The organism is Aureispira sp. CCB-QB1, assembly GCF_000724545.1.
Taxonomy (GTDB): Bacteria; Bacteroidota; Bacteroidia; order Chitinophagales; family Saprospiraceae; genus Aureispira.
In genome coordinates, this window is sequence record NZ_JHBV01000043.1 from 230,687 (window position 1) to 288,357 (window position 57,671).

At 35.7% G+C, this 57,671-nt stretch carries 48 protein-coding genes (2 of these 48 running past the window's edge); 38 read left to right on the forward strand and 10 right to left on the reverse strand.

Annotated elements, in window-relative coordinates:
* From allB to CG11_RS24030, 6 genes are all read left to right on the forward strand, one after another.
* A protein-coding gene (allB, locus tag CG11_RS24005) for an allantoinase AllB (RefSeq protein WP_052599400.1) crosses the window boundary here: on the forward strand, positions 1-1,090 show its 3' portion. It extends 254 nt beyond the left edge of the window; 1,090 of the gene's 1,344 nt are visible here — the last part of the coding sequence; its start codon lies off the left edge, out of view; its stop codon occupies positions 1,088-1,090.
* An 85-nt stretch (positions 1,091-1,175) separates the two neighbouring features.
* Complete coding sequence (gene blaOXA / locus CG11_RS24010; protein ID WP_052599401.1) at positions 1,176-1,988, forward strand: class D beta-lactamase; 813 nt, start codon at positions 1,176-1,178, stop codon at positions 1,986-1,988.
* Positions 1,989-2,037: 49 nt separating this feature from the next.
* Positions 2,038-2,655: a thiamine phosphate synthase gene (locus CG11_RS24015; RefSeq protein WP_052599402.1), complete on the forward strand. Its 618-nt coding sequence runs from the start codon at positions 2,038-2,040 to the stop codon at positions 2,653-2,655.
* Positions 2,625-3,383: a hydroxymethylpyrimidine/phosphomethylpyrimidine kinase gene (locus tag CG11_RS24020; RefSeq protein ID WP_052599403.1), complete on the forward strand. Its 759-nt coding sequence runs from the start codon at positions 2,625-2,627 to the stop codon at positions 3,381-3,383. The genes CG11_RS24015 and CG11_RS24020 overlap by 31 nt, the downstream gene beginning before the upstream one ends.
* Before the next feature lie 5 nt (positions 3,384-3,388).
* The gene (locus tag CG11_RS29845) at positions 3,389-4,435 is read left to right on the forward strand and encodes a thiamine phosphate synthase (RefSeq protein ID WP_197043924.1); all 1,047 of its coding nucleotides are present in this window, start codon (positions 3,389-3,391) and stop codon (positions 4,433-4,435) included.
* A 215-nt stretch (positions 4,436-4,650) separates the two neighbouring features.
* Positions 4,651-4,920 (forward strand): hypothetical protein, encoded by a 270-nt coding sequence (locus CG11_RS24030; RefSeq protein WP_052599404.1) that lies wholly within the window; start codon positions 4,651-4,653, stop codon positions 4,918-4,920.
* A gap of 144 nt (positions 4,921-5,064) precedes the next feature.
* On the opposite strand, the gene CG11_RS24035 is transcribed toward CG11_RS24030, so the two are convergent.
* The gene (locus CG11_RS24035; protein ID WP_156039881.1) at positions 5,065-5,745 is read right to left on the reverse strand and encodes a hypothetical protein; all 681 of its coding nucleotides are present in this window, start codon (positions 5,743-5,745) and stop codon (positions 5,065-5,067) included.
* A 342-nt stretch (positions 5,746-6,087) separates the two neighbouring features.
* Between CG11_RS24035 and CG11_RS24045 the strand changes: the two genes are divergently transcribed.
* The 4 genes from CG11_RS24045 to CG11_RS24060 all read left to right on the forward strand — a co-directional run bounded on the left by CG11_RS24045 (position 6,088) and on the right by CG11_RS24060 (position 10,717).
* Positions 6,088-7,254 (forward strand): DUF3419 family protein, encoded by a 1,167-nt coding sequence (locus CG11_RS24045; RefSeq protein ID WP_052599407.1) that lies wholly within the window; start codon positions 6,088-6,090, stop codon positions 7,252-7,254.
* Positions 7,255-7,377: 123 nt separating this feature from the next.
* Complete coding sequence (locus CG11_RS24050) at positions 7,378-8,025, forward strand: class I SAM-dependent methyltransferase (RefSeq protein WP_052599408.1); 648 nt, start codon at positions 7,378-7,380, stop codon at positions 8,023-8,025.
* Positions 8,026-8,027: 2 nt separating this feature from the next.
* On the forward strand, positions 8,028-8,888 hold the full coding sequence (locus CG11_RS24055) for a UDP-2,3-diacylglucosamine diphosphatase (protein ID WP_052599409.1): 861 nt from the start codon (positions 8,028-8,030) through the stop codon (positions 8,886-8,888).
* A gap of 248 nt (positions 8,889-9,136) precedes the next feature.
* Entirely contained in the window at positions 9,137-10,717 is a 1,581-nt protein-coding gene (locus tag CG11_RS24060) for a hypothetical protein (protein WP_052599410.1), read from the forward strand.
* A gap of 160 nt (positions 10,718-10,877) precedes the next feature.
* On the opposite strand, the gene hemL is transcribed toward CG11_RS24060, so the two are convergent.
* The 3 genes from hemL to CG11_RS24075 all read right to left on the reverse strand — a co-directional run bounded on the left by hemL (position 10,878) and on the right by CG11_RS24075 (position 16,195).
* Positions 10,878-12,167, reverse strand: a complete 1,290-nt coding sequence (hemL, locus tag CG11_RS24065) for a glutamate-1-semialdehyde 2,1-aminomutase (protein WP_052599411.1) — start codon at positions 12,165-12,167, stop codon at positions 10,878-10,880.
* Positions 12,168-12,414: 247 nt separating this feature from the next.
* Positions 12,415-14,247 (reverse strand): cytochrome c peroxidase, encoded by a 1,833-nt coding sequence (locus tag CG11_RS24070; RefSeq protein WP_052599412.1) that lies wholly within the window; start codon positions 14,245-14,247, stop codon positions 12,415-12,417.
* Positions 14,248-14,365: 118 nt separating this feature from the next.
* Positions 14,366-16,195, reverse strand: a complete 1,830-nt coding sequence (locus CG11_RS24075) for an alkaline phosphatase PhoX (RefSeq protein ID WP_052599413.1) — start codon at positions 16,193-16,195, stop codon at positions 14,366-14,368.
* A 455-nt stretch (positions 16,196-16,650) separates the two neighbouring features.
* Here CG11_RS24075 and CG11_RS24080 point away from each other — a divergent pair, with 455 nt between their 5' ends.
* Positions 16,651-18,447: a choice-of-anchor I family protein gene (locus CG11_RS24080; RefSeq protein ID WP_052599414.1), complete on the forward strand. Its 1,797-nt coding sequence runs from the start codon at positions 16,651-16,653 to the stop codon at positions 18,445-18,447.
* A 72-nt stretch (positions 18,448-18,519) separates the two neighbouring features.
* On the opposite strand, the gene CG11_RS24085 is transcribed toward CG11_RS24080, so the two are convergent.
* On the reverse strand, positions 18,520-20,037 hold the full coding sequence (locus CG11_RS24085) for a toxin-antitoxin system YwqK family antitoxin (protein ID WP_052599415.1): 1,518 nt from the start codon (positions 20,035-20,037) through the stop codon (positions 18,520-18,522).
* Positions 20,038-20,508: 471 nt separating this feature from the next.
* Between CG11_RS24085 and CG11_RS24090 the strand changes: the two genes are divergently transcribed.
* The 16 genes from CG11_RS24090 (at position 20,509) to CG11_RS24170 (ending at position 42,990) form a co-directional block, all read left to right on the forward strand.
* Positions 20,509-21,507, forward strand: coding sequence for a hypothetical protein (locus CG11_RS24090; protein ID WP_052599416.1), 999 nt, complete (start codon positions 20,509-20,511; stop codon positions 21,505-21,507).
* Between the two features lie 9 nt (positions 21,508-21,516).
* The gene (locus tag CG11_RS24095) at positions 21,517-22,170 is read left to right on the forward strand and encodes a hypothetical protein (protein WP_052599417.1); all 654 of its coding nucleotides are present in this window, start codon (positions 21,517-21,519) and stop codon (positions 22,168-22,170) included.
* 221 nt (positions 22,171-22,391) lie between these two features.
* Positions 22,392-22,850 carry a hypothetical protein gene (locus CG11_RS24100; protein WP_052599418.1) on the forward strand — a complete coding sequence of 153 codons (459 nt, stop codon included), beginning with the start codon at positions 22,392-22,394 and terminating at the stop codon, positions 22,848-22,850.
* A gap of 215 nt (positions 22,851-23,065) precedes the next feature.
* A complete protein-coding gene (locus CG11_RS24105; RefSeq protein WP_052599419.1) occupies positions 23,066-24,028 on the forward strand; it encodes an acetyl-CoA carboxylase carboxyltransferase subunit alpha in 963 nt (320 codons plus the stop codon).
* Positions 24,029-24,197: 169 nt separating this feature from the next.
* On the forward strand, positions 24,198-24,722 hold the full coding sequence (locus CG11_RS24110) for a hypothetical protein (RefSeq protein ID WP_052599420.1): 525 nt from the start codon (positions 24,198-24,200) through the stop codon (positions 24,720-24,722).
* An 8-nt stretch (positions 24,723-24,730) separates the two neighbouring features.
* Positions 24,731-25,627, forward strand: a complete 897-nt coding sequence (dapA, locus tag CG11_RS24115; RefSeq protein WP_052599421.1) for a 4-hydroxy-tetrahydrodipicolinate synthase — start codon at positions 24,731-24,733, stop codon at positions 25,625-25,627.
* Positions 25,628-27,313 carry a hypothetical protein gene (locus CG11_RS24120; protein WP_052599422.1) on the forward strand — a complete coding sequence of 562 codons (1,686 nt, stop codon included), beginning with the start codon at positions 25,628-25,630 and terminating at the stop codon, positions 27,311-27,313. It begins immediately after the preceding gene.
* A gap of 200 nt (positions 27,314-27,513) precedes the next feature.
* Positions 27,514-29,022, forward strand: coding sequence for a serine hydrolase (locus CG11_RS24130; protein ID WP_081909638.1), 1,509 nt, complete (start codon positions 27,514-27,516; stop codon positions 29,020-29,022).
* A 524-nt stretch (positions 29,023-29,546) separates the two neighbouring features.
* Positions 29,547-31,139 (forward strand): AarF/ABC1/UbiB kinase family protein, encoded by a 1,593-nt coding sequence (locus CG11_RS24135; protein WP_052599425.1) that lies wholly within the window; start codon positions 29,547-29,549, stop codon positions 31,137-31,139.
* Positions 31,140-31,489: 350 nt separating this feature from the next.
* On the forward strand, positions 31,490-33,994 hold the full coding sequence (locus tag CG11_RS24140) for a penicillin acylase family protein (RefSeq protein WP_052599426.1): 2,505 nt from the start codon (positions 31,490-31,492) through the stop codon (positions 33,992-33,994).
* Positions 33,995-34,054: 60 nt separating this feature from the next.
* Positions 34,055-35,491: an OmpA family protein gene (locus tag CG11_RS24145; protein ID WP_052599427.1), complete on the forward strand. Its 1,437-nt coding sequence runs from the start codon at positions 34,055-34,057 to the stop codon at positions 35,489-35,491.
* Between the two features lie 100 nt (positions 35,492-35,591).
* Complete coding sequence (locus CG11_RS24150) at positions 35,592-37,544, forward strand: hypothetical protein (protein WP_156039882.1); 1,953 nt, start codon at positions 35,592-35,594, stop codon at positions 37,542-37,544.
* Positions 37,545-37,777: 233 nt separating this feature from the next.
* A complete protein-coding gene (gene corA, locus CG11_RS24155; protein WP_052599429.1) occupies positions 37,778-38,845 on the forward strand; it encodes a magnesium/cobalt transporter CorA in 1,068 nt (355 codons plus the stop codon).
* Between the two features lie 377 nt (positions 38,846-39,222).
* Entirely contained in the window at positions 39,223-41,433 is a 2,211-nt protein-coding gene (locus CG11_RS24160; protein WP_052599430.1) for a S41 family peptidase, read from the forward strand.
* Between the two features lie 95 nt (positions 41,434-41,528).
* Positions 41,529-42,371, forward strand: coding sequence for an alpha/beta hydrolase (locus CG11_RS24165; protein WP_052599431.1), 843 nt, complete (start codon positions 41,529-41,531; stop codon positions 42,369-42,371).
* A gap of 70 nt (positions 42,372-42,441) precedes the next feature.
* The gene (locus CG11_RS24170; protein ID WP_052599432.1) at positions 42,442-42,990 is read left to right on the forward strand and encodes a GNAT family N-acetyltransferase; all 549 of its coding nucleotides are present in this window, start codon (positions 42,442-42,444) and stop codon (positions 42,988-42,990) included.
* Between the two features lie 34 nt (positions 42,991-43,024).
* Here the strand turns inward: CG11_RS24170 and CG11_RS24175 are convergent, their stop codons facing one another.
* The 3 genes from CG11_RS24175 to CG11_RS24185 all read right to left on the reverse strand — a co-directional run bounded on the left by CG11_RS24175 (position 43,025) and on the right by CG11_RS24185 (position 44,935).
* Positions 43,025-43,705: an endonuclease V gene (locus tag CG11_RS24175; RefSeq protein ID WP_052599433.1), complete on the reverse strand. Its 681-nt coding sequence runs from the start codon at positions 43,703-43,705 to the stop codon at positions 43,025-43,027.
* 8 nt (positions 43,706-43,713) lie between these two features.
* Positions 43,714-44,382, reverse strand: a complete 669-nt coding sequence (locus CG11_RS24180; protein ID WP_052599434.1) for an ABC transporter ATP-binding protein — start codon at positions 44,380-44,382, stop codon at positions 43,714-43,716.
* Positions 44,383-44,491: 109 nt separating this feature from the next.
* Positions 44,492-44,935, reverse strand: coding sequence for a hypothetical protein (locus CG11_RS24185; protein WP_156039883.1), 444 nt, complete (start codon positions 44,933-44,935; stop codon positions 44,492-44,494).
* 161 nt (positions 44,936-45,096) lie between these two features.
* Here CG11_RS24185 and CG11_RS24190 point away from each other — a divergent pair, with 161 nt between their 5' ends.
* The 8 genes from CG11_RS24190 to CG11_RS24225 all read left to right on the forward strand — a co-directional run bounded on the left by CG11_RS24190 (position 45,097) and on the right by CG11_RS24225 (position 53,266).
* On the forward strand, positions 45,097-46,167 hold the full coding sequence (locus tag CG11_RS24190) for a CaiB/BaiF CoA-transferase family protein (RefSeq protein ID WP_052599436.1): 1,071 nt from the start codon (positions 45,097-45,099) through the stop codon (positions 46,165-46,167).
* Between the two features lie 244 nt (positions 46,168-46,411).
* A complete protein-coding gene (locus CG11_RS24195) occupies positions 46,412-47,050 on the forward strand; it encodes an SCO family protein (protein WP_052599437.1) in 639 nt (212 codons plus the stop codon).
* Positions 47,051-47,130: 80 nt separating this feature from the next.
* Positions 47,131-47,541, forward strand: coding sequence for a cytochrome c (locus tag CG11_RS24200; RefSeq protein WP_052599438.1), 411 nt, complete (start codon positions 47,131-47,133; stop codon positions 47,539-47,541).
* A gap of 625 nt (positions 47,542-48,166) precedes the next feature.
* The gene (locus CG11_RS24205; protein WP_052599439.1) at positions 48,167-49,222 is read left to right on the forward strand and encodes a DUF3137 domain-containing protein; all 1,056 of its coding nucleotides are present in this window, start codon (positions 48,167-48,169) and stop codon (positions 49,220-49,222) included.
* Between the two features lie 43 nt (positions 49,223-49,265).
* Complete coding sequence (locus CG11_RS24210) at positions 49,266-50,354, forward strand: DUF3137 domain-containing protein (protein WP_052599440.1); 1,089 nt, start codon at positions 49,266-49,268, stop codon at positions 50,352-50,354.
* A gap of 10 nt (positions 50,355-50,364) precedes the next feature.
* Positions 50,365-51,405, forward strand: a complete 1,041-nt coding sequence (locus CG11_RS24215) for a DUF3137 domain-containing protein (protein ID WP_052599441.1) — start codon at positions 50,365-50,367, stop codon at positions 51,403-51,405.
* A gap of 12 nt (positions 51,406-51,417) precedes the next feature.
* Positions 51,418-52,410, forward strand: coding sequence for a DUF3137 domain-containing protein (locus tag CG11_RS24220; protein ID WP_052599442.1), 993 nt, complete (start codon positions 51,418-51,420; stop codon positions 52,408-52,410).
* Positions 52,400-53,266 (forward strand): geranylgeranylglycerol-phosphate geranylgeranyltransferase, encoded by an 867-nt coding sequence (locus CG11_RS24225; protein ID WP_052599443.1) that lies wholly within the window; start codon positions 52,400-52,402, stop codon positions 53,264-53,266. Before CG11_RS24220 ends, CG11_RS24225 begins: the two co-directional genes overlap by 11 nt.
* A 52-nt stretch (positions 53,267-53,318) precedes the next feature.
* Here CG11_RS24225 and CG11_RS24230 read toward each other — a convergent pair whose 3' ends face one another.
* Positions 53,319-53,921, reverse strand: a complete 603-nt coding sequence (locus tag CG11_RS24230; RefSeq protein ID WP_052599444.1) for a hypothetical protein — start codon at positions 53,919-53,921, stop codon at positions 53,319-53,321.
* 367 nt (positions 53,922-54,288) lie between these two features.
* Positions 54,289-55,149, reverse strand: a complete 861-nt coding sequence (locus tag CG11_RS24235) for a sigma-70 family RNA polymerase sigma factor (protein WP_052599446.1) — start codon at positions 55,147-55,149, stop codon at positions 54,289-54,291.
* A gap of 668 nt (positions 55,150-55,817) precedes the next feature.
* Between CG11_RS24235 and CG11_RS24240 the strand changes: the two genes are divergently transcribed.
* The 3 genes in view from CG11_RS24240 to CG11_RS24250 are tightly spaced (at most 45 nt apart) and all read left to right on the forward strand, a layout consistent with a single transcriptional unit that may run on beyond the window.
* Positions 55,818-56,690 (forward strand): hypothetical protein, encoded by an 873-nt coding sequence (locus CG11_RS24240; protein ID WP_052599448.1) that lies wholly within the window; start codon positions 55,818-55,820, stop codon positions 56,688-56,690.
* A gap of 3 nt (positions 56,691-56,693) precedes the next feature.
* Positions 56,694-57,245, forward strand: coding sequence for a hypothetical protein (locus CG11_RS24245; RefSeq protein WP_052599450.1), 552 nt, complete (start codon positions 56,694-56,696; stop codon positions 57,243-57,245).
* A gap of 45 nt (positions 57,246-57,290) precedes the next feature.
* Positions 57,291-57,671, forward strand: partial view of a hypothetical protein gene (locus tag CG11_RS24250; protein WP_052599452.1) — the 5' portion only. It continues 165 nt past the right edge of the window; only the first 381 of its 546 coding nucleotides appear in the window; its start codon is at positions 57,291-57,293; its stop codon lies off the right edge, out of view.

Below are 57,671 nucleotides of genomic sequence, written 5' to 3' on the forward strand. Positions count from 1 at the left end.
AGGAGTAACGACACTAGTAGATATGCCTTTGAATGCTTCACCCGTAACAATTAATACACAAGAACTGCATAATAAATTGGCTGCTACGGAAGGAAAATTACATATTAATAGTGGATTTTGGGGCGGTATAGTTCCTAGTAATACGGCTGATTTGGTGCCCTTAGCCAAAGCTGGTGTATTGGGGTTCAAAGCATTTTTGACGCACAGTGGAATTGATGAATTCCCCAATGTTGATGAACAAACATTGTGTGCTGCCTATGAAGTTTTGAAAGGAACTAATCTGCCGATTCTTGCACATTGTGAATTGACAACAGGAAGTTATGATCAGGATTTGCAACAGGATCCTATGAGCTATGCTGCTTATTTAAAATCTAGACCCAAACATTGGGAAAATAATGCGGTTGCTTTGATGTTAAAATTAGCAGAAAAATACCAACATCCGACGCACATCGTGCATTTGGCGTCGGCGGATTCGCTAGATACTATTCGAGCTGCCAAAAAACGAGGAGTACCGATTACCGTAGAAACTTGTCCGCATTATCTTTACTTTTGTGCAGAGGATATACCCAATGCAGATACCCGTTTTAAATGTGCGCCACCCATTCGAGAACGTGCCAATAATGAATTGCTTTGGGATGCTTTGTTAGATGGAACATTGGATTTTATTGGTTCAGATCATTCTCCTGCACCTCCTGCAATCAAGGCATTGGATACAGGCAACCTTCAAAAAGCTTGGGGGGGGATATCTGGCATTCAATTGACATTATCTGCCTTGTGGACAAAAGGACAAGCTTACGGTTTGAGTTTGGAACGTCTTAGTATGCTGTTATGTCAAGCACCCGCTCAATTTATAGGTTTTGAAGATAAAAAAGGTAAAATAGCGGTAGGGTATGATGCTGATTTTGTAATTTGGAGCCCAGAAGCTTCTTTTTTGGTCAGTCTAGATACGCTTCAAACAAAACATAAAGTTTCCCCTTATGAGGGACAAAAATTGACAGGAGTGGTAGAGGCTACCATTGTAAATGGGAATTTTGTTTGGACTAAAGAGGGCTTAACAAGTAAAAACAAAGGAGCTTTATTATTAAAATAAGCAAGCCATAGAGCATTAGAGTAACTTTGTGCTTAGTTTGCTGAACGACTATTGATTTTATACCAATCAAAAACAAAAAAAGGTTATGAAACTATTGTACATGGGGGTACTGCTTGTGTTTGGAATAGCGGCTTGCACTTCTCCCAAAGAAGAACATGCAACCATGAACTTGGATGAATTGTACAAAAACAATCAAGTAGAAGGATGTTTTTTGTTAAAATCTTTGAATAGTGATCAGTTGTATGTGTATAACTCGAACCGCTGTGAACGAGGCTTTATTCCCGCTTCTACCTTTAAAATTCCTAACTCTATTATCGCATTGGAGACAGGGGTAGCAATGGATGAAAATTTATACATTGAATGGGATTCTGTTGTTCGAAAAATATCTGCATGGAATCAAGGGCATACTTTAAAATCAGCTTATCAGGTTTCTTGTGTGCCCTATTATCAAGAAATAGCACGTCGGATAGGACCTATGAAAATGCAAGAATGGGTTGGTAAATTGCAGTTTGGACGAATGGATATTCAGAAGGAAAATTTGGATGAATTTTGGTTGAAAGGCAAATCTGAAATTACACCATATCAGCAGTTGGATTTTATGGAGCGATTGGTCGAAAATAAGTTGCCAATAAAACCATCTACCGCACATAAGATGCGGGATATTATGCTGATTGCTTCGGATTCTTCTGGAATGGAAATGAGAGGGAAAACCGGTTGGGGAATTGTAGATGAACAAAATATTGGTTGGTTTGTAGGTTATGTAGAACGACCAGATGGAGAGCGTTTTGTATTTGTTAATAATGTACAAGCTGGCATTAACGAGATTGATGACAAAACCTTTATGATGTGCCGAAAAAGTATTGTTGGAGCGGTGTTAAAAGACTTGGGGGTTATTTGAAATACTATTTTTATTAAAACTCCGATAAGAGTTTGCTGAATACAATGCCATGAAACATCGCTTATATTCTTTACCTAGTTTTTTTGAGGGGGAAGCAAGTTTATTAAATAGCTTATTTGAAGTTGGCTTGCCTTGCTTGCATCTTCGCAAACCACAACAGACACTAGACGCTTATACTTGTTTGTTAGAGCAAATAGATGTTTCATATTATTCAAGAATTATTGTACACCAATATCCTGAATTAGTATCAAAATTTGGTTTGTTGGGCTTGCATTTGACAGAAGCTGCTCGACAGCATTTGAACAACGAAGAATTACAGGCATTGATCTCAGAACAACACCAAAATGGATGCTTGGTAGGAACTTCTGTGCATCAAAAAAAAGCATTGTTTAGTCTACCCTCAAATTTAGATTATAGCACGGTTAGCCCTATTTTTCCTAGTATTTCCAAAAAAAATTACCAACCTACAGAGCATTGGCAAATAACCGAATTGGAATTTTCTTTTGCCTTAGTAGGGCTAGGAGGGATGGGAATGGAAACCTTAGAGGTTGCTTATGAATGGGGCTTTCGAGAAGTTGCTTTTTTAGGGGCGGTATGGAATGACTTGTCTAGTGTCCTTCAAAATTATCAGTTATTATGCAAAAAAATAAACGACCTTACGCTTTAAGTATTGCGGGGTTTGATCCTAGTGGGGGGGCTGGTTTGGTCTCAGATGCTAAAACGATGGAAGCTCATAAAGTTCAAGGTTTGACAGTCGCCACTGCAATAACCGTTCAACATGAGTCTGTTTTTCAGAGGGTAGAATGGGGAAAAATAGATTTAATCAAACAGCAAATAAATTTACTTTTCCAACAATATCAGATTGATTGCTGTAAAATTGGATTGATAGAAAATTGGGAGGTGTTATTAGAAATAACAACCTTGCTATTAGACTTAAATCCACAAATAAAAATTATTGTTGATCCTATTTTTAGAGCTAGTGCGGGGTTTGATTTTCACCAACAAGTCAGTGTGCAATACTTAGAAAAGTGGCTGCCCAACATTTATTTATTAACTCCTAATGCGCAGGAATTAGCAAAAATTGATGCGCAGGCAACAAACTTAATGACAGTAGCAGAACGCTTGTCGGAGTACTGCAATATATTGTATAAAGGCGGTCATAATCCCATGCAAAAAGGAACCGATTTTTTATTGACAAAGGGCGAGTTGTACGAGTACCGACCTAAAACAATTACTACTTATGAAAAACATGGTTCAGGCTGTGTTCTTTCTGCGGCGATTGTTGCTAATTTAGCTTTGGGAAAGACTTTGCCAGTAGCTTGCAAACAGGCAAAAGATTATATTACTCGTTTTTTGAATTCAAATGAAACGTTGTTGGGGTACCACCATTTTTGATGATTATGAAAGAAGCATATGAAGTACGAGCTTTAAATAAAAAGGAATTGGAATGGAAGAAAGATGCGCTGGATTTAGCTGCTGCTTTTTTTGAAAAATACGCTCCTCAAATGGATTTTATAACCGATAAGGCAGCCGCTTTGGATGTTGTGTTGAAAGGTGTTATGCAAGAATCTTGGTGGCAGCGTCCTCGTAAATTTGCTATTGTGACGGGATTAGGATATGGCTTGGGGCAAACATTGGTTGATGAATTGAATTTTGAATGGATTGTTTATCAAGATACATATGGGAAAGATGTTGCTGTACAACATGCTGCTTCTGGCATTATTGCGTTTCCAATTTCTGCAATTCGAAAACGATTAAAAAGCAAAGAATATACTTTTGTAGTAGATTATTTTAAAACACTAAAAGAAGAGATAAACATGGCAAAAAAGGACTTGCCTCAATTACATTATGTTTCACAAGAGCAAAAAGATTTGACACATTTGGAGGCGATAGAAAAGGCTTGTAAGGCGGGCTGCAAATGGGTACAGTTGAGGATGAAAAACGTGTCTTATGAAACGTATTTGGAGACAGCTTTAGCGGCTAAAGATCTTTGTCGAAAGTATGATGCTTTGTTAACTATTAATGATAATCCGCAGGTAGCAGCCGCGTCAGGGGCAGATGGTTTGCATTTGGGAAAGGAAGATATGTCTCCAACAGAAGCCCGAAAAATAGTAGGAAATATACTGATAGGAGGAACGGCAAATACGTGGGAAGATGTGGTGCGATTGTCTAAAGAGCCTATTGATTATATTGGTCTGGGACCACTACGATACACGACTACAAAAGAGAAGTTGAGTCCAATTCTAGGTGTTCAGGGGTATCAAGATGTTTTAAGTAAAATGAAAGCGGCTTTGATTGATTTGCCTGTCTATGCGATTGGTGGGATTCGACAAGAGGATATTGTTGGAGTGTTAAAAACGGGGGTGTATGGCATTGCGGTGTCTGGTCTGATTACGAATGCTGAGGATCCTCGTTCGGTTTGTGAGGCGGTGTTGGAGTTGTTTTAGGGAGCATAGAGGCTGGTAAGTAATCGTTCAGAAAAAACTATATAAAAAACAACCTTCTTTTTGCGCTACTCTTTATCGAAACATCTTGCTTTAGCCCGCTACCACGCAGTAGCACCGCAGGTAAAGCTGCACTGTTCCTCTTCGATTAGCACTAAAAATAAGCCTATTTTTTAGCTATATTTTTTTCTGCCCACTTACTTAAAAATAGGAAAACAATGATTTTAGATGCTACAGAAAAAGGTAGGAACAAAACGTCTTTGTTTCAACGGATGCAGTATATTGGAATAGTAATTTTGATAGGAACAAACTGTATACTGTTGTTGCGCTATCAATTGGATGCTTCAGGGGCGTTTATAACAACTTGTCCTAATGAACCATGTACTCCGCCAATAACAGCATTTATGAATAATTTTTGGAAGTATTTATTGGGAGCTAATCTAGTAGGAGGCGTGGTTTTTGCTTTTTTGCATAAAAAAGCAAGTTAGGCGAAAGTCAATTAAATGCTAATTTGACTTATGTTGATAGATACAAACTTTATAATAGGTAAAAGGCTAATAATCAAAGCCTTCAATAGAAAGTATCTATTGTGGGTTTTAGGAGGCATATGTTATAATTTACTGCTTGCTATTTTAATTTTTTCTAATAATATGAAGGTAAATAGTATTTAAAATGCTAATATTAATTTGGGGGCACTTATTGCACTTTTTGATTATTTCGCTATTTTCTATTTTTATATCTTCTTCTTTTACTCCACGTTTTAATAAATATGCTTTTATTTTGGATATTGCTTGGAGCATCTTCCGTTTTTTTCCCTTTGTCCTACTGGAGTAGATAAATATTTCATATTCCTTTGTATTATTAGTATAACATTGAATGAGAGTTTTTATTAAAGGTTTTTCTCTCTTTTTGAGCCTAGTAGAACCTTTCAAAAAATAGACCCCTGCATAATTAGGAAATTTATAAGTTTTGTAATATTCATTGCCAAAAATTACAGCTTCTTTATTATATTCTCTATTCATACAATATTCAAACTCTTTTTCATAATATATTTTCCAAATGGGACTATATAAACTATCTAGGTGTTTTTTAATTTCATTAATGTAGTCAATAACTCCTATAGGAGGAGGAACATATCCCCCGCACATAAAGAATCTTTGGTCTTCAATTTTTAAACCATATTTCGCCCCAACTTTATTTTCACAAAAAGCAATATGTTCATAAAGATCATCCCATAGTATTTTATAAAGCGTTCCTTTTTTGATATGTTCCTTAGCTAACTTTAAATTTATTGTATCACCACTAGATTTCATCGTAGCTTTGTTTTGACTAAAAACAGGATAGTGAAGTATAAATGTTAGGCCTATGTAGATGTAGATCTTTAGTTTCATTTTTACTTTTCTTTTTAGATGAAAATAAACTTTAAAGGTAACCTGTGGAAAAAAAAACAATTTTACAAAAGCTTAATTTTGAGTGCTTTTTGTAAATTAATAATTAAACACATTTCTTATAAGCTTAAACTAAATATTAGTACAGTTATTGTCGAAATGCTGTTCTTTTGTAAGGACAAAATGAAGTACATAGTGCAATTCAAAATATTGAAGGAGTTAAGAATTGCATGGTGTATGAACTAACCACCTACAAATAGAACAACAATGCTTCAATTAGCAACCAATAAAGCAAAAGACTGGATGTTTGGTAAGATACATGGCAATAACTTAATCTACAATACTTGTTGGGAAGATCCAGAGTGTGATAGAAGGCTGTTGGAACTTAATCCAGAGAGTGAAGTTGTAATGATTACTAGTGCAGGATGCAACGCTTTAGATTATTCCTTAGATGACCCTACTGCCATTCATTGTGTCGATGTGAATTATCGCCAAAATGCCTTGTTAGAACTTAAAAAAGCATTTTATCAAGCAGGTACTTACAAAACACTGTTTCGTTTTTTTGGAGAAGGTAGCCACGAAACGCCAGAGTATTGTTATCAAAACTATTTGAGAGATTATCTGCCTACTTATGCGCAACGTTTTTGGGATAAAAAGATTGAACCTTATTTTGGAGCTTATCGCTTTCGCCCAAGTTTCTATTTTTATGGTACCGCAGGTACCTTTGCTTGGTTGTTTGGTTGTTATATGCGTCTGCGTCGCTCTTTGTATGATAATGTCCAACAGTTGCTACATGCCCCCACTTTAGAGATACAAGCCTATTGGTACAATATAGTAGAGCAGAAAATCATTGGGAATTTTATTCAGTGGGCAATGAAACAGCCTGTTACTTTGAGTTTGTTAGGGATTCCACGTACCCAATCTAAACTGGTAGAAACAGAATATATGGGGGGCGTCATTCAATTTATACAAGACTCTTTGCGCTATATTTTTACACAGTTACCAATACAAGACAACTATTTTTGGCAACTTTATATTAATGGGCGTTACACCGAAGATTGTTGCCCGAACTACCTCAAGAAAGCAAATTTTGAACGCTTGCAAGAAACACATACCAAGATTCAAACCCACACGACGACCATCTCTAATTTTTTAAAACAAAACCCCAAAGCATATAGCCATTACGTGTTGTTGGACCACCAAGACTGGTTGGCTGCCAATGATACCAAAGCATTAAAAGAAGAATGGCGGTTAATTCTTAAAAATAGTCGTCCAGGAACCAAAATTTTGTTGCGTTCTGGGGCAAGTGAAATCAACTTCTTCCCTGATTTTGTACAAGAAAAAGTAAATTTTGAGCATACTCAAACAGCTACAGAACATTTAAAAGATCGCGTAGGCACTTATGGCAGTGTTTATTGTGGGATTGTTCGATAAAAAAAAAATACCTCCTTTTGTCCTAATAAAAAATAATTTTCACACCAGTAAGTGGGGCGAAAAGTATAACATAAAGCAATGTTCCTTTTTGACAGCTACTTATTGATTAAGCTACATTAAACTATGATTCCAGCATTTCAAGATACTAGTTCGCAAAAACATGCGATGAAGAAGTATTACAAATTTCAATCTAAAATCTATGATAGCACTCGATGGATGTTCCTATTTGGGCGAACGAATTTGGTGCATCAGTTGCCTATAGCTAGAGATGCTGCCATTCGAATACTAGAAGTGGGGTGTGGAACAGGTTATAATTTAGAAAAATTTGCAGCGTATTATGTTAATGCTCAATTGGTAGGAATGGATGTTTCGGAAGACATGATAGAGTTGTCAAAGAAAAAACTAGCTCCCTACTCCAATCGAATTGATTTGTTGTCTAGGGCTTATGGAGACACTGCTTTCTCTACCCAGAATAGCTTTGACGTGGTGGTATTTTCCTATGCGTTGACAATGATTAACCCACAATGGAAGGAATTAATCGATCAAGCTTACAAAGATATAAAACCAGGTGGAATCATAGCAGTGGTTGATTTTCATCAAACGAGTAACCCTATTTTTAAGTTACACATGAAAAACAATCACGTTCGGATGGACGCTCACTTGTTACCTGTTTTAGAAAATAAATTTTCTACTTTATCATCCGATGTACAACGAGCTTATTTAGGAATGTGGGAATATTTTTCATTTGTAGGTATTAAATCGTATCAATAAAAATGGCAAAAAGAAGAAAATTAGACCTTCTAGTTTTATCGGATATACATTTGGGAACCTATGGTTGTCACGCAAAGGAGTTGCTGACTTATTTGAAGTCTGTAAAACCTAAAATATTGGTTCTAAATGGAGATATTATAGATATTTGGCAATTTAAAAAAAGCTACTTTCCAAAATCTCATTTGGCAGTCGTTAGTCAGATTATCAAAATGGCTTCTAAAGGGACTAAGGTGTATTACCTCACAGGTAATCACGATGAGATGTTGCGAAAATTTGCTCCTTTGCAAATGGGAAATTTTTATATGGACAATAAATTACTGTTAGAACTAGATGGGAAAGTCGCTTGGTTCTTTCACGGAGATGTATTTGATACTTCTGTTACTTGCGCCAAGTGGTTGGCAAAATTAGGAGGGGTGGGCTACGATGCTTTGGTAGCCATTAATTTATGGGTCAATCATATCTTAAAATCAATGGGTAAGCCAAGAATGTCGTTGTCCAAAAAGGTTAAAGATAGTGTCAAGCGGGCTGTAAAATATGTTCAAGACTTTGAAACAGTTGCATCAGAGTTGGCAATCGAAAAAAACTATGATTACGTAGTATTAGGACATATTCATCAGCCACAAATGCGTACCATTACAACGTCGAAAGGTAGCACTATGTACCTTAATTCAGGTGACTGGATTGAAAACTTAACAGCACTAGAATATACAGAAGGAAACTGGTCTATTTATCAATATGATGAAGCTGATTTTGATACGACAATTCCAATGGAGGAATTACAAGAAATTAATTATGAAATGGTCTATGCTTCTGTAACGGAGGGAAAAGTTCAACAAATATTTAAAGAGCTTATTTTACAATAAGAAGTTTATCAGGTTAGTATTTACGGGTTAGAGAACCTCTGGGGTATGTTGCCTTAGGGGTTTTTTGTATTAATAATAGTTAAGAAATGGGGATAGAGGTTTTGTTTGTATTGGTTTGTTTATTATGTGGTTATGTTTGTGTGGGTAGCCTTTTTTGAAACTTTTGTGTTCTTTTGTATTTTTTATTTTTATATTTTTTTAGTTAGTTTGTAAAATTAGTTGCACCATTTTATATCTAACCTAAGTTTATGAACGACGATAATCAAATTTCCCATCCCAATAAACGGGCTTCTCTAGCAGTAACTCTTATTTATCTAGGAATAATTATAGTTTCTTTTTTTTATGTATACAACCGTATTTTTGATGGAAAAATAAACCTAAATGGCGACAATATTAGTTACTATTTGTTAGGTCAAGCCTTAGCAACGGGGCAAGGATACGTGAATACAACAAGTAGAGCAAAGCAACCGCACAGGCATTTTCCTGTAGGTTATCCATTGGTTGTTGCTGCTGCTTCAAAAGTTTATTCAAGCGAAATCATATTTATTAAAAGAGTCAATGGCTTTTTATTGATAAGTGCTGTGGTTATCTTGTTTTTGTTGCTAAAATCAATTACTCAAAATAACCATATTTCATTTGTTGTTGCTTTATTTTGTATTCTTAATTCCAATTTGTTGAATTACTCATATATAATGATGAGTGAAATATCATTTTTATTTTTCTCTATCTTAGCGTTATGGATGGCTACTAAGGTTAACTTCGATAAGCCTATTGTCAAAAATGGGCTGTTTTTTATGTTAATCTTGTGCGTTGTATTTGTTTTTCATATTAAAATGACGGGACTGGCTTTGTTTTTAGCAATAGCTACCTATTTGTTAATCAATAAGGAAAAAAAGTATTTGTTGGCATTTGGATTAGGATTTATAGTGTGTTCGCTGCCTTGGTATTTGAGATCAAGAAGCTTGGGTGGAAATTCACATATGAAAAGCTTATTGCTGAAAAATCCTTATGAACCAGAATTAGGGGCGATAGGAATAGCAGATTTTATAGAGCGAGTGGTGTCTAATATAGGGCGTTACATTGCGAGAGAAATTCCTTCGAGTACGTTTAATTATGTCAATATAACTAGTTATAGCGAAGCACTATCTTGGGGCGAATTTTTAGTAGGAGCGAGTATAGTATCAGTCATGTTGTTAGGGCTTTATAAAATGAAAATATATAGGTCATTAATCGGCAGCTATTTATTTTTCTTTTTAGGAATACTAGTTCTATGGCCCAAAGTATGGTATGGAATACGATTTATTCTACCAATTGTTCCATTATTATTGTTTGCTTTTGTATATGGAATAGAGCAGCTTGTTACTAGTTTGGCGCAAAAGGTTCGTTTCCAAAAACAAGTGCCTTACATTCCCATTGCGCTGCTTCTGGGGGCATTATTTTTGGTGCCCAGTTATTTAGAGCCATTAAAGGCGTTGGAAAGGGCAAGCAAACAGCCTTATCCTATTAGCTATGCAAACTACTTTAAATTAGCCAATTGGGTTAATGAAAACACCCCAAGAGGTTCGTTAACTTGCTGCCGAAAGCCCATCTTATTCAGTTTGTACTCCAATAAATACTCCGTACCGTATAAGAATACATTGAACCAGCAGGAATTTATAGAAGATTTAGAAAAAAAAGGTGTTGATTATGTTGTTTTGGATCAATTGGGCTATTCGTCTACAGCAAAATATTTATACCCTACCATCAAAAATAATCCTGAACGATTTGAAGTGATTGCTTATATGGAAGAAGACCCCATTACTTATTTACTAAAATTTAAGAAAAAATAGGACGTTTTGAGGTGAGTTTATGGGGGATTGTCACTAGTAGTGATAGGATTTTGTTACCAAGAGAAGAGATACCTAATAAAAAATGCAGTAAATAAGTAGCTTATTTACTGCATTGCATAATCAAATATTATAAGGAATAGTCGATTAGAATAAAGGAGCCTTATTGATGCACCAAATCCATACCTTGACAAATTTTGTCAACAGCATTAGCTAGTTCTTCAGTAGTATGAGCCGAAGAAATAAAGCCTACCTCGTAGCCAGAAGGACCTAAGTAAATGCCATTGTCAAGCAAATAAGCATGCAAGATTTTAAATTTCTCCATACTATCAGGATTAATTTGGTCGGCACGGCGAATATCGTCTTTGGAGAATGCAATCCAGAAGATTGAACCAATGGTATTGATATGAACTTCATAACCTTTATTATCACAATAAGATTGAATTTTGGCTACAAAATCTTGTGTTGTTTGCTCTAAATTCGCATAAAAACCTTCTTCTAGTAATTGAGAAGCAGCTGTAAAACCAGCTGCCATAGCTACAGGATTACCAGACAATGTTCCTGCTTGGTAAACACCACCATCGGGAGCGACATTACCCATGATTTCGGCACTTGCTCCATAAGCACCAACAGGCATACCGCCACCAATAATTTTTCCATAAGTAATAATATCTGGCTGAATATCGTAGTAACCAGCAGCCCCCTCAAATCCTACACGGAAACCAGAAATTACCTCGTCAAAAATCAACAACACATTGTATTGTGTACACAGCTTGCGCAAACCTTCTAAATAAGAACGATGTTGCAGCAATAGACCATTGTTGGCAGGAACTGGTTCAATAATTACACAAGCAATTTGATTGCCATGTTCTTTAAATGTTGCTTCTACTGCGTCCAAATCATTTAGTGGGGCAACTAAAGTTTCTTTCGCAAATGCTTCAGGAATACCTGCGGAGCTACTTACTCCAAAAGTAACCAAGCCCGACCCTGCGTTAACCAATAGAGAATCGACATGACCGTGGTAACAACCATCAAATTTAAGAATTTTATCTTTGCCTGTAACGCCTCTGGCCAAACGGATGGCAGACATGACAGCTTCTGTTCCAGAACTTACGAAACGTATTTTTTCAATAAATCGGTTGTTGTTAAGAATCAACTTTCCCAGTTTGTTTTCCCAACGAGTTGGAGTGCCAAAAGATGTCCCATTTGCTACTGTAGCAACGATAACTTCTCGGATAGCATCATTATTGTGTCCTAAAATAAGTGGTCCCCAAGAACAACAAAAGTCTGTAAACTGATTGTCGTCCTCATCCCAAATTTGTGAGCCATTCCCTTTTTTGATAAACAAAGGAGCCCCTTTTACAGATTTAAAAGCACGTACAGGAGAGCTCACTCCTCCTGGAAAATAATTTTTTGCTTCTGCATACAATTCTTCTGAAATCTTTCTTTGCATTTTTAACTTTATTTTTTAGTAAGCACAAAATATTACTTCAAGCCATTTAAGTTTCGTTCTTGTGCTAATCACATTACCCCGTTGATTTTTCAATAGAGTATTACTAATTATTAATATTCTTATTAGAGCACAAAGATGTAAAAAAGACAATAGATTGTTATCAAGAAATGGTAAAAAGGTGACCAAATTGACGACAAGTGCTGATAATGTTGTGCAAAATTCAGTAGCTTCTTATTCGGCTAAGGCATTAATAGTTTGAGTCCGTTAAACTTTCTAAAAAAACAACCAAAGCAGCTTTTTCTGCATCGGTTAGATTAAGTTGATCTTCGGGTAGAGTTTGATGTGGTAAATCTAATCCCATTCCTACACCGCCACCTAAGTCATAAAACTCAATTACCTTTTCTAATGTTTTGATAGAGCCATTATGCATATAAGGTGCTGTTAAAGCTACATTCCGAATGCTAACGGTTTTAAATGAATTGGCAAAAAAATCATAGTTATCTTTGGTAATGCCGTTGTTGATTCGTCCCAAGTCTTTGTCTAGTTTGGGGTGGTCAAAATTCTCATCGTCCAAGACTCCCAAGACTTCAGATTCAGAATCAACATATCTAGGAGGGACTAAGCCACTAAAAGTAGGTGGAAAATGACAAGTAGCGCATTGAGCTTTGCCCATAAATAAATTAAAACCCTGTCTCAATTCTTCTGGTATTGTTTCCGTTTTGGTTTGAACCAATTGATCAAAAGGTGAATCAAAGCGAGGCAAACTCATCAAATAACTTTTGAGAGCATGATTGATGCTTGCTGTGCTGATTGGGTTGGGGTGTTGAGCATAGCTTGTTGCAAATTTCTGTTGATAATCTTTATTTTGATGCAATTTCTTAATAATAGATGTATAATCGCTGTTAAATTCTTTTTCATTGTGGATGACATGATCAAATTGATTTTTCAAATCATGGGCTCGCAAATCAAAAAAATAAGCACTGGCATAAATACTGTAATTTAGAGAAGGAGAATTGCGGCTAGTTGTCTGCGTTTTATCTCCATTCATACTGCGCTCTAATTGGTCGGTAAAGGCTAGTTTTTCGTTGTGACAAGTGGCACAAGATGTTTTGAGGTTGTCTGAAAGAATAGGATCGTTAAAAAGCTGTTTGCCAAGTTCAATTTGAGCCGATTGTATTTGCTGATTAGGAATATTCGTATAATAAGAGGCATTTAAAAAGTCAGCTTGAAAGGGATTGGTAAAACTGCTATTTAGAGGCAGTTGATAACGATTTAACTCTTCTTTGGTTTCTAAATTAGCACCGACCCTAATCGCCTCTAGATTTTCTAATATAGGAATAAGCTGCCCAACCAAATAAGCATAACGATCAAAATCATCAAAAGAATCATAATTAATCGCATTAAACTGTTGTTCTATAGTTGAAATTAATTGGGGAGAAAAACGTTCTTTATAAGAGAGTAAGGTGTTCAAAATACCTTGATTGACTTGTTTGAAATCCTCAATAGCATTATCAGAAGCAGGTGTGTCAAAACCTGTAATTCCTAAAGTAAAGGAACGAATAAGAGCCTCTTTCATCGCATGAATAATCATGGCATCATAAAAACGAATAGAGGTTACTCTGGTTCTAAAACGCTGAATTTCTGTTTTTAAGTATGTAACAGTTTTTTGAATTGGTTCTACAGTGACTTGCTCTTCAAAAAGCTGTTCATCAATAACTTGAAAGCCGCCAGGATAATGTGTTTCCTTGTTGGCAACTTTTGGAGTAGGTTTTAGCAAAGGAGATTCATTGATGCTACGTTCATACAATTGAGGATCTAGATAAGCGATCAAAAATTCTGCTTGCTTAAAAGGTATTCGAGCTTTGAGATAAGTCGCCCTAGCTTGTTGGATGTTCTTATCTTTTAGATCTAAAAGTAGTTGTTCCAAGTGTGTTTGAAGTTGATCCAATTGACTCAAAAAATTGGTCTTGATCTGAAGGGTAGGAATAGAGGTTTCGGGTTTGGGAGAGGCGGTATCTGTTGTGCTTGAAACCATTACAAATAAGGTAATCAGCGCAATAATTAGGAAAGAATATTTCATAAGAATAGTGTAATTAGTAACAGCGTAGAGATATATGCTTGTTGGGTAGAATAGCAAATTCTGTAAGGAAGTAAATCCCTACAGAATCTTGCTTTAAACTAATAATGTGTATGACAAACTATTGAACAATCAGTTTTTTAGTTATACCTGCCTTATTTTGTATGAAGTAAGTACCTGCTGCCAAGTGGGCAACATCAATTTGGTTAACATTTCTATAGACTTCTAACCTTCTACCATGCAAATCATAAATGGCAAAATCACCTACTTCTTTGAAATAAACTGTACGAGAAACAGGATTTGGATAAAAATCATAGTCCGCTTGTTCTTGTTGGATATTTTTGATCGTAGTAATACTTTGATCCCAACCTGTGATGGCGTACGTTAAAGAGTGGTTGTAAGGGAAAGGGTTGCTGCTGCTAGGGTGTTGAGAGTTAACAAAGATTGTTTTTCCGTCAGGACTTGCAATTGCCCCTGTGATTTCAGCTCCTTTAGCCGCTACAGAAATACGTGTCAAATCGCTTACAGTAGGCGTGTTATCAGACATATCAAACAAGTACAATTCACAAGTTCTATCCGACAAGCCAGCAGGAACTCTACCATGAGAAGTACCATTTAAGTCTTCACAAATCATCATATAAGATTGACCATTAACATTGATAAAGTTTAAACCATCAGGATTAGAAAGGTGGTTGTAAGGATAGTGCGTAGAATCTGGTGAATTGGCATAATGAGGACCTCCTTCTAAGAACGATGTCATGGCATCGGTGGCAGGATCAAATTGCAAAACACGACCATAGTAGTCCCAGTAATCACTAGAATCAGGATGTGTACCTTGTACAAAAGCTGCTCTATTAAGCGTATGTGTAGCGTGTGTTGCACCAGCAGCAGACTCATCTGCCCATCTTGATGCAGGATTGTCACGACCTGTTTCAGTTAAATATACTTTGTTAGAATTTGGATCTTTGGCAATCCATTCCAAACGATTGAACATTGTTGCTCCAACTGCAACGGCTTCATTTTTGAAGTTAAGCATTTTATTAGGATCTGTATTATCAATTTCAATCCATTTGCTACCAGTTGCATCTTGTTTGTATACATAAGTTTTGCCTACGGTAAAATCGCCTACGTTATCTGCCACAAATTTGGTAAAAAAGGCAGGAGTATCGTCAACAGTTAGGTAAACTGTGCGGTTGTCAGGCATAACAACACCACCTTCAAACGCTTGTCTTCCCCAGTTGTATTGCTTGCGAATTGCTACAGCTTGTCGAGGATCAATTTCAGTCATGTAGTTGTAGTTTTGGTATTTTTGAATGGTCTGACCATTCCAACCAGGAAAACCAGCAGGAGCCGCTTGTCCATTGGCAGTACCTGTACCGATCGTAAACAAAGAAGTATCTCTATCTGCAATATCAGTGTTGTCTCCACGGAACCATTCTTCAGCTGTCCAAATTCTTCCATCTACTGTAGACGTAATACCACCACAATTCATTCCTGTTTCACCTGTATGATTAACAAAGTCAACATTAAAGAATTTTCCAGAACGTCCATCTAATAATGTTTGATTGACTACAATGATAGAATCTGTCAAGGAATCTCTATCAATTAAAAAGGTTGTCATTCCTCCGCCATCTCCAAGATTGTCATTAGAAACAACTTTTTCATGGTTGATTGAAATCCATCCCAAGTGTTGTCCTGAAGCATCAGGTGTAAATCCAATAAAGTCATTCCAATCTTTAGAAACGACAGTTTGAGCTGGCTGCCCATAAGTTGCTGTTGCCTCTACCATGTCATACCCCCCGATAAAAATCACTTGTGATTTTAATGGAGAAGGTGGCATAAGTACCGTTTCTGCTCCAAAAGCAGGTTGTATAGTGGCGTCAAATTGGATTTGTGCAAATCCAGTAGCACTAAAGAAAACACAAAGAAGTAGTAGTGTTAGCTTTTTCATAATTTAGGTTTGATAAAGTGTTGTAATGAATGTTTTTTCCTAGTCACAGGAAGTCTATTTCCGCTGCAAAAGTACCGCCTATTTGTTAACCTAAATTAAAGGAAGAGATAAAGAATATTGAAATTGGTGTTAAGTAGTTTATTTGAACAATATTTGTTTTGGGGATTGTTTAACGGTCTGAAAAACTATTAGTTGTGGTAGTTGGAGTCTTGTGTGAATTTTGCTTTTATCTTTCGTTTGTGTAAATATTGAGTTGCTTGAAATTAACATTAAGATAGCCTATAATTAAATTTAAGCCAATCTATGAACATTACTTTTGTGCTCGAAATGAACAGAAAAACAAGGTCTTAAATAAGTTAACGGATAGTGTGTTGCCCTTAAAAATAGCAAGCACTAGAGTTCTAAATGTAAGACGTTACTGTTTGCAAATCTTTATAAACTAAAATAAGAGACGAATGAAATCTATTTTACCCCTTTTATGCTTATTGATAGCTCAGTTTACGTATGCTCAAAACATATCTGTTACGGAATTAGGGCGTTATACCGATGGTCGAGATGGTGCTTGTGAAATTTCAGCTTATGACTCCACTACTAATCAATTGATTATTACCAATGCCGCTTCGGACTCTATTGATATGGTTGATATAAGCAATCCAAGTATGCCTATGCACATGGGTGGGATTGATGTAACCTTGTATGGTGGCGGTGTGAATTCTGTCGTCAATCTAAACAATGGCTATTTTGCAGCAGCAATTGAGGCTGTTGTTAAACAAGATTCTGGGAAAGTAGTCTTTTTTGATCAAACAGGAGCTTATGTAAATGAGGTTACTGTTGGACACTTGCCAGATATGTTGACAGTCACTAAAGATGGAAACAAAGTATTGGTAGCTTGTGAAGGAGAACCGAACGATGCTTATACAATCGATCCTGAAGGTTCTATTGTTATTATAGATATTAGCGGGGGAGTTGCTGCTGTGAATACTAGCCATGTGAAATTCTTAACGTTCACAGATGCCCCAACAACTATTGCTGGAAGTATTCAAAAACCAGGAACAACGCTTGCAGAAGATTTAGAACCAGAATACATTGCTGTTAACCAAACTTCTACCTTGGCAGCTGTTGCCTGTCAAGAAAACAACGTGTTGATATTAGTAGATTTGACAGCAGATACCATACTGACATATAAAGGACTTGGATTTAAAGATCATAGTGTAGTCGGCAATGGTTTTGATGCAACCAATACAGATGGTATCATTAATATTTTAACTCAAAATGTAAAAGGCGTTTACCAACCAGATGCTATTGCCGCTTACTCTGTAGGTGGGATGACTTATTTCGTTTCTGCTAATGAAGGAGATGGAAGAGATTATGGAGGCTACAGTTCAGAAACAAGAATTAAAAATTTAACATTGGATTCGATGGCTTTTCCAACAGCGAATATACTTCAAGGTGATAATTTTTTAGGACGTTTAAAAACATTTACAGCAGACGTTATTGGTGATACAGATGGCGATGGTGATGTAGATGAATTGTATAGCTATGGAGCGCGTTCATTTTCAATTTGGGATGAAACAGGTAATTTGATTTGGGATAGTGGCGATGCAATTGAGCAATATATTGCTGCCAATCATCCTGCTTTCTTTAATTGTAACGATGGTTTGGCTTCAAAAATGGATAACCGTTCAGATGATAAAGGACCAGAACCGGAAGCTGTTGCGATTGGTAAAATCGGAAATCGATTTTATGCTTTTATTGGCTTAGAACGTCAAGGAGGGATTATGGTTTATGATGTAACGAACCCTAATAGCCCTATATTTGAGGCTTTTATTAATAATTTTGATGCAACATCAGGAACAATGACGGATATCGCACCAGAAGGTTTGGTGTTTGTTCCCGCAGCCGAAAGTCACAATGGTAAAAATATGCTGATTGTTAGCAATGAAGTATCAGGAACAACAACCATTTATGAAATAGTTGATTTGTTATCTTCTGTAATGGTATCTGCGATAGATGCAAAGGGAAGTGTTTATCCTAATCCGACATCGAACGAATTGACGATTGAAATGGATTCTTACAATAAAGAGGTGCAATACTACCTAACCAATACCGTAGGACAACAGATAGAGCAAGGTGTTTTTATGGGGACAACAACCTTATCTTTAGGAAATTTGTCAACAGGTATGTATTATGTAACAATACAAGATGCGACCAACCCATCCAGCGTATGGACGACAAAAGTTGTTAAAAACTAATAGGAATAAATACATTTTAGAATTGAAAATGAGGTAAGTAAAACTCATTTTCAATTCTAAAATATAAATGTCTTATTCCAAATCAATATTGATAGAATTCCCTTGGCTATCAATCATATTAACACTATTAGCTTCGTACTTAAAAGTATGCACGATATAACCATTCGGATCTAACATCTTCTTTAACTTTCCATCCTCATAAATGTAGGTGTTTTTGAGTAATTGGTCTTTCCCGTATTCTTTCCATTCACCCGTTCTAGCATAGGTTTGGGTAACAACACGCTTATTCGGATCAAAAAGGCTAGCCGTATGTGGGCTATGACTGCCTTTTAGTTTAAGCCCTCCATCTTCATAAAATGCTAAGTAATCTCCTTCACGAACCGTTTTCCTATCTTTGACTGTGATGTTGGCAATTCTTGGTTGTGCTTCCAATCCGTACGTGCGATACAAGTTGAAACGTCGGTTTAGTTCGCTCGGAGCAATAGAATATCCAGGTTCGTTCAGCCAAGTAATATATTCATAATGCATGCTGGGAAAGTCTTCTTCCACCAATAAGAAATGGTGCTCATAAGGAAGTTTTAGGCTAAAGAAAGTCGTATCTCTAGTGGTTTCATCAGTAATGATAACATGGGTGCCTTGTTCTTGCAATTGTCCATTTTTGTAATAACGCTTAAATTCACCTTCTTCCAAGCCATTGTTATAAGTAGAAGCATATTTAAGCTGACCATTGTCATAATAATGATTGAATCGACCATGTGGAACGCCATTGTTATAAGAACCTGCTAAATAAGTTTGGTTGGCAATTCTAATTTTCCAAAGACCAGTACGTTGCCCTTGTTCGTTGTAATTACCTGTTTCGATAAAATCACCTTTAGTACCGTAGTTGAATTCTATCCAACGACCCACCTTTTTGCCATTAGAGTAAGCACCACTACCTGCCAGCGTTTCACTAACACCAAAAGTAGGATGTTGCTCTATTTTATAAAAGTCCAAACGACCAGAATTGGTGCCGTTTTCAAAGTTCAAACTTCCTTTGACATGAGTATTAACATCTAAGAAATAATCATAAGCCCAAGTACCAATTCGAACGCCATTTTCATAAAAGCCTTCTGACATAACCTTGTTTAGTTTCAGTCCATTTGCGTGATAGGCACCAGTCGGATTATTTTCATCATAAAGAATCCATTTGCCATGACGAATTCCATCCACCATCAAACCTCGGGCTAAAATACTATTGTTTTTATCATAGTAGAGGCATTCTCCTTGCATTAGGTCGTTGACAAAATTGGCACGAACACTAATATCGGTATGGAAGTTAGTATAAATCCATTCGCCTTGTTTAATACCATTTGTATTGTAGCTACCCTGAACATCAGGTTGGTGGTTTTTACGGCTATATTGGGATACATAAAATTTCCAAGGACCGCTTCTGGTATCATTGATGTATTCGCCTTCTGCATAAACGAGTCCTTGTGCATCTTTTAGTTCCCAGTAACCTGTTTTTTTGCCGTTATCTAGCTTGTTTTGACTATAAATTGGGTTGATTGTAGTAAAAAAAACAAACAAAGCAATTGTATTCAATATTCTCATAACAATTGATTTTAGTGAACTTGTTTAAGAATAAGCAGAACTCAAGTTAGGAATGTGTATTGAGTTTATTTTTAAACAATTTCTGTGATTCATTTAAGTAGGTAACTAGGAGTGTATTAGTTTGTGTGATGATTGATACAACAAGGAAGCCCTAGTGAATTACTTGTGATTGATAGATAGTTATATTATTAAGTACGTGGAATTGTTAAGATTCGTTAATAAGAAAAATGTTAATGAAATGTTAAAAATATTTTTATTCTTACCTCTTTAAAATCTATTTTATTGTTAATGTATCTGTTTATGAAAAGGTAACCTTTGTTTTTTTATAATTGAGAATTATGGATTTTGTTTTTTAATCAATTGTTTCATTTTTATTGGGTTTTGTTTATTTTTTTGTCTTTTAGGAAGTTTTTTATAATCTTTATTTATATTTGTTGAAATAAAAGTTTTAAATTAATAATCTACATTATTATGAAACACTCCATTCTAATGGTAGCTTTGATGTTACTATTTTCCCTTGTTATTTCCTGCTCTAAACAAAAAGAAGCAGAAGAAACCCAAAATCAAATTTCCCAGAACACCATTGAAAGAACTTTTGTATACAACCAGAAAGAATACAAAATCTTGTTCGGCAAAGAGGAGCACTTTATACCAAATGAAGAAAGTGCCTTGTTAGAAAGTTTGGTAGCAGAGCAATCAGATGTTGTTGCCTTTTCGTTTTCAGGTAGAGAGAAGAAGATACATTTATTCAATTCCGAAATGGAAGGTTATAAATATTATGAGGAACATATAGATGAAAAAGTAGGGCGACAGTTCCAAGTTGGGCACGCCACCAACTTATTAAGAGACCAACTAATTGCACGGTATGGGGTAGATATAAATTACAATGATCCTCAAATCTATGCAGAAACGAAAGCAGCAATAGATGCTATTTATAACGAATTTAAAATTGTAGGAACACCGCCTAGAGATGTCGAAGCTTTTATGGGAAAATTGGGAGAAGGTAGAAGTGCAAGTAGAAACAACAACTCTTGGCGACTATGGGAGGACGCAATCCAAAATGGGGAAATGTTTAATCTAGAAACAGAACCCAATGTTTGGTTTTGGATACATGGGGAATGGGATTGCAACTGGACTTATGCTGCTGCAAACTTAGACTGGAATTACAGACAAAGTAATCAGTCTTGGGAAGATTGTATTTCTTCTTATTGTTTTAATTTTCAACCAGGTGCTGATGCAATGGCTTTTGCTGTTTATAAAGATGGTTTCTTTACACAAGGAAATTGTAAAAAACTTGTTACTACAATTAATGAAAGTGATTGGAATAATGGTTATGTTGCTCGTTGTTGGAATGATTTAACAGCGGATCATTTTGGAGGCTTATTTTGTACTACTGTAAATGATAATATATCTTCTTTAAGGATGCAAATAGTGTGGGACGGTTGTCCTGTAGATTTTAATGACTTATAAAAGAAAATAATGAAAAATATCATTTTAATATTACTATTTACTTTTAGTAGTAGTTTTATTTCAGCACAACATAATATTTCTGCTACTGCTGGATGGACAGTTTCTACTTTATATAAAGTGGGGACAAGAGCAGCATTAAATACAAGTTCTTATTACGCTGATTTGTATGAATTTACGCCATTTTATACACTCAATATAAATGTAAAATATGAGTATACCTATAATTTATTTAGGTTGTCAACAGGCTTTTCTTTACTTTCTTTGGGGGCTAATGATTATTTTTTTAAAGGCTTTGAAAATGTTTTTATGTATTTAACCATACCTGTTCTATTGGGTTACAAAAAAAACTTTTCTAAAGAAATATCTTTAGTCATAGAAGGCGGTTCTGAATTTGGGCTAAGTTTAGCAAATGTAGGAAGTGTGATAAATGCTGCAAAAAAAGGACAAACAAGACCCTATATAGGACTTTTGTTTGGCATTGAAGGAAAATACAAAAGATTTAGTTTAGGAGCTAGATTTCACTTAGGTTTGAATGATTTTGAGCAACATACCTTTTCAAGTAAAAATGAAACGATTTATTTCAAACACATAGGTAGCACGATATACTTAGGCTACACGATTTGGGATTCTTCTAAGGTTAAAAAGAAGAAACAAAAGGAGTAGAATGGTTATTGGTAAATTTGATAAATAAAATTCTAGAAAAGTTTCTTTAGCATTGGCTAAAAGGAACTTTTCTGCTTTTTATTCTAAACGATTATTTTTATGAAAGTTAATGCTATCTACTTAGAGTATTTTCTCTAACTTGTTTATTCAATCAATCTGCTTACTTTTTAGTAGACTATTATTATGACAAGCACAAAAGCTAAAAAATAAAATTGGCGTATATGAATTATTACCACGTATCTCATCGAAAACTTAGAGAGGGAACTATTCTTACTCTAGGAGTTTACGGAGAACGAATTCGCAGACATGATTCAATAGAAAAAGAATACGCTACTTATATTAAAGAAGAAATATTTGAAGCAATTCGCGTACATCATTATGCTAGCCTACCATCTAGGTTGAATTGTACTTTTTTATTTGCCGATTTGGCAATCGCTAGAACATTTTATGCCTACAAGAGTTATGTCTATGAAGTAGAGATTGATGAAGGTGTACCTTTATTGGCTGAAATGGATTTGCTCCATTGTGATGGATTGAGTTATGAGAAAATTACAAGCTGTGCGCACAAGTATTGGCAAGGGAAAAAACATCCTAATAGTGGAAGCTTAGAAGTCCTGATAGAAGGAAAGGTAAAAGTCAAAAAAATGGTTCTAGCTCCTTCTAATATTTGGGATTTGTAAAAATAGTAGTAGATTTGAGTCTTAAACGTCTTATCATTTTAATCCTTGAGGTAAAATTATTGGGACAAAGATTGATCTGACGCATTGATTTAGAGGTTGGTCGATATAGATGTGACCTCTTATCTGAAAGAAAACTAAATATTTTGTTGATAACCTATATATGCCCAATTTATCTATAAAAACTTACTAATCCTTTTATAAAAAACTTTCAAACTATGTTATTTCTAGATTTTGAAAAGCCAATTGAGGAACTATACGAACAACTAGCAGAACTAAAGAAAACTGCAGATTTGAACCATGATGTGGATGCATTAAATACTGCTGTTGCTGCATTAGAAAAGAAAATTGTAAGCACTCGAAAAAACATATACAACAATTTAACTGGGTGGCAAAAAGTACAACTTTCTAGACATCCTAAAAGACCTTATACCTTATTTTACATTGAACAAATGTGCTCTCGCTTTGTAGAAATGCATGGAGATCGTTGCTTCAAGGATGATAAAGCAATTGTTGGGGGAATTGGCAAGATTGATAAACATAGTGTTATGATTATTGGTCAACAAAAGGGAGAAGATATCAAGATGCGTCAATATCGTAATTTTGGTATGCCAAACCCAGAAGGATATCGCAAGGCATTGCGTTTGATGAAAACAGCAGAGCGCTTGGATTTACCTGTTATTTGTTTGATTGATACGCCAGGTGCATTTCCTGGAATCGAGGCAGAGGAACGTGGTCAAGCAGAGGCGATTGCTCGCAACTTGTTTGAAATGGCAAAACTTCGTGTGCCAATTATTTGCGTTGTAATTGGAGAAGGTGCTTCTGGAGGTGCTTTGGGAATTGGTGTTGGAAATCGTACTTTTATGATGGAAAATACATGGTATACAGTTATTTCTCCAGAGTCTTGTTCTACGATTCTTTGGCGCAATGTAGAGCACAAGAAAGAAGCTGCTGAAGCTCTAAAATTGACAGGAGCAGATGCGTTAGAATTTGGTATCATTGATGGAATAATTAAAGAACCTGTTGGAGGAGCACATCTACAACCAGAAGAAGCCGCAAAAATATTGAAGCGTCACCTTAAAAAAGAATTGACTGCTTTGAGTGAGTTAACTAAAGATGAATTGGTGCAGTCTCGTATCGAAAAGTATAGCCAAATGGGGCGTGTTACTTACAAAAAGTAGTTGTTAACAATAAATTTTTAAACAAGCATTAATTTTTTTTGTCCTAAATTTGATAAATTAATGCTTGTCTTTTGTTTTAGTAATATAGATAGATTACTAAATTATTAATGGATGATAATCTATAATAAAAAGATCAACACCAATTAATTACATTAAATATTCCCCCGATATGAGCTTGTTAACTGGAATAAAAGAAAATTTGTATCAACGAAAGTTGAAACAATGCGCCAAACAAAATAGACAAAGATCGTCTTGCAATCTTGATACGGCAAAAAATATAGGAATTCTTTTTGATGCTAGCAGTGAGACCGATACACAGACCGTTTTATCATTCAAAAGAGCGTTGCAAACACAACGAAAACAGGTAGCTGTGATGGGATACAAAGATGTAAAGGAACTTAGTGAGGACGAAAAATTTCCCGTTTTTTGCAACAAAGATTTGGGCTTGAGTCAAACGCCCAAAAAACAAGAGGTGCTAGATTTTATTCAACAGCCATTTGATTTGTTGATTGCTTTGCATATCAACAATTGCCAACCTTTGGAGTACATCTCAGCTGCTTCAGCAGCTAAATTTAGAATTGGGCATTATAGAGAAGAGAAGACCGATTTTTATGATTTTATGGTGTATGGCAAAAGTCAAAGTTTAAGAGCCATCATTCAACAGATGGAGACTTATTTAAGAAAGATTCATTAAGTTAAATTATGAGCAAAATATTTACAGGTACAGGAGTAGCTTTGGTCACTCCCTTCAAAAACGGAGTCGTAGATTACGATGGTTTGGAGCGATTGATTAATCATAATATAGATGGTGGGGTAGAGTTTTTAGTGTCCTTAGGAACAACAGGGGAGTCGGTGACATTAAGCGAAACGGAAAAGCACGCTGTACTAGATTTTACAGTCAAAATTGCTGCTGGTAGAGTTGCGATTGTTGCAGGCTTCGGAGGAAATAACACGGCGGCAGTTATTAAAAGTATTCAAAACTACCATTTTAAAGGAATTGATGGGATTTTATCGGCTAGCCCTGCTTATAATAAACCTACTCAAGAAGGAATTTATCAGCATTTTATGGCAATAGCAGCAGTTGCTCCTTGTCCAATTATTTTGTACAATGTTCCAGGTCGTACAGCTTCTAATATGACAGCTGCCACAACCTTGCGCTTGGCAAATGCAAGCGATAAATTTGTCGCAATCAAAGAAGCTTCAGGCAATTTAGCGCAGTGCATGGAAATTGTCAATGGTGCAAAACCAGCGAACTTCTCTGTTTTGTCAGGAGATGATAACTTGACATTACCTATGTTGGCTTGTGGAATGGATGGCTTGATTTCCGTTATTGGAAATGCGTATCCTCAAGGATATTCAGATATGGTTAGAGCAGGTTTGGCTGGAGACTTTCTAAAGGCTAGAAACTTGCATTATTCATTTATGCAATTGGTAGATTTGTTGTTTGTGGATGGCAATCCAGCGGGAATAAAATATGTCTTGCATCAATTGGGTATTTGTGAAGAAGAATTGCGATTGCCATTAGTACCAGCAACTCCTACAACCAAGGAATCCATAGATTCTATCATAACTAAACTAAAGGAATTAGTCTTGGTTTAGATGAAGGAAAAAAACTTATATAAAGACATTAGGCTATATACTTTTTTAGGTATTATAGCCTTTTTATTTGTCCATCATTATGGTGGATATTTTGGTCATTATGGGTTTGATGACATTATGGGCTATGGTTATTATGGCAAGAAATGGGCAGATGGACAATTGTTTTTTTTAAACGAAGACTTTTTTTCTTATCGTTGGGGATTTATTAGCTTGACAGGTTTTTTCTATGCTCTATTTGGTGTTAATGATACGGTTTCAGCTATCCCTGCTTCTTTGGTGTTATTATTAACGGTATTACTAATTTTTAAGGTACTTCAAAAAGAAGTACGACTGGTAGGAGTAATAGCAGCATTGATTTATGTGTTGGATAATTGGACAATGTACTATTCCGATAAAATCATGCCCGATACATCGGTAGCCTTAGCCACGTTTGCTGCATTTGCTTTAATTTGGCATCATCATTTTAAACAACAGACCACCCCATTTAAACATGCCTTAATATTATCCTTGGTGTTAATTTGGGCATACATCACCAAGCAGTCCGTTCTGCTTTTATTTCCTGTCTTTTTTATTTTGTTATTAATAGATGTCGTGCTAAAACGGCACTATAAGTTTTGGTTGTATACGGCTTTTTGTTGTACGGCAATGGGTATTTTATATTTATTCGTTATCTACTTGTTGACAGGAGACCCGCTTGCAAGATTTCATGCTGTTGAGGCAGGTTTAGATGATAATTTGGGAGAAGGGCGTTCGTTTGCTTTTTGCAATTATGCCATACAACCTTGGGGGGTATTGTTGCATCGAATTGGTTATGAGATGATCGAGAAATTTCTTAGAACAGGAATGATGATTAGTCTTATGTTGGCGTTGCCTGCCATTGTTAGCCATCGTTTTCGTGACTTCATCACCTTTAAAAACGAACAATCGTACTGGGCCTTGATTTTAGTGCTGTCGCTGCTGTCATCTAATTTTATGACAACGTCTTACAAAGCGTATTTGCCAATTTGTCCTGATATCCGCCATTTTTTGTTTTTAGTACCAATTGCAGCAGTTGTTGCGGCACCTGCCTTGTACCATTTTGCACAAAAAAAAGAAAGAAAATTTGCATTTTTAATTGTTTCCATACTTGTTTTTTTATTAGCAAAATACAAGGCAATTGGAAACTTTGAATGGGCTTATTTAGGAATAATGGTACTGGTGCTTTTGCGTATTATCTTACCCAATCGAACGATTATTGTAAGTGGCTTTCTACTAGGGATGGGAACAGTGGCGCTAATGCCTATTATTTCTTCTATGCAAACAGCCAATAAACATTCTTATGTAGAACAACGAGCAGTAATTTATGCGTATTTAAAAGATAAGAAAGAACCAACAATTGTTCTTACGAATGTTATACAAAAACACATGGGGCAATATTTATTAGAATATAACGAAGAGGGGCCTGTTCAGTTCTATGATTATTCAGACTTACCTGAGCTAACATTTTCACCCGAAAAAACAGTATATGTATTGGTGAATGGTGCGACTCGTTATATGTCGAATTTTTCTTACGATGATTTGCCTCGTTGTATCAAAGATTGTTACGAAAAAAAGCATCCAGCAAGTATAGAAATAATCTATGAAAGCCCAGAGGTAGCTTTGTACCAGTTAAAAGATCCCAATTTATTACGGGTATCAGAGCACTAAAATACTTCTATAAACGATTTTACCCACATTGTGTTACTACGAGATGTTTTGAGGATCTATTGCCGTTGGATAGCGTTAAAGTCTATGGCAATTTTTAAATATCTATTGCATATCGCTTTGATTTTTTGTATATTGCGAGTCTCTCAAAAGAAAGCTTCCTTTTTAGAGCATTAAAAAAATAATCCCTCGCATATTTTATTATGATCAAATCTTTACTACAAATCATTGTTTGTTTATCAATGGTTTGCTCTTTATCCAGTTGCACTTTAACCAAAATTGTTGTATTCTTTAAACCTAGCATAGAAGACCATCATAAAGTATTTGCTTGTGATACCATATCAGGGTCGGCTATGAACGATTGGGCGACATCATCTATGGAAGCAATGCTGCCAAAGAAGCCTTTGTTTATTAATGCCAATTCCCCTGCTAACATCCCACCAATGGAGCAGTGGATACCCACGGAAGAAAACCTAGAAACGAATAATTTTGATGCTTTTTTAGAAAAGTCAAAAACCACAGCGCTTATTATCATCAAAAATGATTCGGTATTGTATGAACGATATCTGAATGGTGGCGCCAAAAACAAACCCAAAGTTGTATTTTCTGTTACCAAAGCTATTACAGCCACCTTGGCAGCAATTGCAGCAGAAGAAGGCTTGTTATCTTTGGATCAAAAAGTTGCTGATTTTATTCCAGAATTTGGAGACGATGCTCGAAAGAACATAACACTACGTCATTTAATGGGAATGGTTTCGGGACTAAATTGGCATGACTTTGACAATGTGTTGCGTTTGGGAGGATTGTATTATACTGGCAACCAAAAGCGTTTTATCAATCGGGCTGCCAAGGCAAAATATGAACCGAACACTCGTTTTGCGTATAAGTCTTTGTCAACTCAAATTTTGGGTGTTTGTTTAGAAGAGGCAATCGGACAAAGCTTAGCAAGCTATTTGGAAGCAAAAATATGGCGACCCGTGGGAATGCAGTACGATGCAATGGTTACGCTAGATAGTAAAAAACATCGAAACCCAAGAACATTTGGTGGAATGGCATTGGCGGCACCTGATATGGCTCGTTTTGGAAAATTGATGTTAAACGATGGTGTTTGGGAGGGGCAGCAGATTGTACCCAAGTGGTTTGTAGATGAATTAAAACATCGAGATATGAATCGTTGGTTTGGATACTCTAATTGCTACTGGCGGAATGGATATGAGGAATTAGGATTTGAAAACAACGATCAATACTGGGCAGCAGGGTACAATGGTCAATATATTTTTGTCGCTCCTAAAGATAACATTATCATGGTGCGAACAGGAGCAGAAGAAAAGAACCATTGGTCTCTTTTATTGGGAAGGTTGTCTGTTTTGTTGGCGCATGGACGTACAGACTTAACAGATGCATCCTTAGATTTTGGAGAGCAGTTTGCAGGAACTTATGTCAATGAAGCTGGAGCAGAAATGACATTGGATTTGTTGCCAACTCTAGACCAATACAAGAGACGAAAATGGTTGTGGAAAAGAGATACAAAGCTTTTTAAGGAAGGAAAAAAACGGAAAGAATTAACGCAATTGGACGGCATTAGTTTGGGATACAAAAAAGGAGGAAAACAAACTCGGATGTACTATGATGTCAAAGACGGAAAGGTATTAGGTTTTTATTATAATTCTTGGCCAGCTGTAAATTTAATGTACTTCAAAAAAGTAAAGTAAACGCTATTTTTTGAATAAAAGGCATTGTTTGACGAATTAGAAAATATTAGAATTAAGGTAGGTGTTGTTTCTATTATTACTCCATTAGGAAATCGTATTAATCTTTTTAACGACTAGTAAGAAGAACTCTATTCAATTTTATCAGATATAGAAAAGTATAGCCATTAGTAGCCTTTTTACTACTACATAAGAATTACGTTGCCAAATTATGAAAAATAGTTGGGTTAGCTGAACAAAATGTGTTTTTGGCTGTTCTATAATCATGTGATAGGCTAAGCTTTGTTGTTTTAGCCTAAATACAACAATTTCCAAATACATTTACAAGTTTATAGTTCTACTTAAAAGTTACTCTCGTAATAAATAACAATACGCTGAAATAGCAACACATTTAGGGGAAAACGCCCCAATAAAGCTAAATTCAATCAATGTTTATTTATTAGAGAACAACTACTTATACCCAATAGAAAACAATTCTAACAAAATATATGCATAAGGCAAGTACAAGGCGCAGAAAAGCATACTGGATGGCATTTAAAGTAGGTTTTAGCTACTTTTGGCTCTATTTAGTATCCAAAATTAGAGGAAAGGAGTACTGGTATTCTCGTATTAGAGAAAAAAACAGGAAGAATGCTGAACGCATAAAAGATATGATGTTGGAACTTCAAGGTTTATTCATCAAAGCTGGTCAATTAATCTCCACCTTGTCCAATGTTTTGCCAGAAGAGTTTAGAGCACCGTTAGAGCAATTACAAGATAATGTTCCTCCTCATTCTTTTGAAACGATCAATAGAGCGGTTATGAAAGAACTAGGGAAGCCTATTGATGAACTCTTTACTCGTTTTGATGAAGTCCCTCTAGCGGCAGCTTCTATTGGGCAGGCACATCGAGCTATGTTAGGGGATAAAGAAGTAGTTGTAAAAGTGCAACACCCTGAAGTAGATGAGTTAGCGCATATGGATTTGACAATCATTAAACGGATTGTTAAGATGTTCTCGAAATTTATGAAAATAAAGGGAATGAAGCATCTATACGAGCAAGTGGAGGAAATGGTAGAGGATGAGCTTGATTACTGTAAGGAGGCGGAATCTATGCAAATTATTAAGGAGAATGTAAAACACGAAAAAGGTATTTATGTTCCTGAGGTCTACACCGAATATAGTTCAAAGAAAATTTTGACAATTGAATACTGCGAAGGGGTTAAAATTAGTGATGTGGATCAGTTGTTGACGTGGAATTTAGATTTGCACCAATTAACCGAATGTTTGGTGCGAGTTTTTTGTCATATGATTTTGGTGGATGGATTTTATCATGCAGATGCACATCCAGGAAATTTACTAGTGAATAAAGAAGGGCAAATTATTTTATTGGATTTTGGAGCAGTATCTAGATTGAGTCCTAAAATGAAACGAGGCATTCCGATCTTAATACAAAATATGATTCAACAGGATGCAGGCGAAATGGTTAAATCTTTGCGTCAATTAGGTTTTATTGCGAATGGTGAAGCGACAGCTAGAGTCGTTCGAAAATTGATTGACGATATTCAAGATTTTATTGAGAATGAGCTGGAAATGGAAAGCTTGAATATTCAGGATATTTCGGAAGATCAATTAAGGCAAGCACTCAAATTAGTTAATATTCGCGAGTTGGCTCGTATCGTACAAATTCCTAAGGAATGGGTTTTGTTGAATCGTGCAGTGGTATTGGTTGGAGGCGTTGTTTATTTGTTGGATCCAGATTGGAATCCTGTCCATACCTTAAAACCTTATCTTGAGCGTGAGTTGATTGGTGGGAAAAGTGGTATGGCTAAAATGGCTTTGAATATTGTAAAACGGCAAGTAACGGCAGCAGCAACTTTACCCGTTGAAGTTCAGAAAATTATCAAGAAAGCCAATCAAGGTAAAATTACCATTGATGTTCGAAATATCAAAGAAGGTTTTAGCCGAATGCAAATGATAGGACAACAAATAGTATGGTTAATTGCTTTTTTAGCGGCTATTTATTTTTACGTATTACTAGATAGTACCAATGCCTATCCTTATTTAACGATGTTTTTCCAAGTCTTTGGATTTGCCTCATTTTTTAGCTTTTGGCTAACGCTTTTGAGAACACCGAAATAGTAAAGCACTTGAGTTGGATGAATAGATAAAAAATAATTTACAAACCATAGCTGATAAGTTAACATCTTAGAATGCATATTATACCAAATTGAGAGGGTATAATATGCATTTTTTTATTATCTTGTGACCTATTTTGACATGAACTAAGGATTTATAAAATTCAAGAAACACTTAAAAAGAAATAGATGTAGAATTTTGTGTTGTTTAGCTTTTTATCAACACCAATTTTCTTTCGTATTGGGTAGGGAACTACTACTACATGGTATTCTATTTTATACAATCCTATTTGTTCCATCAATCATACACTTGTTTCATAGATATCTACTTGTTACTACAATTCAGCAACCTATATGAGTTTTCTTAAGTTATTCCTTTCTTTAACAATCACGATAGCATTTATTTGGGCATTGGGATCTGCTCGTCAAACAGGAGAGCCAGAAAAAAGCACTAAAGATAAAGATGGCAACCTTATGGTTGTAGCAAGCACTGAGCAATTTATTCCGCCAATAGGCAAATTATTGAGTCCTTCTCATGGTTTTTGGCAAAATGCAGAGGGAAAAACACCTGCTTTGAAAACTACAATTTATCACGAAACACTTTCTGCGCCTGTTCAGGTCAAGTACGATGATAGAATGGTGCCGCATATATTTGCAGCGAACATAGAGGATGCAACTTTTGCGCAAGGTTATGTGACCGCTTCTTTGCGATTGTGGCAAATGGAATTACAAACACATGCCGCAGCTGGTCGGTTGGCAGAAATTTTGGGAACGACCGAACATTTCCGCAAAATTTTGATCAAAAAAGATATTGAAACTCGTCGTTTGGGATTGCCATTAGGTGCTCGACGTTCTGTTGAGCTTTGGTCTAAAGAACCTGAAAAATACAAGGCCTTAAATAGTTACTCAGATGGAGTCAATGCTTATATCAACTCACTTTCTTATGATGATTTGCCTTTGTTTTATAAGCTGCAAAATTATAAGCCAGAGCCTTGGACGCCTCTCAAAACAGCCTTGTTGTTAAAAAATATGGGGCGAATGTTGACAGAGCGAGACCATGATTTTGAGTTGACCAATGTCTTAAAAGAAATTGGCTTGGAGCAATTTAATAATTTATATGCAGAGTATTTTGAAGAGCAATCGCCTATTATTCTGGATTCTATGAATTATGTGAAGCCTGTTGTAATAGATGAGACAAATCCAATTAGTTTGTATTTGGGAGAATTGGGGATGGATAGCTTAACAAGGGCTTTTTCACCTAAAGGAATAGGAAGTAACAACTGGGCTGTATCTGGTGCAAAAACGGTTTCGGGGAATCCTATCCTTTGCAACGATCCTCATTTAAAACTAAACTTGCCTTCAATTTGGTTTGAAATTCAATTAAGTACCCCAGAGTTTAATAGTTATGGGGCTTCTTTGCCTGGAGCTCCTGGAGTAATCTCTGGCTTTAATGAAAATATTGCTTGGGGAGTTACCAACGTTAGCCATGACGTAAAAGATTGGTATGCAATTCAATGGAAAGACGAGACCAAATCAGAATATTGGTTTGACAGTACTTATAAGAAATCTAGTATTATTGTTGAGGAAATAAAGGTTCGAGATGCTCCTTCGGTTTTTGACACCATCTATATGACTCATTTTGGTCCAGTGGCGCATAGTGTCGGAAATCAAGATTTTGTATTGAGATGGACGTTGCACGATCCTTCTACGGAGCCACTTACATTTTTGAAATTAGTAAAGAGTAAAAATTACAACGATTATAAAGATGCCATCCGTCATTTTGCCTGTCCTGCTCAAAATATTGTGTTTGCTGCTAAAAATGGAGATATAGCACTTTGGACACAAGGAAAATTGCCATTACGCAAAGAAATGCAAGGACGTTTTGTGCAACAAGGAACAAGCTCCAAGGAGTTGTGGCCTGGTTTTATTCCTCAAAAAGATATTCCACACGAATACAATCCTGCCAAGAATTTTGTTGCTTCTGCGAATCAACATTCTGTCAATCCTGCGTTATATCCTTATGACTATTATGGTTATTTTGAAGAGTATCGAGGACGCTATTTGAATCGGCGTTTAGCGGAAATGGATAGCATTACGGTAGAAGATATGATGGCCTTGCAGTACGATGCTTACAGTGTCAAAGCCGAAGATTTTATGGACTTGTTGAAGTTGCATATTCAAAAAGGGGCGTTAAATAAAGACGAGTTAGAGGTTTGGCACCAACTAAAAGATTGGGATTATAAATACACCAAAGATCAAATAGAACCTACAATTTTTGAAATGTGGTTCGATACTTTGGAGTATCTGGTGTATGATGAAATTATAGCGTTGAAAAAGGAAAAGGCTGATAAGCAGGAGATTGTATTGCCAGAGGAATATAATTTATTACATTTGTTGAAACGAGATACAGCAAATATCGTAATAGATATAGTAGCAACAGACCAACGAGAGTATATAGCCGATGTCTTCACATTAGCTTTTCAAAAAATGTGTAAGGCTGTTCCAAGAGATAGCAGTACTGGAGCAATTCTTAAATGGAAGGAGCAAAGAGGATCTATTGTTCAGCATTTATCAACGTTAAAAGCGTTTAGTGTTGACGATATACCTTCAGATGGTCATGGTTCTACATTAAATGCTTTGAATAAACGCCCTGGACCTTCTTGGAGAATGGTGGTGGAGTTAGGAGATGAAATTAATGCATATGGTATTTATCCTGGAGGACAGTCCGAAAACCCTGGAAGTTATTATTATAAAAATATGTTAGACAAATGGTCTAAAGGAGAGCATTATAAATTGCTCTTTATGAAAACACCAGATGATGCACCTGAGCGCATTATTTTTGCACAAGAATTTCAATAAAATAATGTCTATTGTATCATTTTGGTTGTAACCAATAGTTGTCAAAAAATATACAATTAAATGCAAAGAAGAAATAGTTTATACGCTTTGATAACTGCTATAGGGCTGATGGCTTGGGTAGCAGCAGGAAGCTATTTGTTCTCTGAGAATTGTTGTGGTACAAGCGTAGATAGTTATAATGGCGCTCTTGGAGGCACAATGTTGATTGAAGATGGAAATGCTTTTCGTCTCGAAACTCAAAAAACGATACTTTTTCCTGAAAATAGTGCGAAACCAATCCTTTATCAAGAAGTTAGCGAACAGTTGATGGAAGTGGTGCGTTACGTCAAATCTAATCCTATCAAAAAGGTGACGATTAGAGGTCTTTTTACAGAGAATGAATCTGGTGGTGCCCAATTGGGGCGAGAACGGGCAGAAGCAATTCGGCAACAATTATTTGTCAATTCCGAAACGCCAGCATATCAAATTGCCGTAGAAGCTGGGCTGCGAAAAAATTTATTGGTAGATGTTGACAATAAAATGGTTTTTGGAGCTATAGAGTTTCTTTTTACTTGTATGGCGCCTTTTAAGGTAGAGGATATAGCAACAAAGTTCAAAATAGAGGCAGATAATAACTTTGTTTTTAATTATGCTAGTGTTGACTTTTTGCTAAGCCTACCGCCTGCTATGGAGGATGTGCTAAAGCAACTAGTTGCTTACCTAAAAGAAAATCCTCAACGTCAACTAATATTGACAGGATACAATCATCCAGACGAAGGGAATGGTACCGTATTTGAAAATTTGGGATGGGCAAGAGCAAACAAAATGCGAAGCTTATTGGTGCAATTGGGGGCTGATGCTCGGCAAGTTGCTATCAAAGGTGTAGCAGACGAACGATTGGCGGTGTTTAATTCGGCACTTTATAATAAGTTTTTACCCAATGCAATGGGATTTGAGTTGGATGTGCTGCAACCGACACGTGCGAAACAATATGACCGAAAATATGCCAAAATTGAAAAAGAACTAAAGGAAATGCAGGTTTTTCGTTTCAAAGATTTTGGTCAAAAAACAAACAAAATTATCATGAATGATAAGCTAAAAGCTTACATGAATGATTTAATTTTGTATATTAGTATGAACAAAAAGGCCAAAATTTATTGTGTTGGTCATAGTAATCCATCTAAAACAAAAGAGGAAAGTGCTGTTAATGGCAGCCAAAGAGCGGAGTATGTTCGTGGCTTCTTGAAAAAGCATGGTATACTAGAAGATCGTATAGAAACAACCACTGCTGGGGATTCGCATCCTCTAGGAGAGGAGAATACAAAATATGGCCAACAAATTAATAGAAGGGTAGACTTGTTTATTTCTTATGATGGAAGTCAACCTAAACTATATGCTTTGCCACCTTTGGAAACAGAGAAAAAAAAGAATCTAGTTAAAAAAACAAAGAAAAAAAACTCTGTTGATTCGGTCGCAAAAAGAACGATAAATACACCAAAAATAGATTCGCTTAAGTAAATAACTTGTTAGAACCACATAAGAGCAAGTTATGGAATCTTAAAATTTTAAGTTTCTTCTAAAAGAAATATTGAATGACCAAACTAATTGTATACGTAATATGTCTTGTTGGATAATGGTTTTGGGATTTATGCTTGGAGCAGCTGTAATGGGATATATGTTAGCGTGGTTCTTGCAACCAGTTAACAATCATGCCTCTGCTAAGCCTGTTTCAGCTCCTGGTGGAGATGGAAATGCTGCTGAGAATGCTGCCGCTGCTGAAAAAGCAAAACGAGATTTAGAAAAAATGAAAAAGCGATACGATGAGCTTTATAATAGTAAACTGGATGTCGATACGGCTTTGGTTGCTGCTGAAAGTACGCTAGATGGTCTCAAAATGGATTACGAACGTCTGGAACGGGATATGTCTGGAAATAACAACAGGCATAAGGAGTTGCAGATGGATTTTGACAATTATAAAGACAAGAAAGAAAATGAAATCAAAGAACTCCGTATCAAAACTAAAAAAGCAAATGATGGTTATGAAACGGTGAAGTTCCAATTGGCAAAGTCGAATCGTATCAATGAAAAATTACAGGAAAGCTTATCTCAATTAAAAGAAGAAAATGCTAAGCTCTCGACAGAATTGGAAGAGGCAAACGAGGAAATGGAAGTGGTTAATGCTTCCATGGCAGAACTAAAAACGGATTATAAAGAATTAAAAGATAAAGCAACTACTTACAACGAGCGTTTGACCGAATGGCAGGAGAAGTACCAAAATCTAAATCTCTCTTATGAGGAGTCTGAACAAGAAAAAACGGAATTGGCAAAAGCTTATGAAAGTTATCAAATTAGTACAGGTTCTGAAATAGAGAAACTGAGCGGTCACCTCAAATCTCTCCAATCTCAACTGGAACAATCTACACAATATACAAACGAATATGCAGAGGCATATTCTAATCTAGAATCGAATCACCAACAATTGACCGCTGAACTGGAAGCGCAACGAAAAGCAGCAGCAGAAGAGTTGGCGCAGATTCAAGAGCATTTTAAAGATTTAGAAAATGATTATAGTTCGATTCAAAAAAGAGAGCAATTACTAGATGAACGATTTAGTTCTCTTCAAGAAAAACATTCTGATTTAGAAGATGCTTATCACAATACGGTAGAAGAAAAACAAAACTTAGAGGTTGCCTACAAAGAATACAAACAATCGACTATTGAGAAATATTCTGAATTGGAGAAGGATGCTAAAACTTGGGTGGATCGTTTAGAAGCTTCAACGGCGGAAATGTCTCAACATAAAGAAAAAGCAGCTGAACTAGAAGAAAATAAAAAACAGCTGATGTTGGAGCTGGAAAAGACTCGAAAACGTTATGAAAAAGAACTGTCTTTGTCTGGCGGTGAAATGGATGCTTTGAATGATGCGTTTGAAGATTTAAAAGAGCGTTATTTTCAAGTAAACAAAGAACTTTCATCGACTCGACTAGAAAAAGAGCGAATCAACTACCAACATGAAAATTTTCAGGAGCAAGTCATGAGCGAATTGGAACTGGTGCGCAAAGAAAATAAGAAGCTAAACAAAGTTTTGTTGGAGATAAAGTCAGAAAAACGTTCTTTGGAGTTTTCTAAAAATGAATTGTTAGCTAGAATTCAAACTTTAGAAGAGATGGGAGGAGGGGCTACTCCTGATCAAGCTAAATTGATTAAGGTAATTAATCGATTGAAGAAAAACGCTCAAGCTCAAGAAGAGCAGCTAAAACAATTTGAACAAGAGAAGTTGGCTTATCAAGAAAAAATAGAAACCTTGGAACAACAACTTCAAGAACACAGTAATTCTAATACAGTACAGCAGTTGATGGATCAACAGAAAAAAGATAACCTAAAGGCTATCGAAGGGTTGACAATGACAGCAGCAGAAATATTAAACGATTTTGGTATTTATACTTATTCAGAATTAGCGAATCTTTCGGACGAAAATAGAGCTTTGCTGCATCAAGTTGTAGAGGCTTCTACCGACCGTATTGATCAGTGGGTTTTAGAAGCTAAAGAACTAGCTGCCAAAGAGGCATAGTGCCTATTTTGTAAATAGTAGAACAATTTGCTAAGAATTATGTGCTTTAGCAAATTATGAATAGCCATCTCGATTTTTGAGGATGGCTTTTTTAGTGCGTTAAGTAAGAGGTCAGAAAAAATAAGAAGGCTGTTTGACTTGTTATCTTTTTGAACGATTACTTAGTTAGCTGTACCGCTCTGAGTGTTTTTTACAAACCATTGAATAAATCAACAAACGACTAAATAAAAAAGATGGCAAGGTTTATTAAAAAAAAGAAAGAAGAAATAGGCTTGGCTCCTGACGATTTGTTATTCCGAGGAAAGCCAAAAGTTAGTGAAGTTCGTTTGCGTGTCATAGACTTTGATGCTGTTAATCTTATTGAAAATGTTGTGAATGAGGTAAAAGATGTTTTATCTTTTCAAGAGAAGGATACGGTCACTTGGTTTAACATAGATGGCTTGCACAATACATCTATTATGGAGGAATTGGCTGCTGGATTTCATTTGGAACACCTTATTTTGGCAGATGTACTCAACACACAAGCTAGACCTAAAGTAGAAGAGCATGATAATTGTATTTTTTTATCTATCAAAATGTTGCAACATGATGCAGATTCCGATATGATTACGGTTGAAAATTTGAGCTTGATTATAACTCCTAGTGTGCTGATTTCTTTTCAAGAGAAGGATGGCGATGTTTTTGAACCCGTGCGTGATCGGATTAGGAAACAAAAAAAACGCATTAGAAATGGAGGAACAGACTATCTTGCTTTTGCTTTGTTGGATATTGTTATAGATAATTATATTTATATTATTGGAGTACTTGGACAAAAAATTGAATCCTTAGAGGAGTATTTGCTGAATGACCCAAGCCAAGCTGTTGTTGAAAAAATTAATGCTTACAAGCGTGAACTTAACTTTTTAAGAAAGAACATCAAGCCTGCTAAAGAAATGATTCTGGCATTTAATAAGCTAGATTCTGATTTAATAGGAGAAGGGGATATTGTTATTCATCTTAAAGAATTGGAGGACAATATTAATCATGCGACAGAGTTAACCGATAGTTACCGAGAAATTTTATCGGATCAATTGAATATATACCATACCACGATCAGTAGTAAGTTAAACGATATTATGAAATTCCTAACCGTGTTTTCTGTCATTTTCATTCCGCTGACATTCATTGCAGGAATTTATGGAACCAACTTCGATTATATTCCTGAATTAAAATACCGATATAGTTACTTTATCATGTGGGTAGTTATGATTGTGGTAGCCGTAGGAATGTTGATTTACTTTAAATTTAAAAAATGGTTTTAAGTGTTTTTAGTTGCACAAATAATTGATTTAGATTTCTCTAGTGTAAAGCTATTCTATTGGTAAAGAAGAAATTTTTTTAAAAAGTGATAACCTGTTTGCTTTTGGGGAATATATCTATCATGTGACCCCATATTGTTTTACAAAAACAAGCATCTCCCTCAACGATGCAACCAATTGTTCAATTATCTATGTATAATAATGCAATTCCTCAATCAATATTAATCAACGACCACGAAGTAGCAGCGTAGCTAACTACTATCAATTATATCATCTATAAATTAAGGTGGCACTTTACGCCTAATCATTAGCCTTATAATTGGTTGATTATTGCAGAGAAAAAGTTGTTGATGGATTGTTATAACCTAAAAAAAGTAAGCATGAAAAATTTTTGTTGGATACTATTCCATTTGATTTGCCTAAGTGCGTATGGTCAAGATAGCGCTAAGTTTAATTTGAATTTTGAGAAAAAAACAACAGATAAACCATTGCCTGATGGATGGCTTCAATGGGGCGATTATCAGTTGGGGGTTAGTGAAAAAGGATATTCAGGTAATTATGCCGCAAAGATTGTGTCTACAGAAAGCGATTTGAATTTTGGTTCAATAGCTTATCATATTCCAGCCAAATACGAAGGGAAGAAGATTAAGTTAGAAGGATTTATGAAAATAAAGAATGTTGCCGATGGATTTGCGGGATTGCTGTTGAGAATTGACGGAAATGGAACGAGTTTGGCTTTTGATAATATGCAAAGCCAAGGAATTAAGGGGACAAAGGATTGGAAAAAATATAGTATCGAATTGCCTTATCCAGAAGAAGGAGAACAGATTTTTGTGGCAGGCATTCTTGTTGGACAAGGGGAAGCTTGGTTTGATGATTTTGTATTGACAATTGATGGCGAGGATGTGCAAACATTAAAAGAGGTAAAAAGGAAACGCTTACCGGCTGCTTTAGACAAAGAGTTTATTAAAGGGTCAGCAATAACGTCCATTGTTATCAACGAACAAAATGTTGCTAATTTAGAATTGTTAGGGCGTATTTGGGGGTTAATGAAATACCATCATCCTAAAGTAGCCAAAGGAAATTATAATTGGGATTTTGAGTTGTTCCGTATGTTGCCGCAGTACTTGAACATAACCGATGATAGAATGCGGGATCGTTACCTGCTCAAATGGCTATCAAAATATGGTGGTCTAAAAACTTGTAACGATTGTGCTTCAACAGAAACGGATGCTTTGCTCAAACCAGATTTGGCTTGGGTGCACGACTCTAGTATAGGCAAAAAACTACAAAAAAAATTAGAAGAGATTTACAAGAATCGGCACCAAGGTGAAAATTATTATGTGGAAATGGCAGTAGGAGTTGGCAATCCTAAATTTTTGCACGAAAATGCTTATGAAAATATGCCTTACCCCGATACTGGCTTTCGGTTATTAGCCGCTTTTAAGTATTGGAATATGATTCATTACTACTTCCCTTACAAGCATTTAATGGATAAAGACTGGAATGAAGCTTTGAAAACATACATTCCTAAATTTATTGAGGCACAAGATGAATTGGAATATGAGTTGGCAGCTGTGCAAATGATTGGCGATATTCAAGACACACATGCCAATCTTTGGGGAGGCAATAATAAAATTATGGAATGGAAGGGAAAGTATTACCCTCCTATTCATACTCGATTTATTGAGAATCAATTAGTCGTCGTAGATTATTATAATTTAGAACACAAAGCATCCGTAGGACTGAATATAGGAGCCGTTATTACTAAAATAAATGGAACACCCGTTGAAGCTCTTGTTAAAGAAAAGGCACCTTATTATCCTGCGTCTAATCAACCTACTCGTTTGAGAGATATTTCAAGAGATATTTTACGTTCTAATGACCAAAAGGTGAAAATAGAATACGAACAAGATGGAAAAGTAAGTACCAAGATGTTGACTTTATATGACCCTAAGTCATTGAATTATTATGCTTGGTATCGAAAAAAGGAAGGCAAGTGTTACAAGTTGCTGAGCGATGAGATTGGTTATATTACGTTGGCAACCATTCAATCTGAAGATATAGAGGCGATCAAAAATTTGTTTGCACACACCAAAGGGGTGGTTATTGATATTAGAAATTATCCATCTACATTTGTTCCTTTTTTGCTAGGGTCTTATTTGGTATCAAGCCCAACCCCTTTTGTGAAATTTACAAAAGGGAATGTCAATAATCCTGGTGAATTTACATACACTAGTCCGTTGAGTATTCCTGCTTCTGGAGACCTCTATGGAGGAAAAGTAGTCGTCTTAGTCAATGAGTTGTCTCAAAGTCAGGCAGAGTACACGGCAATGGCATTTAGAGCAGGACACAATACAACAATTGTTGGGAGTACAACAGCGGGAGCCGATGGAAATGTTTCTAAAATTCTTTTACCTGGTGGGCTAAGTACAATGATTTCGGGCATAGGGGTTTATTATCCCAATGGAGCAGAAACACAGCGTATTGGTATTGTACCTGATGTAGAAGTACTGCCGACCATAAAGGGAATTAGAAATGGCAAGGATGAATTGTTGGAAAAGGCAATTGAGTTGATTGAAAAAGAATAGTTATTGTATTCAAAAATGTTGTAATAATCATTATTGAGATAGAGTAAGATGTTTTATATTGTTGTTGATTTTTTAATATTTAAAATTAAAATACAATGCAATTACACCAGTTAACCTTATGGATGCTTTTGTTGCTAAGCAGCTCTTTTTTAGCTGCACAAAAGACATTAAACATCAAAAGCAAAACAGCATTTACGATAGGAGAGACGCTTGAAGTAGAGTCTGCTATCTTGGGCGAAAATCGAGTGCTAAACATCTATCTTCCCAATGGCTATTCTAAAGAATCTTCTAAAACGTATCCTGTCATTTACCTATTAGATGGTTCCATTGACGAAGATTTTATTCATATTGCAGGTTTGGTACAATTTGGCTCCTTCTCGTGGATTAACTTACTACCTGAAACGATAGTTGTTGGTATTGGGAATGTAGACCGAAAACGAGATTTTACTTATCCTACTAATAATGAAAAAGACAAGAAAGATTTTCCAACAACGGGTGGATCAGAGAAATTTATTCGTTTTATAGCAAAAGAGTTGCAGCCATTCATTGCAAAAGAATATGCTATTAATGATACCAAAACTTTGATAGGGCAATCATTAGGAGGGCTTTTGGCATCAGAAATATTATTTAAGCAACCTAACTTATTTGACAATTATATTATTGTTAGTCCTAGTTTGTGGTGGGATGACCAATCTTTACTATCTTGGAATTTACCAACCTATACGACTTCAAAGTCGATTTACATAGCCGTGGGAAAAGAAGGAAAAGTAATGGAAGGAACTGCTAAGGAATTGTACAAAAAAGTGAGTGTCTTAGACAAAAAAAATACAAAAACATTTTTTGAATTTTTAGAAGCACAGGATCATGGAGATGCACTGCATTTAGCTGTTTATAAGGCATTTGAAAGTATATTTGAAAAAGTAAAGGAAAAAGAGTAATGTTTTGGGGGAATAAGAACAGTTCCCCCAAAACAATCAATTGCTGATCAAACATTCCAAAACATAAAGCATGAAAGAAGCATTTACAGGGATAGAAACTAGTCGTCTTATTATCAGACCATTTCGAGTCGAAGATGATGCAGCCGTTTACGAATTTGGTTCGAATGCGGAGGTACAAAAGTATACAGGAGATGGCTTAATTGCTTCGTTAGAAGCAGCAAAAGCGCTGATTCAAAACGTTTGGCTTACCGATTATCAAACTTATGGTTATGGCAGATGGGCAGTTGTTTACAAGCCAGATAATAAACTAATTGGTTTTGCCGGTCTCAAATATCTAAAGAGCATGAACGAGACAGATATTGGGTTTCGTTTTTTACCCGAATATTGGGGCAAGGGGATTGCTACAGAAGCTTCTCAAAAGATTATCAACTATGGCTTTGATGTTTTGGAGCTTCCGCAAATCATCGGTATTGCTATGCCTGAAAACATAGCTTCTAATAAAGTCTTGTTAAAATTGGGCTTAACCTTTTATAAGGTAGATGATTATGAGGGGGATGGCGGAGCTTATAATTGGTATAAAATAAGGAAAGAAGCTTACAAACAAAACAGTTCTAGTTGATATTTTATAGCAAAAAACTTTATACAGCTTTAAGTTATAGAATCGTTACATTTGGCATCTTTTTGCCTTTGGCAAATACTCTTGCCACCTGATCTGCAAGTCGTATGGGCTCTGAAATACGATAAGTAGGCGAACAATCTAAAATAATTTGATTGGACTGTGTTAAAGACATTTTATAACCAGGACTAACATAAACAGGTTTAATATCAGTTTGAGTTCTCAAAACGCTGCCAACTTCTTGCCCTTTTCGGAAGATGGGAAGTGTTGATCCGCGTTCTAGTCCCAGTTCTCCATCGTATTTTAGAAGCGGTCTTTTAGCAACACCTATACTAGGTATATTGGTTTTAACTCCAATCCAGCTGGCAATACCTAACTTTCTAGGGTGCGCAATTCCATGCCCATCAATAATGATTAGTTGAGGAATTAAATTTTTAGTTGCTAAGATTTTTCGGATGGTTCTAAGAACAGGAGGTCCTTCTCTAAAACAGAAAAAGCCAGAAACATACTCCATGCCTGTTTGTGTTTTAAAAATAAAGGTATCTAAATGAGTGCCATTAAATTGATAGGCTGCAATAGCACAAAAAGCTTCTTCTTTTACATATTGAATATCTACACCAAATAAGACATCCGAGGCGTCAAACATTCGATCATTGGTTGAAATTACGACTTGTTTGGCTAACCATTCTTGTTCATCTCGTAAGAAGTCTAAATCCATAAATTAATTTAGCTGTTAATTTGGTCGTCAATAATCACCCCATCTTTCATAACCAAGGTACGATCACTCATTTTTGCCAATTCAGTATTGTGTGTGACAATAATAAATGTTTGTTGATGCTTATCTCGCAAATCAAAAAAAAGTTCGTGTAATTGTTGAGAGGTCTCAGTGTCCAAATTTCCTGAAGGTTCATCCGCTAAAATAACAGCAGGGTTGTTCATCATAGCACGAGCGACAGCAACTCGTTGTTGTTCTCCTCCAGAAAGTTGGGATGGCTTGTGGTGCAATCGATCCTTGAGACCTAAGTCGGACAATAATTGTGTGGCACGTGCCACTGCTTCTTTTTCAGATTTTTTCTGAATATAAGCAGGGATACAGACATTTTCTAAGGCATTGAATTCTGGTAATAAATGATGAAATTGAAAGACAAAGCCAATGTGTTGATTTCGAAATGCAGAGAGTTCTTTTTCAGGTAGTTGGCTAATGTCTTTGCCATTGATAGTCAAAACGCCAGAGTCTTGTCTATCAAGCGTACCCAAGATGTGCAACAAAGTACTTTTCCCAGCACCAGATTTCCCAACTATAGAAACAATTTCTCCCTTTTTAATTTCAAGATCCACCCCTTTGAGAACGGTAAGGTTGTCGTAAGTTTTTTTTATGTCTTTTGCGTGTATCATTTAATTATTTTCGTCAATAGCAATAGTGTGTAGACAGTGTAAACCTTAAAAGTAGGTTATTTTTTATGTACTACAAAACTTGTTTTAAGCATTTGTTTTTTTATTGTTCTTACAAGCCATTTAAGCAAGAAATGACACAATAGAAGAAAAAGCAAATTAATACAATCCCAGCAATCAATTTTAGTAAAAGTACTGAAACAATAACACCTAGTACCATTAAAACGATTTGTAGAATTGTTTTTTTTCCATTGTCAGGTGTTTTTTCCTCCAAGGGCTGATGTTCTCGGCGCAAAATTTCAGCTTCTGCAATTTCAACAGCAGCACTTCCCCAAATGTTCGGATTTTTAACAATTTCCAAGAGAGCAGGCATAGAAGCATTTGGAATTTCTGCCAGAGATAGATTGGATTGGTTGTATTGATGTTGATGTTCTTGGAGTAGTTCTATTGCAGCAGCTACTTCGTCGTCAGAGGCTTCTCTAAAACGTCCTGCGATAATATCTTTAAGTTGATCATTATCATAGTCCCAAAATTTTTCTTTATAGTGGTTTTTCATATTCATAACATACTAAGCTTGTGTTTTTCAAATTTATGAAATTTTAGAGACTTATCCCTTAAAAATAAGATAGCAGCGCAGCTAAGTACTCCTAATATAAAGAATTGTATATTTTTCCATAGTTTTGCTGCGGATTTGTATCACAAACATAAATTTACAAAATGGAGAGCATTTTTAAAGATTTGAAAGTAATAGAATTGGCGTCGGTGTTAGCAGGACCAGCCGTGGGACTTTTTTTTGCAGAGTTAGGGGCAGATGTAATTAAAATTGAAAATAAAAAAACAGGCGGAGACGTTACCAGAACTTGGCGCCTACCATCAGAAGATAAAACAGCGTCAGTTTCTGCCTATTACTGTGCTATTAATTGGAAAAAAGAAGTGCAGTTTTTGGACTTGTCGACAGAAGAAGGAAAAAATGCAGTGTACGAATTGGTCAAAACAGCCGATGTTGTTGTTGCGAATTATAAGAAGCAATCGGCGCAGAAATTAGGGATGGACTACGAACATTTAAAAGCAATCCGACCAGAATTGATCTATGCCAATATCTCAGGTTTTGGAGAGGAGAGCGAACGAGTGGCATTTGATGTAGTGCTGCAAGCGGAATCAGGCTTTATGTATATGAATGGACAAGCAGATGGACCTCCAACCAAAATGCCCGTTGCGTTAATTGATGTTTTGGCGGCACACCAGTTAAAAGAAGGCATCTTAGTAGCTTTGTTACAACGTTACAAAACAGGGCAAGGGGCTTATGTTAGTGTCTCTTTGTTGGAAGCCGCAGTGGCTTCTTTGGCTAATCAAGCCACCAATTGGCTGATGGGAAAACATATCCCTCAACGGATGGGATCTCTACATCCAAATATTGCTCCTTATGGTGAATTATTTGAAACCAAAGATGCCAAACGCTTAATTTTATCTATTGGTTCTGATCGTCAATTTGTGAATCTCTGTACTTGCATCAATCGTCCTGATTTATTGGAAAACGAAAATTATCAAACCAATATAGCAAGAGTCAAGCATCGGGTTGTTTTGGCAAAAGAATTAAGTCAAACCTTCAAAGGGTTGATAGCAGAGGATATTTTGGAGCGTTGCCATCAGAAATTTGTGCCTATTGGTCAGGTGCGCAATATGCAGGAAGTTTTTGAACAGCCAACTGCTCAGAAAATGATTTTAGAAGAAGAGGTGGATGGTTTGTTGACACAAAGAGTACGAACGGCTGCCTTTAAAATTAACTAAAACTAAGTTAAAACACTCATTAAGAGTAAATGATAGTGACTGTTGAATTGTGCTGTAATTTGAAATTATTCTGAATAAGATTTCTTGAGATCAAAACGAATTTCTATAATTTATTTTTTCTTTAATTCCTTATCTTTGCGTTTCCAAAGAAAGTGCCAGAATAACTCGTTGTAGCAGCTGGCTGTTGATGTTAATCAGGCATACAGAACCTAGATTTTATTACAATAATTAATATTATAAAAATATGAAACCTGTTTTTTTTATATGGATGGTAGCGCTTTTGTGTATCTGTTGTACTTCCAAGAATGACAACCCTTCTGGATTACCTGTTTATGGTGTAAAATTGCCTATCGAAAAAGAGGTAAATGGAAAGACCGTAATTGATTCATTGGATCATATTATACCACCTTTTACATTTGTGAATCAAGATAGCAGTACTGTAACCGAAAAAACAGTCGAAGGAAAGATCTATTTAGCCGATTTTTTCTTTACGTCTTGTTTTACAATTTGTCCTAAAGTAAAGAAGAATATGAAGAAAGTATATGAGGTGTTCAAGGATCGACCTGATTTTGTCATCTTGTCTCATTCTATTGATACTCGACACGATACGGTAGGGCGATTGGCTTGGTATGCCAATAAATTTGATATTAATTCGGACACTTGGCATCTCTTGACAGGAGAAAAAGAGGCAATTTATAAGATTGCTTATGATTATTATATTACGGCATTGGAATCAGATGACGCACCTGGAGGTTTTGATCATAGTGGAGCAGTTGTGTTATTGGATAGAAAGCGCCGAATTCGTGGTATGTATGATGGAACTGATCCAGAGCGTATGGAACAGCTGATTAAGGATACTCAATTATTATTGGATAAAGAGTAAGTCGTAATTTAACGATTTGGTGTTGGTGCTGTGATGGAAGATTTTTGAACGAAATGCTATGGTGAGTAGAAAATATAAATATGCAAAAAATAATTAGATATAGTTTGGTAGTAATGCTAGGTCTTCTGTTCTTGTTTTCTTGTGGCAACCCTAGAGAAAAAACCTACAATGAAGGAGCTGTCTTGTATAAAAAACATTGCGAAAATTGCCATATGTCAGATGGAACAGGTTTGGAAGCATTGTATCCGCCTCTTGCTGGAGCCGATATGTTGCAAAGCGTCGGAGTAGGAGCGGCGTGTATTATTAAGAATGGTTTGCAAGGCAAGATTATCGTGAATGGGGTAGAGTTTGAAACAGGGATGGCTCCCATTGAAGGCTTGTCTAATGTAGAGATTACCAATATTCTTAACTACATCCATAATGCTTGGGGAAATAAACGAGAATTTATACAACTCAATGAGGTGGAAGCTGTTTTAGAATCTTGCCAATAAGTACTTTAAAAATAGGAGATCAGATAACAAAAGTGTATGCTTCAGTCAATAGTTAGCTTTGCTGTTACTACGTGGTCGTTGAAACCACGTAGTAACAGCAAAGCTGAACTTTATTAGTTTATTGCATGAGTGCTTCGCAGTTGATAATTAATAAGTTGTAGGCTTGTTTTTTTGTTAAAATTTTATTATTAAGCTAATATAAATGTGTTTTTTTTGCCTTTTTGGTGAAAAAGTAAACAACTAAGCGATAGCAATTTCACGACAGCAGGGAGCTACCACGAAGTAGTAGACACTGAAATCAAATCATTTTTGTGAAAAACGCCGCATTGAAAGAACAGAAACTTTGAACATGCTCTAAGTAATAATAGAGTAAGGAATTATAGAAAGTAAGGAAGAATATTAGAGTTAGTAATTTGATTAAACTTTTTGGTTAAAAAAAGATATTTCTAAGAACATTTTTTCTTTCATTTATTGTCTTTTTTGTATATTAGGGAAAACTCAAATAATTTTTGATATTCTATATTTTGTATACGTTGTGTACATCTTTCCCAATAAATAGAGTATCATTTAATACAAATTCTGTTGCCATTAACCTTGGTATCAAGAATCTAACTTATATTCCCAAATGAAAAAATTGAGCGATATTCGTCGGCAAATCAACCCCTGTTTGCGAAAAATCGAGCAAGAACGGCAAGATACATTAGCCAATATCAAAAAGGCAAAAAAATGGTATCTGCTCCCCATCTTGTTATTGTTGCTAGCTATAGTAAGTTTTGCAGCCAATAAAATACCACTAGGTATAGGATTACTTTTTGTTTCTATTGTAGGACTTATTGTCGTCGCTGTATTTAAAGTAAGTCCTTATCAAACGAATTATATTTCGAATTTTAAGAAAGGAGCTTTCTCTACTTTTGTAGAAGCATCGTACCCTCAAGTTTATTATGCACCTGATAATTATTTACCAAGTAGTTTGTTTGATAAATCGAAGTTGTTTGGAAGTTATGACTCTTATAGTGGAGAAGATTACTTTGAAGGAAAAATAGAGGGGGGCTGCTCTTTTAAATTTTCGGAACTGCATGTTACTAAAACAGAGGTGACTAGCAATGGCGACGGTGGGGTAGAAACAAGTGCTAGAACAATATTTGACGGCTTGTTTTTTGTATTGAATGTACCTGATCGTGTCAGTGGACAAATTCAAGTATTACCTGATAGTGTCGAAAATGTTTTTGGCAAGATGGGCAAAATTTTTCAAAAAAAGATTGGAGCTTTTTTTCAACGTTCTTCAGTGGTATATTTAGAAGATCATCCCGAATTTGAGAAAGAGTTCGTCGTATACAGCAAGGACGAAGAAGAGGTTTATCGGATTTTAACCCCTAATTTATTGCAAGCAATCTATGATTTGCGCTATAAGTGGAATACTCGATTGAGTATTAGTTTTATAGAACATCAAGTGTATGTTGCCATGCCAACAAGCAAAGATTTTTTTAGACCTAATATCAAATACTCAGTAACAGATGATACCTTATTAAAGGAGTTGTACGATGAACTGGCGTTGTGCTTTGCTGTTGTTGAAGATCTAAGCATGGAGCACCAACCAGAAGAGAGTCGGAGCTTGTTAAACTCTGGGCAAAGCGTGAACTTTAATCGTACGAAGTCAAAGGATAATCCATTTTTGTTATAGTAATTTGGAAGTGTTATTTTATCATACAAAATGATGCGTAATAATGCTTAATAGTTTGCCTATTTTATTGGTGAACCCAAATTACTTCAGTAGTTTTGTATACGAATATTATTACATTATAGTTGAAGAATTGATGAACCCAATAGAAGGATACAAAGAGGAGTTGGCTCCAACAATTGAAAAATTGGAAGCCTTTCGATTGAAACAATTAGGTAAGACAAAAGAAATACATCTTTATTATTTTGTCCCCGCAATTCTGACCATACTTGCAATACCCATTTACTGGAAAATTAACCCAATCATGTCTTTTGTCGTGTTGGGCATAGCCGTAGCCATTGGCGTACAAATTGCCACGACAGCGGTAAGTAAACCCAGCCAAAACTATGTTCTTGATTTTAAAAAGCAATTCTTTACGATTATTGCCAAATCGGCGTTTTCCAAGGTCACTTATTCCGTAGAGCAGTTTGTTGCACCCAAGTTGATTTTGTATTCTGATTTATTTAAGGAGCAACCTTTAGAAATGGAAGGCAGTGATTATTTTAAAGGCTTTTCAGAGACAGGACAGAAATTTCAATTTTCAGAAATAAGGGCTTACAAAGAAGGAAAAACGATATTTGAAGGTTTTTTTTACGAGATAGAAATGCCCATCAATTTTCAATCTAAAGTAATGGTATTGCCTAGCAAGGGCAAACGAAGCCCTAAGAGTATTGCCGACTTGAATCAGTTGAGCTTGAAAGGCTTGACTGCGGATGGAGATTTGGTTGCTGTTGCCAATGTGTATCCTAAATTCGAGAAGGATTTTACAGTCTATAGCCATAGTAAAGAAATGGCTTATCATATCTTAGTACCTTCGATAGTAGAAGGAATTCATGCGATTTATAAAACTTGGAAAGTAAAACCAAAGCTTAGTTTTATTAACAACAAAATTTATGTTGCAATACCTGCTAAGCAAGCTGTATTTACACCAAATATTCATGAATCTTTAATAGACAATCCTAATTTTGTATTGGTAATAGAGGAACTGAATAAGTATTTTGATGTTATTAAAAAATTGTCTACCAAAGAGAAAAAACAACCCAAAGAGGAGATAGAAGAACGGATAGAAAACGACGACTTTCCAGAACTAGATTAAAATCCTTTCCATGCCATACCCATCCAACCAAGAAGCATTGCAGCCTTTGCTTCAAAACTTAGAAAGCAAACGACAAAATTATTTAAAAGCCTACGAAAAAGCGAAGAGATTACGTTGGATACCGATTGGTCTATTTATAGTTTTTTCATTGGCAACCTTGTTTTTTTCTATTCCTCTATTATTGTGTTTTGGAGGATGTATCGGTTTAGGAATATTGATAGAATACAAAAAAATTGCTCCATCAGAGAGGGCATACCGTGAGGTCTACAAAAATGATTTTGTACAGCCTTTTGTCCAATTACTTTACCCTAATGTACACTATTTGCCTGGACAATTTTCTACTAGCAACCATATTCAAGCCAGTTTATTATACAATCTATTGGATGCAAATGGAAATTTGGTTTGCGAAGATGGATTTAGAGGAACGACAAAACAAGGGCATGAATTTACAATGATGGAAGTAGCTTATGGGATTGATGTTCATGGTAAAATGGAACACCAACGGGAGATTTTTATTTCTATAGCATCTCCTAACAAAGGATATCGATCTATTTTTGCCGCTAAAAATGCGATGATGGCGCACACCTTGGACGCATACAATAAGAAACACATTGAACAAGATCCCATTGTTGCACAGCAACAAATAAGCACACAATTTGCAGAAGGGTATACGATATATAGTCAAGAGGAAGAAGATGTGAAGGCATTTTTAACGCCTGAATTTACTGGACTTCTTTGGGGGTTAGTAGAACAATGGTCTGGAGCGTTGAGGTTCTCCTTTGTGGAGGATGTTTTTCATATTGCCTTGCCCTCTCAACACAATTATTTTGAAACAGATTTGACAGAATTCGTATCTGAAGCTTTTTTGGGGCAAAAGCTTTTTAAGGAGTTAACGACTTGTTTGTCTATTGTAGAGGAATTGAGTGCTGGAATGAATCGAATTAAATTGCCCTCACAAGAACGACGTTTGCCATTAAAAGATTCTACAGCTTCTACCGAAAATTGGGATAATTCTGCTTACGATCATTTTATAGATCAGGGGTTGTTATAGATATACGAATATATGAAAATAGAAGACATTAAAGAGACCTTTTACCCCAGCTTGGTGCGTTTAGAAAAAATAAGAAAAAAGCAGCGTATCTTGTATTATATGGATTATCTCTATTATGCTGTTGGCTTGTTGGTCTTATTGGTAACTATTTTGATTCTTTTATCTGATTTGCCTTGGTGGTGCGTCTGGTTGTGTTTGGGGGGATTTTTAGGAATCGTAATTGGAAAAAGTACTGATATTGGTAATCCAGAGAAAACTTACGAAATCGCCTATGGTGATTTTTTAGTAGAGCTTATACCAACCATTAATGGAAGCACCATGCCTTGTTCGCCAACTTCCTTATTAGAGTTTCAAAAAGTCGGACCAATAAAGGATTGGGAGAAAACAGTTATTCAAGGGCAAACTACAAACCAAATACCTTTTGAGTATTTGATAGGAGAATTAGCTCCTGACGGAGTGACTTGCAAGGCTTATTTTGTATTAGATTTTGAGGAGGATTTAGGCAAGCGAACAACTATTTTTCGCAGAACAGAGTGGGTAGATAGCTCTCTAGAAATAGAGACTAAAAGCAGGAAAAAGTTTTACATACACTTGTATTCTGTACACCATCAAGATGCTGTTTTTAACAAAAAGTATACCGTGTATGCTGAAGAAAGGCAAGCAACCCAACGATTGATTAAGCCTAAATTGTTACATTGTTTAGATTCAATTTTTAGAGAATGGGACGATCTGGAAGAGGTTACTTTTGAGAATAAAAAAATCTATTTGGAATTGAATGTGGACATGGATTTTTTTATAGGAAACATCCATTTATCAGTAGTAGAAAACGAATTTATAGAAGGACTATTTTCAGAGCTTGAATGGAATTTTAGTTGTTTGGATAAATTGTCTACATGTTTGATGGCAACTGTATCATCCATAGATTCAACTAAAAATGAGACACAAAAGGGTAGAAATACCTCTGACAATTCTGGCTACGATGATTTTATAGAAAATGGACTTTAGAAAAATAAAAGCGGTTCTAACACTATTAAGAATTCCTAATCTAATAATAATTGGATTAACGCTTTGTCTGTTGTATGGAAATGCCGAAATGCAAACGTTGAGTATTCGCCATCTTATTCTATTGGTTGTAGGAACTGTTTGCATTGCGGGAGGGGGCAATATTATTAACGATATAGTTGATGTAGAAATTGACCAAATTAATAAAAAAAATCGAGTCGTTGTTGGGCGGTTGCTTTCGTTTAAATTTGCCCGAACAATGTACTGGGGGAGTAATATAATAGCAATTGGGCTAGCAATTTATGGACAATCTTTGAGTTTGTTGCTGTTTTTTTTAGGAGCAATTGGATTACTGTATTTTTATTCTACTGTATGGAAACGAAAGGCATGGATTGGTAATTTGGTCGTAGCATTGTTGTGTGCTTGGGTTGTTGTGGAGTTTTGGTACTTATCTTATGCAGGACTAACGCCCTACTGGCATGGAATTTTAGCTGCCTATACCTTATTTGCTTTTTTATCTACTCTAATGCGAGAACTAGTAAAGGACGTAGAAGATTTAGAAGGAGATCGGCATCAAGGTTGCCAAACGCTAGCCGTTCAAAAAGGCATTGCTTTTGTGAAAAAAGTATTGTGGGTATTGTTAAGTATTTTATTTTTATTATTAAATGCTGAAGCGTTATTTTTATACAGCTATCGTGCTTATATAGCATTGGGGTACCTATTATTGGTGTTAATGTTGCCACTTGCATTCTTTGCGAGACAACTACAACAAGCCAACGAGATTAGTAATTTTACGTCAATGAGTCGTTGGTTAAAAGTGTATATGTTATTGGGTTTGTTTTTATTGCTGTTGGTATAGATAATGTTGCTTCTAGGTTTTAACAAAACCCAGAAGCAACGCAGATTGATTCTTAGTAGGGCATGAGTTTTTGGTAAAGTGGTGGCAACTCTACCTTGTAAGTAAATGCCCAAAGAATGGATAATCCAATAAGTGCCCCTAAAAATAGCACCCAACTGGCACGACGATTGGCTTTATCAAGTCCAACATTTCGAATCATTTTAATTCTCAAAATACAGGCAACGTGGACAAAAAAGGAAAAAGCACCTAAGAAATAGTAAGGAATGTAAAAAAACAAATAGGGTTTTAAATTAACAACCATAGCTCCATAATAAAAGTTGGTGTCTACTTGTAACATAAAGCGTCCTGCAAGTGTTGCTGAGGTATGGACAAAGAGGAAGAACGCCAAATAAATTCCTGAATAAACATGAAGTTTGTTGTAGTATAAGGTCTGTTTCCATCCTCTTTGCCTAACCAATTGAACCCCCGAAATAATTTGCACCAAAACAGATAAGAGTAGAAGAGACTCTATCAATGGGTGTTGGTATACTTGTCGTAGTGCACTCATCACGGCTATATGGGTGTGAATGCTTTGCAAGGCTGTTAGGTGATTAAGCAAGTGAAAGGTGACAAAAATGCTTAAAATAATACCAGATAAAAAATGTACTTTTTTCATAGTTCAATTCTCTAATTTTAGTTGTTTAAAAACATACTTTCTTAGAAGACTGAAACCTGTGTTTTTTTGTGACAAAGAATGCCTACTTTTTTTACAAGGATAAAAAGATATCAATAGTTCGTTGAAACCACGCAGTAGCAGCGAAGCTAAACTTTATTAGTTTACTTCATGAGTGCTGCGCAGTTGATAATCAAAAAGTTGCAAATTTGCTGCATTTTATTTTAAAATTTTGATTATCAAGCTAATATAAATGTGTTTTTTTGTCTTTTTGGTGAAAAAGTAAACAACTAAGCGATAGCGATCTCACGACCGCAGGGAGCTAATCAACGAACTACTAAAGATATTGTAATTCTAAATAAAAAAGCTGCTAAGCATCCTTAATCGAACCTAGATGTATTTTATCAGGATTGCGAATAAAATAAATGCGACTGACTTGCTCTCCTTCAACTTCTAACAAACCAATAGAAATTAATTCTTCGCCTACATAGGTAAGAAAGCCGATTTCTTGATTGATTTCTTGGATAACAAAACGTGGCGTTTGTTCAAATTTAGCATAGAGTCCCCACAAAAACTTACGACAACTTTCGATACCATAAAGTATATTTTTGGCAGCACTAACTTTTCCACCGCCATCCGAATAAAGAGCAATGTCTTCCTTTAAAATACTTAATAAAGTGTCCAATTGCCCTGTATTAGAAGCTTTAATAAAGGCATGAATAATACGCTCTTTTGTTTTGTTTTCTGCCAAAATAGTACGATTAGAAGGCTTGATTTTTGCTTTCAGTCGTTGATATATTTTCCTGCAATTAGCATTGGTTAGATTTAGCACTTGAGCTAGTTCTTCATAGGTATAATCAAAGCTTTCTTTGAGGATAAAAACAGCCCGTTCTTTGGGGCTAAGTTGAGAGAGTAAAACGGTGATACCATAGCTTAAATCTAATTGATAATCTATGCTATATTCGGAGTTTATAATGGGTTCTGGCAACCAAGTTCCCCAGTAAGCACCTCGTTCTTTTTTAGATTGATTTAGATAATCAATCGCAGTGTTAATGGTTGTTTTAATAAGGTAAGAACGATGATTTTTGATGTGGATAACCTGTTTATTGTTAGCTTGTATGTATTTAGCAATAGCCTCTTGGCTAATATCTTTGCTGGTGGCAATTTCGCCAGTCATTTTATAGGCTGTAGCAAAAAGCAACTGTTGGATTTGTTCGTCTATTTTAATCATAATGGACAAAATATAGGTAGAAAGGTGGATTTTTTCTACGAATTATCGTATTTTAGTTAATTGTATTAACGCAATAGTCCGCTAATATTCTGCACAACAGTTTTTTAATTTGAGAGAGAGTGCTTTGTCAATTTTTTAATTTTAATTAAACTTGATGGATATTTAAATTAGTACTTCGTGGATTAGCTTCGCTGCTACTGCGTGGTATTTTATGAGATCGCTTCGCTTAGTTACCTGCGGTGCTACTTCGTGGTAGCTCCCTGCGGTCGTGAGAGCGCAAGCTTAGTTTTTTAGCTTTTTTGTAAAAAAACAAAAAAGTATCTTTGTATCAGTTTGATTATCAATTCTTTAATAAATCAAGTGATAAAAGTGTATTCTATTGATAATCAAATTGATGTGATTTTTTTACGAAGTAATGTTAAATCCAAGGTCGTTTTAATCAACGACCACGAAGTAGCAGCGTAGCTAACTACTAATTTAATAGTAAATCTAAAAAAATAATTGATTTGCCTGATCTTTTATTTCCTGTTGTTCTTAAGAATAGTGCATTGAATAAACAGTGCATTTGCTTTGCAGTTTTTTGGGGATTAATGATTAACGAATGGGTAATAGTAATTGCAATACTGGGGATATAACAACAATTACTTCAACCAAAACTCTAGACAAAAATGCCTATATATATCAATCCTTTCAAATTATTTGATTTGCCTTTAGAGGTAGACGCCACTACTTTAAAAGCGCACAAATTACGCATTCAAGAAAGAATGCAGCACAGCAAGGAAACAGACTTGGTTTATATAGGTAATAGTAAAGTGCCTAAACAGACGGTCTTAAAGTTGTTAAAGGAATTAGAGAACTATCAAACACGTCAATACCACCTTGCAATTTACGAACACAAGAAGCTTTTAAATTTCTTAGAGTATGGACACTTGAATTATTTTAGAAATAGTCAAGCATTAACGGCAACTCAGGATGCTGACTTTTTTAAATTTATAGGACCTTACTTTGGCTATCAATACGGAGAAACACTACTTCAGGCAATCAAAACACAGGATAAAGAAACATTGTCGTTGTTGGCCGCAACAAGTTTGCCTATGGTTGGTGATTTTGAAGAACAATGTTACAAACATGCTAATTATTACGTAGAGAGTACAATCAAGGAGCTGAAAAATTTACAAGGAAAACAAGAGCTCAATCATATGTCCGAACGAGAGTTGCTATCTTATTTGCCTAATAGGACCATTGAACTGTATAATATGTTGCCGGATTACTTTTATGCTGCTCGAAATTTAATTGGAAATGAGGTATACCAACTGTCTATTGTCTTGATTCAAAATTTTGGTAGGAGCGATGGTGCTTCTTTGATGCTTCGTCAAGGATTAAAATTAAAATTAGATACTACGGTTCGCAAAAATTTGGAATCTATGTTGGGGCGATTTAGTATGAAATCTAAATTTCCTAGTTTTATTTTAATTGCTATTATATTTGTTGCTATCTTGTTCATGATGAAATATATAGAAACTAATTTTTTGGGAGGATAACAGATGAAATCACTTTTAACTATTATTTTAGCAACGAGTTTGTTGTTTAGTTGCCAACCCAATGCAAGTAACTTCATAGAACCGTCGGATCGGCTTCAAACGAATAGTCCAGAAGACTGGGATAATTGGCAGCTTTTTTTGGAAGGGACAACAGGCCGTTTTCGAACCAATAGTTCAGAAGATTGGGACAATTGGCGGTATGACTTGGAAGGACAATCGGGGAGTATTAAAACTGCAAGCACAGAAGACTGGGACAATTGGCGGTTGGATAATGGTCTTTTTACGATACGAACGTATTCTTCTAACGATTGGGATAACTGGGAGATTAGGGGAAATGGTCAAACTTTTCGAGTTCGAACCTATTCTTCTAATAACTGGGATCATTGGCAAGTTTCAGGTGATTTTGAAGCAACATTTAGAACCTCTAGTTCAGAAGATTGGGATCGATGGGAACTGGAAGGTGATTGGACTAACTTAGATGCTTCTACCAAGGCTGCTATTTTATTTATTCCTATTTTTACCAGCAGTATTTATCAACAGGAAGTTCACTTGTAACTTCGTTTGTGCTTATTAAAAATTACCCCACTTAAAAATTATATTATGTTACGTCTTGTAATAGCAATATTGTGTTCTACCTTGTGGGTGTCTTGCACCAAAGTAGATTTAAAAGAAGTTTGTAGAGGAGAATGGAGCTACATCGTTGGAGATACTGCTTATTGCGAACTATTAATTGAAGGAGGAAAGGTCTACCCATATCATCACAACCAACTCAATAGCTATGCTTATCCTTATAAAATAGAGAAGGATACATTTTACATTTATGGAAATGAAGGAACAATTATTGAGCAGTCGCCCATTAAGTATATTGATCCCAATACTTTTCAAATTTTAGGGATAACCCCTTCTGTACTACAACGAATCTCTTATCCAGAGGCAGCTTCGAATTCTCTTTCTAAGTACCGTTACAGAGTTTTTAAATTG

Bases quoted from the DNA above. Each gene is read 5' to 3' on its own strand.
- CG11_RS24055 (WP_052599409.1), top strand. From the start codon at position 8,028: ATGGCAAAAAGAAGAAAATTAGACCTTCTAGTTTTATCGGATATACAT.
- CG11_RS24220 (WP_052599442.1), top strand. From the start codon at position 51,418: ATGAAAATAGAAGACATTAAAGAGACCTTTTACCCCAGCTTGGTGCGT.
- CG11_RS24195 (WP_052599437.1), top strand. From the start codon at position 46,412: ATGAAACCTGTTTTTTTTATATGGATGGTAGCGCTTTTGTGTATCTGT.
- CG11_RS24070 (WP_052599412.1), bottom strand. From the start codon at position 14,247: ATGAAATATTCTTTCCTAATTATTGCGCTGATTACCTTATTTGTAATG.
- CG11_RS24225 (WP_052599443.1), top strand. From the start codon at position 52,400: ATGGACTTTAGAAAAATAAAAGCGGTTCTAACACTATTAAGAATTCCT.
- CG11_RS24015 (WP_052599402.1), top strand. From the start codon at position 2,038: ATGAAACATCGCTTATATTCTTTACCTAGTTTTTTTGAGGGGGAAGCA.
- CG11_RS24100 (WP_052599418.1), top strand. From the start codon at position 22,392: ATGAATTATTACCACGTATCTCATCGAAAACTTAGAGAGGGAACTATT.
- CG11_RS24160 (WP_052599430.1), top strand. From the start codon at position 39,223: ATGAAAAATTTTTGTTGGATACTATTCCATTTGATTTGCCTAAGTGCG.
- CG11_RS24175 (WP_052599433.1), bottom strand. From the start codon at position 43,705: ATGGATTTAGACTTCTTACGAGATGAACAAGAATGGTTAGCCAAACAA.
- CG11_RS24045 (WP_052599407.1), top strand. From the start codon at position 6,088: ATGCTTCAATTAGCAACCAATAAAGCAAAAGACTGGATGTTTGGTAAG.
- CG11_RS29845 (WP_197043924.1), top strand. From the start codon at position 3,389: ATGAAAGAAGCATATGAAGTACGAGCTTTAAATAAAAAGGAATTGGAA.
- dapA (WP_052599421.1), top strand. From the start codon at position 24,731: ATGAGCAAAATATTTACAGGTACAGGAGTAGCTTTGGTCACTCCCTTC.
- CG11_RS24095 (WP_052599417.1), top strand. From the start codon at position 21,517: ATGAAAAATATCATTTTAATATTACTATTTACTTTTAGTAGTAGTTTT.
- CG11_RS24105 (WP_052599419.1), top strand. From the start codon at position 23,066: ATGTTATTTCTAGATTTTGAAAAGCCAATTGAGGAACTATACGAACAA.
- CG11_RS24150 (WP_156039882.1), top strand. From the start codon at position 35,592: ATGTCTTGTTGGATAATGGTTTTGGGATTTATGCTTGGAGCAGCTGTA.
- CG11_RS24180 (WP_052599434.1), bottom strand. From the start codon at position 44,382: ATGATACACGCAAAAGACATAAAAAAAACTTACGACAACCTTACCGTT.
- CG11_RS24210 (WP_052599440.1), top strand. From the start codon at position 49,266: ATGCTTAATAGTTTGCCTATTTTATTGGTGAACCCAAATTACTTCAGT.
- CG11_RS24245 (WP_052599450.1), top strand. From the start codon at position 56,694: ATGAAATCACTTTTAACTATTATTTTAGCAACGAGTTTGTTGTTTAGT.
- CG11_RS24235 (WP_052599446.1), bottom strand. From the start codon at position 55,149: ATGATTAAAATAGACGAACAAATCCAACAGTTGCTTTTTGCTACAGCC.
- CG11_RS24080 (WP_052599414.1), top strand. From the start codon at position 16,651: ATGAAATCTATTTTACCCCTTTTATGCTTATTGATAGCTCAGTTTACG.
- CG11_RS24110 (WP_052599420.1), top strand. From the start codon at position 24,198: ATGAGCTTGTTAACTGGAATAAAAGAAAATTTGTATCAACGAAAGTTG.
- CG11_RS24085 (WP_052599415.1), bottom strand. From the start codon at position 20,037: ATGAGAATATTGAATACAATTGCTTTGTTTGTTTTTTTTACTACAATC.
- CG11_RS24090 (WP_052599416.1), top strand. From the start codon at position 20,509: ATGAAACACTCCATTCTAATGGTAGCTTTGATGTTACTATTTTCCCTT.
- CG11_RS24020 (WP_052599403.1), top strand. From the start codon at position 2,625: ATGCAAAAAAATAAACGACCTTACGCTTTAAGTATTGCGGGGTTTGAT.
- blaOXA (WP_052599401.1), top strand. From the start codon at position 1,176: ATGAAACTATTGTACATGGGGGTACTGCTTGTGTTTGGAATAGCGGCT.
- CG11_RS24140 (WP_052599426.1), top strand. From the start codon at position 31,490: ATGAGTTTTCTTAAGTTATTCCTTTCTTTAACAATCACGATAGCATTT.
- CG11_RS24135 (WP_052599425.1), top strand. From the start codon at position 29,547: ATGGCATTTAAAGTAGGTTTTAGCTACTTTTGGCTCTATTTAGTATCC.
- CG11_RS24185 (WP_156039883.1), bottom strand. From the start codon at position 44,935: ATGAAAAACCACTATAAAGAAAAATTTTGGGACTATGATAATGATCAA.
- CG11_RS24060 (WP_052599410.1), top strand. From the start codon at position 9,137: ATGAACGACGATAATCAAATTTCCCATCCCAATAAACGGGCTTCTCTA.
- CG11_RS24230 (WP_052599444.1), bottom strand. From the start codon at position 53,921: ATGAAAAAAGTACATTTTTTATCTGGTATTATTTTAAGCATTTTTGTC.
- CG11_RS24130 (WP_081909638.1), top strand. From the start codon at position 27,514: ATGATCAAATCTTTACTACAAATCATTGTTTGTTTATCAATGGTTTGC.
- corA (WP_052599429.1), top strand. From the start codon at position 37,778: ATGGCAAGGTTTATTAAAAAAAAGAAAGAAGAAATAGGCTTGGCTCCT.
- CG11_RS24170 (WP_052599432.1), top strand. From the start codon at position 42,442: ATGAAAGAAGCATTTACAGGGATAGAAACTAGTCGTCTTATTATCAGA.
- CG11_RS24050 (WP_052599408.1), top strand. From the start codon at position 7,378: ATGATTCCAGCATTTCAAGATACTAGTTCGCAAAAACATGCGATGAAG.
- CG11_RS24215 (WP_052599441.1), top strand. From the start codon at position 50,365: ATGCCATACCCATCCAACCAAGAAGCATTGCAGCCTTTGCTTCAAAAC.
- CG11_RS24145 (WP_052599427.1), top strand. From the start codon at position 34,055: ATGCAAAGAAGAAATAGTTTATACGCTTTGATAACTGCTATAGGGCTG.
- hemL (WP_052599411.1), bottom strand. From the start codon at position 12,167: ATGCAAAGAAAGATTTCAGAAGAATTGTATGCAGAAGCAAAAAATTAT.
- CG11_RS24190 (WP_052599436.1), top strand. From the start codon at position 45,097: ATGGAGAGCATTTTTAAAGATTTGAAAGTAATAGAATTGGCGTCGGTG.
- CG11_RS24120 (WP_052599422.1), top strand. From the start codon at position 25,628: ATGAAGGAAAAAAACTTATATAAAGACATTAGGCTATATACTTTTTTA.
- CG11_RS24075 (WP_052599413.1), bottom strand. From the start codon at position 16,195: ATGAAAAAGCTAACACTACTACTTCTTTGTGTTTTCTTTAGTGCTACT.
- CG11_RS24240 (WP_052599448.1), top strand. From the start codon at position 55,818: ATGCCTATATATATCAATCCTTTCAAATTATTTGATTTGCCTTTAGAG.
- CG11_RS24030 (WP_052599404.1), top strand. From the start codon at position 4,651: ATGATTTTAGATGCTACAGAAAAAGGTAGGAACAAAACGTCTTTGTTT.
- CG11_RS24200 (WP_052599438.1), top strand. From the start codon at position 47,131: ATGCAAAAAATAATTAGATATAGTTTGGTAGTAATGCTAGGTCTTCTG.
- CG11_RS24165 (WP_052599431.1), top strand. From the start codon at position 41,529: ATGCAATTACACCAGTTAACCTTATGGATGCTTTTGTTGCTAAGCAGC.
- CG11_RS24035 (WP_156039881.1), bottom strand. From the start codon at position 5,745: ATGAAATCTAGTGGTGATACAATAAATTTAAAGTTAGCTAAGGAACAT.
- CG11_RS24205 (WP_052599439.1), top strand. From the start codon at position 48,167: ATGAAAAAATTGAGCGATATTCGTCGGCAAATCAACCCCTGTTTGCGA.